Origin of the sequence: Modestobacter italicus (assembly GCF_019799965.1) — a bacterium.
Classification (GTDB): Bacteria; Actinomycetota; Actinomycetes; order Mycobacteriales; family Geodermatophilaceae; genus Modestobacter; species Modestobacter italicus_A.
Window position 1 is genome coordinate 386,282 of the sequence record NZ_JABGCJ010000004.1, and the last position, 55,845, is coordinate 442,126.

The 55,845-nt window shown below is 74.9% G+C and carries 56 protein-coding genes and 1 pseudogene (2 of these 57 only partly in view); 27 read left to right on the forward strand and 30 right to left on the reverse strand.

Annotation, left to right across the window (positions count from 1 at the left end):
- Positions 1–1,451, reverse strand: partial view of an L-lactate permease gene (locus HLA93_RS12465; protein WP_222194687.1) — the 5' portion only. Its footprint begins 436 nt before the window's first position; the window shows 1,451 of its 1,887 coding nt (coding positions 1–1,451); it begins with the start codon at positions 1,449–1,451; its stop codon lies off the left edge, out of view.
- Positions 1,452–1,628: 177 nt separating this feature from the next.
- Between HLA93_RS12465 and HLA93_RS12470 the strand changes: the two genes are divergently transcribed.
- A complete protein-coding gene (locus HLA93_RS12470; RefSeq protein ID WP_222194688.1) occupies positions 1,629–2,756 on the forward strand; it encodes an NDMA-dependent alcohol dehydrogenase in 1,128 nt (375 codons plus the stop codon).
- 46 nt (positions 2,757–2,802) lie between these two features.
- Here HLA93_RS12470 and HLA93_RS12475 read toward each other — a convergent pair whose 3' ends face one another.
- On the reverse strand, positions 2,803–3,516 hold the full coding sequence (locus HLA93_RS12475) for a hypothetical protein (protein WP_222194689.1): 714 nt from the start codon (positions 3,514–3,516) through the stop codon (positions 2,803–2,805).
- A 62-nt stretch (positions 3,517–3,578) separates the two neighbouring features.
- Positions 3,579–4,202, reverse strand: a complete 624-nt coding sequence (locus tag HLA93_RS12480; RefSeq protein WP_308128093.1) for an MOSC domain-containing protein — start codon at positions 4,200–4,202, stop codon at positions 3,579–3,581.
- A gap of 85 nt (positions 4,203–4,287) precedes the next feature.
- Between HLA93_RS12480 and HLA93_RS12485 the strand changes: the two genes are divergently transcribed.
- Entirely contained in the window at positions 4,288–5,688 is a 1,401-nt protein-coding gene (locus HLA93_RS12485; protein ID WP_222194690.1) for a M20 family metallopeptidase, read from the forward strand.
- Positions 5,689–5,772: 84 nt separating this feature from the next.
- Here the strand turns inward: HLA93_RS12485 and HLA93_RS12490 are convergent, their stop codons facing one another.
- The 4 genes from HLA93_RS12490 to HLA93_RS12505 all read right to left on the reverse strand — a co-directional run bounded on the left by HLA93_RS12490 (position 5,773) and on the right by HLA93_RS12505 (position 9,295).
- Positions 5,773–6,894, reverse strand: a complete 1,122-nt coding sequence (locus HLA93_RS12490) for an XdhC family protein (protein WP_222194691.1) — start codon at positions 6,892–6,894, stop codon at positions 5,773–5,775.
- A 75-nt stretch (positions 6,895–6,969) separates the two neighbouring features.
- Positions 6,970–8,082 carry a vWA domain-containing protein gene (locus tag HLA93_RS12495; protein ID WP_222194692.1) on the reverse strand — a complete coding sequence of 371 codons (1,113 nt, stop codon included), beginning with the start codon at positions 8,080–8,082 and terminating at the stop codon, positions 6,970–6,972.
- Positions 8,072–8,962, reverse strand: coding sequence for an AAA family ATPase (locus HLA93_RS12500; protein ID WP_439957980.1), 891 nt, complete (start codon positions 8,960–8,962; stop codon positions 8,072–8,074). Before HLA93_RS12500 ends, HLA93_RS12495 begins: the two co-directional genes overlap by 11 nt.
- A gap of 63 nt (positions 8,963–9,025) precedes the next feature.
- A complete protein-coding gene (locus HLA93_RS12505) occupies positions 9,026–9,295 on the reverse strand; it encodes a hypothetical protein (RefSeq protein ID WP_222194694.1) in 270 nt (89 codons plus the stop codon).
- Between the two features lie 89 nt (positions 9,296–9,384).
- On the opposite strand from HLA93_RS12505, the gene HLA93_RS12510 reads away from it, so the two are divergent.
- Both HLA93_RS12510 and HLA93_RS12515 read left to right on the forward strand, forming a co-directional pair.
- Complete coding sequence (locus HLA93_RS12510) at positions 9,385–10,377, forward strand: aldo/keto reductase (protein ID WP_222194695.1); 993 nt, start codon at positions 9,385–9,387, stop codon at positions 10,375–10,377.
- A gap of 134 nt (positions 10,378–10,511) precedes the next feature.
- The gene (locus tag HLA93_RS12515; RefSeq protein WP_222194696.1) at positions 10,512–11,783 is read left to right on the forward strand and encodes a M18 family aminopeptidase; all 1,272 of its coding nucleotides are present in this window, start codon (positions 10,512–10,514) and stop codon (positions 11,781–11,783) included.
- Between the two features lie 12 nt (positions 11,784–11,795).
- Here the strand turns inward: HLA93_RS12515 and HLA93_RS12520 are convergent, their stop codons facing one another.
- Positions 11,796–13,025 carry a serpin family protein gene (locus HLA93_RS12520; protein WP_222194697.1) on the reverse strand — a complete coding sequence of 410 codons (1,230 nt, stop codon included), beginning with the start codon at positions 13,023–13,025 and terminating at the stop codon, positions 11,796–11,798.
- A gap of 154 nt (positions 13,026–13,179) precedes the next feature.
- On the opposite strand from HLA93_RS12520, the gene HLA93_RS12525 reads away from it, so the two are divergent.
- A complete protein-coding gene (locus HLA93_RS12525) occupies positions 13,180–14,541 on the forward strand; it encodes a glucose-6-phosphate dehydrogenase (protein ID WP_222194698.1) in 1,362 nt (453 codons plus the stop codon).
- Between the two features lie 6 nt (positions 14,542–14,547).
- Here HLA93_RS12525 and HLA93_RS12530 read toward each other — a convergent pair whose 3' ends face one another.
- The 3 genes from HLA93_RS12530 to HLA93_RS12540 form a co-directional block, all read right to left on the reverse strand.
- Positions 14,548–14,784 carry a hypothetical protein gene (locus tag HLA93_RS12530; protein ID WP_222194699.1) on the reverse strand — a complete coding sequence of 79 codons (237 nt, stop codon included), beginning with the start codon at positions 14,782–14,784 and terminating at the stop codon, positions 14,548–14,550.
- A gap of 80 nt (positions 14,785–14,864) precedes the next feature.
- Positions 14,865–15,803: a proline dehydrogenase family protein gene (locus HLA93_RS12535; protein ID WP_222194700.1), complete on the reverse strand. Its 939-nt coding sequence runs from the start codon at positions 15,801–15,803 to the stop codon at positions 14,865–14,867.
- Between the two features lie 29 nt (positions 15,804–15,832).
- Entirely contained in the window at positions 15,833–16,708 is an 876-nt protein-coding gene (locus HLA93_RS12540) for an alpha/beta fold hydrolase (protein ID WP_222194701.1), read from the reverse strand.
- A gap of 109 nt (positions 16,709–16,817) precedes the next feature.
- Here HLA93_RS12540 and HLA93_RS12545 point away from each other — a divergent pair, with 109 nt between their 5' ends.
- The 3 genes from HLA93_RS12545 to HLA93_RS12555 all read left to right on the forward strand — a co-directional run bounded on the left by HLA93_RS12545 (position 16,818) and on the right by HLA93_RS12555 (position 21,898).
- On the forward strand, positions 16,818–20,111 hold the full coding sequence (locus HLA93_RS12545; protein ID WP_222194702.1) for a BTAD domain-containing putative transcriptional regulator: 3,294 nt from the start codon (positions 16,818–16,820) through the stop codon (positions 20,109–20,111).
- Positions 20,112–20,177: 66 nt separating this feature from the next.
- Positions 20,178–21,626 carry an argininosuccinate synthase gene (gene argG / locus HLA93_RS12550; protein ID WP_222194703.1) on the forward strand — a complete coding sequence of 483 codons (1,449 nt, stop codon included), beginning with the start codon at positions 20,178–20,180 and terminating at the stop codon, positions 21,624–21,626.
- 44 nt (positions 21,627–21,670) lie between these two features.
- Positions 21,671–21,898, forward strand: a complete 228-nt coding sequence (locus HLA93_RS12555) for a toxin-antitoxin system YwqK family antitoxin (RefSeq protein WP_222194704.1) — start codon at positions 21,671–21,673, stop codon at positions 21,896–21,898.
- Between the two features lie 11 nt (positions 21,899–21,909).
- Here HLA93_RS12555 and HLA93_RS12560 read toward each other — a convergent pair whose 3' ends face one another.
- Together HLA93_RS12560 and HLA93_RS12565 are read right to left on the reverse strand one after the other, a co-directional pair.
- Positions 21,910–22,419 (reverse strand): hypothetical protein, encoded by a 510-nt coding sequence (locus tag HLA93_RS12560; RefSeq protein WP_222194705.1) that lies wholly within the window; start codon positions 22,417–22,419, stop codon positions 21,910–21,912.
- A gap of 32 nt (positions 22,420–22,451) precedes the next feature.
- Complete coding sequence (locus tag HLA93_RS12565) at positions 22,452–23,855, reverse strand: NAD(P)/FAD-dependent oxidoreductase (RefSeq protein WP_222194706.1); 1,404 nt, start codon at positions 23,853–23,855, stop codon at positions 22,452–22,454.
- A gap of 149 nt (positions 23,856–24,004) precedes the next feature.
- Between HLA93_RS12565 and HLA93_RS12570 the strand changes: the two genes are divergently transcribed.
- From HLA93_RS12570 to ppk2, 7 genes are all read left to right on the forward strand, one after another.
- On the forward strand, positions 24,005–24,391 hold the full coding sequence (locus tag HLA93_RS12570; RefSeq protein WP_222194707.1) for a YchJ family protein: 387 nt from the start codon (positions 24,005–24,007) through the stop codon (positions 24,389–24,391).
- Between the two features lie 43 nt (positions 24,392–24,434).
- Entirely contained in the window at positions 24,435–24,641 is a 207-nt protein-coding gene (locus tag HLA93_RS12575) for a hypothetical protein (RefSeq protein ID WP_222194708.1), read from the forward strand.
- An 81-nt stretch (positions 24,642–24,722) separates the two neighbouring features.
- The gene (locus HLA93_RS12580) at positions 24,723–25,370 is read left to right on the forward strand and encodes an FMN-dependent NADH-azoreductase (RefSeq protein WP_222194709.1); all 648 of its coding nucleotides are present in this window, start codon (positions 24,723–24,725) and stop codon (positions 25,368–25,370) included.
- A gap of 161 nt (positions 25,371–25,531) precedes the next feature.
- A complete protein-coding gene (locus HLA93_RS12585) occupies positions 25,532–26,287 on the forward strand; it encodes a GNAT family N-acetyltransferase (protein ID WP_222194710.1) in 756 nt (251 codons plus the stop codon).
- A complete protein-coding gene (locus tag HLA93_RS12590) occupies positions 26,284–27,219 on the forward strand; it encodes a lysophospholipid acyltransferase family protein (protein WP_222194711.1) in 936 nt (311 codons plus the stop codon). The genes HLA93_RS12585 and HLA93_RS12590 overlap by 4 nt, the downstream gene beginning before the upstream one ends.
- Positions 27,209–28,402, forward strand: coding sequence for a glycosyltransferase family 4 protein (locus tag HLA93_RS12595; protein WP_222194712.1), 1,194 nt, complete (start codon positions 27,209–27,211; stop codon positions 28,400–28,402). Before HLA93_RS12590 ends, HLA93_RS12595 begins: the two co-directional genes overlap by 11 nt.
- Before the next feature lie 143 nt (positions 28,403–28,545).
- On the forward strand, positions 28,546–29,535 hold the full coding sequence (ppk2, locus tag HLA93_RS12600) for a polyphosphate kinase 2 (protein WP_222194713.1): 990 nt from the start codon (positions 28,546–28,548) through the stop codon (positions 29,533–29,535).
- Positions 29,536–29,550: 15 nt separating this feature from the next.
- Here ppk2 and HLA93_RS12605 read toward each other — a convergent pair whose 3' ends face one another.
- Both HLA93_RS12605 and HLA93_RS12610 read right to left on the reverse strand, forming a co-directional pair.
- A complete protein-coding gene (locus HLA93_RS12605) occupies positions 29,551–30,681 on the reverse strand; it encodes an NAD(P)/FAD-dependent oxidoreductase (RefSeq protein ID WP_222194714.1) in 1,131 nt (376 codons plus the stop codon).
- A gap of 146 nt (positions 30,682–30,827) precedes the next feature.
- The gene (locus tag HLA93_RS12610) at positions 30,828–31,658 is read right to left on the reverse strand and encodes a DUF2382 domain-containing protein (protein WP_222194715.1); all 831 of its coding nucleotides are present in this window, start codon (positions 31,656–31,658) and stop codon (positions 30,828–30,830) included.
- 280 nt (positions 31,659–31,938) lie between these two features.
- Here HLA93_RS12610 and HLA93_RS12615 point away from each other — a divergent pair, with 280 nt between their 5' ends.
- A complete protein-coding gene (locus HLA93_RS12615) occupies positions 31,939–32,748 on the forward strand; it encodes a DUF3097 domain-containing protein (protein ID WP_222194716.1) in 810 nt (269 codons plus the stop codon).
- 115 nt (positions 32,749–32,863) lie between these two features.
- Here the strand turns inward: HLA93_RS12615 and HLA93_RS12620 are convergent, their stop codons facing one another.
- From HLA93_RS12620 to HLA93_RS12635, 4 genes are all read right to left on the reverse strand, one after another.
- Positions 32,864–33,706, reverse strand: a complete 843-nt coding sequence (locus HLA93_RS12620) for an aldo/keto reductase (RefSeq protein ID WP_222194717.1) — start codon at positions 33,704–33,706, stop codon at positions 32,864–32,866.
- 134 nt (positions 33,707–33,840) lie between these two features.
- Positions 33,841–34,728, reverse strand: a complete 888-nt coding sequence (locus HLA93_RS12625; RefSeq protein WP_308128094.1) for a tryptophan 2,3-dioxygenase — start codon at positions 34,726–34,728, stop codon at positions 33,841–33,843.
- 18 nt (positions 34,729–34,746) lie between these two features.
- Positions 34,747–36,369 (reverse strand): peptide chain release factor 3, encoded by a 1,623-nt coding sequence (locus tag HLA93_RS12630; protein ID WP_222194718.1) that lies wholly within the window; start codon positions 36,367–36,369, stop codon positions 34,747–34,749.
- 71 nt (positions 36,370–36,440) lie between these two features.
- Positions 36,441–37,682 carry an MFS transporter gene (locus HLA93_RS12635; RefSeq protein ID WP_222194719.1) on the reverse strand — a complete coding sequence of 414 codons (1,242 nt, stop codon included), beginning with the start codon at positions 37,680–37,682 and terminating at the stop codon, positions 36,441–36,443.
- A gap of 150 nt (positions 37,683–37,832) precedes the next feature.
- Between HLA93_RS12635 and moaA the strand changes: the two genes are divergently transcribed.
- From moaA to HLA93_RS12650, 3 genes are read left to right on the forward strand one after another with little or no spacing between them, the layout of a single operon-like run.
- On the forward strand, positions 37,833–38,882 hold the full coding sequence (moaA, locus tag HLA93_RS12640) for a GTP 3',8-cyclase MoaA (protein WP_222194720.1): 1,050 nt from the start codon (positions 37,833–37,835) through the stop codon (positions 38,880–38,882).
- 1 nt (position 38,883) lies between these two features.
- Positions 38,884–39,135 (forward strand): MoaD/ThiS family protein, encoded by a 252-nt coding sequence (locus HLA93_RS12645; protein WP_308128095.1) that lies wholly within the window; start codon positions 38,884–38,886, stop codon positions 39,133–39,135.
- Positions 39,136–39,145: 10 nt separating this feature from the next.
- Positions 39,146–39,358: a hypothetical protein gene (locus tag HLA93_RS12650; RefSeq protein WP_222194722.1), complete on the forward strand. Its 213-nt coding sequence runs from the start codon at positions 39,146–39,148 to the stop codon at positions 39,356–39,358.
- Positions 39,359–39,381: 23 nt separating this feature from the next.
- Here HLA93_RS12650 and HLA93_RS12655 read toward each other — a convergent pair whose 3' ends face one another.
- The 9 genes and pseudogenes from HLA93_RS12655 to HLA93_RS12690 all read right to left on the reverse strand — a co-directional run bounded on the left by HLA93_RS12655 (position 39,382) and on the right by HLA93_RS12690 (position 46,047).
- On the reverse strand, positions 39,382–41,001 hold the full coding sequence (locus HLA93_RS12655) for a SpoIIE family protein phosphatase (protein WP_222194723.1): 1,620 nt from the start codon (positions 40,999–41,001) through the stop codon (positions 39,382–39,384).
- Positions 41,002–41,133: 132 nt separating this feature from the next.
- Positions 41,134–41,553, reverse strand: a complete 420-nt coding sequence (locus tag HLA93_RS12660) for a molybdenum cofactor biosynthesis protein MoaE (protein WP_308128096.1) — start codon at positions 41,551–41,553, stop codon at positions 41,134–41,136.
- A 21-nt stretch (positions 41,554–41,574) separates the two neighbouring features.
- Entirely contained in the window at positions 41,575–42,150 is a 576-nt protein-coding gene (locus HLA93_RS12665; protein ID WP_222194724.1) for a nucleotidyltransferase family protein, read from the reverse strand.
- Positions 42,151–42,162: 12 nt separating this feature from the next.
- On the reverse strand, positions 42,163–42,618 hold the full coding sequence (locus HLA93_RS22525) for a TOBE domain-containing protein (protein ID WP_439957981.1): 456 nt from the start codon (positions 42,616–42,618) through the stop codon (positions 42,163–42,165).
- Between the two features lie 120 nt (positions 42,619–42,738).
- Positions 42,739–43,212, reverse strand: a pseudogene (locus tag HLA93_RS22530) (ATP-binding cassette domain-containing protein); the annotation flags it as partial.
- Positions 43,209–43,988 carry an ABC transporter permease gene (locus tag HLA93_RS12675; protein ID WP_222194726.1) on the reverse strand — a complete coding sequence of 260 codons (780 nt, stop codon included), beginning with the start codon at positions 43,986–43,988 and terminating at the stop codon, positions 43,209–43,211. The gene HLA93_RS12675 and the pseudogene HLA93_RS22530, both read right to left, overlap by 4 nt.
- A gap of 56 nt (positions 43,989–44,044) precedes the next feature.
- Entirely contained in the window at positions 44,045–44,809 is a 765-nt protein-coding gene (gene modA, locus HLA93_RS12680) for a molybdate ABC transporter substrate-binding protein (RefSeq protein ID WP_222194727.1), read from the reverse strand.
- The gene (locus HLA93_RS22050; RefSeq protein ID WP_222194728.1) at positions 44,806–45,198 is read right to left on the reverse strand and encodes a TOBE domain-containing protein; all 393 of its coding nucleotides are present in this window, start codon (positions 45,196–45,198) and stop codon (positions 44,806–44,808) included. The genes modA and HLA93_RS22050 overlap by 4 nt, the downstream gene beginning before the upstream one ends.
- A gap of 66 nt (positions 45,199–45,264) precedes the next feature.
- Positions 45,265–46,047 (reverse strand): polyprenol monophosphomannose synthase, encoded by a 783-nt coding sequence (locus tag HLA93_RS12690; protein ID WP_222194729.1) that lies wholly within the window; start codon positions 46,045–46,047, stop codon positions 45,265–45,267.
- A gap of 135 nt (positions 46,048–46,182) precedes the next feature.
- On the opposite strand from HLA93_RS12690, the gene HLA93_RS12695 reads away from it, so the two are divergent.
- The 6 genes from HLA93_RS12695 (at position 46,183) to HLA93_RS12720 (ending at position 53,404) form a co-directional block, all read left to right on the forward strand.
- On the forward strand, positions 46,183–46,488 hold the full coding sequence (locus HLA93_RS12695; RefSeq protein WP_222194730.1) for a hypothetical protein: 306 nt from the start codon (positions 46,183–46,185) through the stop codon (positions 46,486–46,488).
- An 86-nt stretch (positions 46,489–46,574) separates the two neighbouring features.
- Positions 46,575–47,915: a phospholipid carrier-dependent glycosyltransferase gene (locus HLA93_RS12700; RefSeq protein WP_222194731.1), complete on the forward strand. Its 1,341-nt coding sequence runs from the start codon at positions 46,575–46,577 to the stop codon at positions 47,913–47,915.
- Positions 47,916–47,972: 57 nt separating this feature from the next.
- Complete coding sequence (locus tag HLA93_RS12705) at positions 47,973–49,715, forward strand: RecQ family ATP-dependent DNA helicase (protein ID WP_222194732.1); 1,743 nt, start codon at positions 47,973–47,975, stop codon at positions 49,713–49,715.
- Between the two features lie 90 nt (positions 49,716–49,805).
- Positions 49,806–51,467 (forward strand): carbamoyltransferase family protein, encoded by a 1,662-nt coding sequence (locus HLA93_RS12710; RefSeq protein ID WP_222194733.1) that lies wholly within the window; start codon positions 49,806–49,808, stop codon positions 51,465–51,467.
- A gap of 122 nt (positions 51,468–51,589) precedes the next feature.
- On the forward strand, positions 51,590–52,051 hold the full coding sequence (locus HLA93_RS12715; RefSeq protein ID WP_222194734.1) for a DUF4383 domain-containing protein: 462 nt from the start codon (positions 51,590–51,592) through the stop codon (positions 52,049–52,051).
- A 141-nt stretch (positions 52,052–52,192) separates the two neighbouring features.
- Complete coding sequence (locus tag HLA93_RS12720) at positions 52,193–53,404, forward strand: acyl-CoA dehydrogenase family protein (protein ID WP_222194735.1); 1,212 nt, start codon at positions 52,193–52,195, stop codon at positions 53,402–53,404.
- Positions 53,405–53,441: 37 nt separating this feature from the next.
- Here HLA93_RS12720 and HLA93_RS12725 read toward each other — a convergent pair whose 3' ends face one another.
- Positions 53,442–53,642, reverse strand: a complete 201-nt coding sequence (locus tag HLA93_RS12725) for a hypothetical protein (protein ID WP_222194736.1) — start codon at positions 53,640–53,642, stop codon at positions 53,442–53,444.
- Positions 53,643–53,785: 143 nt separating this feature from the next.
- Here HLA93_RS12725 and HLA93_RS12730 point away from each other — a divergent pair, with 143 nt between their 5' ends.
- Positions 53,786–54,286, forward strand: a complete 501-nt coding sequence (locus HLA93_RS12730; protein ID WP_308128097.1) for a SigE family RNA polymerase sigma factor — start codon at positions 53,786–53,788, stop codon at positions 54,284–54,286.
- A gap of 1 nt (position 54,287) precedes the next feature.
- On the forward strand, positions 54,288–55,640 hold the full coding sequence (locus HLA93_RS12735; protein WP_222194738.1) for a hypothetical protein: 1,353 nt from the start codon (positions 54,288–54,290) through the stop codon (positions 55,638–55,640).
- Positions 55,641–55,705: 65 nt separating this feature from the next.
- On the opposite strand, the gene HLA93_RS12740 is transcribed toward HLA93_RS12735, so the two are convergent.
- On the reverse strand, positions 55,706–55,845 hold the 3' portion of the coding sequence (locus tag HLA93_RS12740; RefSeq protein WP_222194739.1) for a hypothetical protein. The gene runs 58 nt beyond the window's last position; 140 of the gene's 198 nt are visible here — the last part of the coding sequence; its start codon lies off the right edge, out of view — the gene reads right to left on this strand; its stop codon occupies positions 55,706–55,708.

Genomic DNA, 55,845 nt, shown 5'->3' on the forward strand with positions numbered 1-55,845 from the left:
AGCGAGAACATCAGGTTGCTGACGGTGTTGCTGCCCGCCACGAAGGCTCCCAGCGCGCCGATCCACGGGGCGAACGCGGGCCAGGCCCCGCCGGCGATCGACGCGGCCCCCTCGGCGAGGGTGAGCGGCATCGACGCCAGGCCGGAGTCGTTGAAGTCGGCACCGGAGTTGATGAACACCCGGACCAGCGGGAGGGCGAACAGCAGCGCCACCGCCGCACCGGCCAGCTGGCTGCCGGCCACCTTCCACGACGCGGCGATCTGCGGCCCGCGCATCCGGTGCAGCGCATAGGTGATCAGGCAGGTGAGGATGAACAGGAACCCGGGCAGGTAGACGACCTGCAGCGCCTGGGCGATGCCGGTGCCGAAGATGTCGTCGACGTTGACGACCCGCCAGCCGGTGGTGAGGAACTCCGTCACCGGGTCGACCGTGCGGCTGAGCACCAGCAGCGCGGCGACGATCACGTACGGCGTCCAGGCCAGCCAGATGCTCATCTTCGGGCCGGCGACGTCCTTCTCGTCCTCCGGCGACAGGCTGCCCATCCAGTTGGTCGCCCAGCGCTCGCGGGCCGGGAAGTCCCAGGTCTTCTTGGGCATCAGGAAGCCGCGGCTGGACGCGAACATCACGATGACCAGGCCGGTCAGCCCGCCGAGCAGCGACGGGAACTCCGGGCCGAGCACCGCGGCGACGGTGACCGACGGGATGGTCATCGCGAACGCGGCGAACAGCGCGAAGGGCCAGATCGCCAGGCCGTCGGCGAACCGCTTCCGCTCACCGAAGAAGCCGCACAGCATGCAGGCGAGGAACAGCGGGATGAGCGTGCCGATGGCCCCGTGGATCAGCGCCACCTGCAGGCCGATCCGCTCGAGGAACTCGGGGAACTGGATGCCGAGCACCGAGGTCCGCTGCTCGACGGCGTCGGACCCGCTCAGGCCGCCGCTGACGCCGACCAGGATCGGGGTGCCGACCGCGCCGAAGCTGACCGGCGTGCTCTGGATGATCAGGCCCACCATGACCGCGGCCATCGCCGGGAAGCCCAGGGCCAGCAGCAGTGGGGCGACCACGGCGGCGGGGGTGCCGAAGCCGGACGCGCCCTCGATGAAGCTGCCGAACAGCCAGCCGATGATGATCGCCTGCACCCGCCGGTCGGGGCTGATGCTGGTGAACCCGGCCCGGATGGTGGCCATCGCGCCGCTCTTGGTCAGCGTCTCCAGCAGCAGCAGGGCGCCGAAGACGATGTAGAGCAAGGTCAGCGCCAGGAGCAGGCCCTGGACCACCGAGGCGGCGATCGCCGTGGCGCTCATCTCCCAGGCGAACAGGGCCACCAGCACGACCACCACGAAGCCCACGGGCATGGCCCGTTTCGCCGGCCATCGCAGCCCGGCCAGGAGGACGCCGACCACCAGGATCGGGAGCAGGGCCAGCAGGCTGAGCACAGCGAGGTTGTCCACGTTGACGCCTCTCGTCGGCAGTACCCGCGCGCTCACCGGCGTGCGGATGCTGCACTCTGGCGCACCATCCGGCCGCCCGCCACCCCTCGCCGACCACCTTGACGTCGTCGTGACCGCTCAGCAGTCTGTGAGCCGGACCACGTCAACGGCGACGTGGCACGTGCTGAGGAGAGCTCGATGAGGACCAAGGGCGCGATCCTGTGGGGTGTCGGCCAGGAGTGGGCGATCGAGGAGATCGAGATCGGCGATCCGCGCGCGAACGAGGTGACCGTCGAGCTCGCGGCCTCGGGGTTGTGCCACTCCGACGAGCACCTGGTCACCGGGGGCACCCCGGTCGGCTCCTACCCGGTGCTCGGCGGGCACGAGGGCGCCGGCGTCGTCACGGCCGTGGGGCCCGGGGTGACCGGGCTGGCCGTCGGCGACCACGTGGTGACCGCGTTCATCCCGGCCTGCGGGCAGTGCCCGCCGTGCTCCAACGGCCACCAGAACCTCTGCGACCTCGGCGCCAGCCTGCTGGCCGGGACGTCGATCTCCGACGGCTCCTACCGGGTGCAGGTGCAGGGCAAGGACGTCGTCCCGATGTGCCTGCTCGGCACGTTCGCCCCCTACATCACCGTGCACCAGGCGTCAGTGGTGAAGATCGACCCGAGCATCCCGCTGGAGATCGCCGCGCTGGTGGGCTGCGGCGTGACCACCGGCTGGGGCTCGGCCACCAAGGTCGCCGACGTCCGCCCGGGTGAGTCGGTGGTCGTCATGGGCGCCGGCGGGGTGGGGATGAACGCCGTCCAGGGCGCCGCGGCCGCCGGGGCGCGGCACGTGGTGGTGATCGAGCCGGTGACCGAGAAGCACCAGTGGGCCAAGGACTTCGGCGCCACGCACGTGTTCGCCACCGCCGAGGAGGCGATGCCCGCGGTCAACGAGATGACCTGGGGCCGGATGGCGGAGAAGGCGATCATCACCGTCGGCGACATCCAGGGCGAGGACGTGCAGACCGCCGTCTCGCTGATCGGCAAGGGCGGCCGGGTCGTCGTCACCGGCATGGGCAACGCGGCCAACATGGACGTGAAGCTCAACCTGTTCGAGTTCACCCTGCTGCAGAAGGACCTGCAGGGCGCGATCTTCGGCGGCGCGAACCCGCGCGCGGAGATCCCGGCGCTGCTCGGCCTCTACCAGGCGGGCCAGCTGAAGCTCGACGGGCTGGTGACGCAGAAGTACTCCCTGGAGGAGATCAACCAGGGCTATCAGGACATGCGGGACGGCAAGAACATCCGCGGGATGATCGTCTACACCGACGCCGACCGCTGACCTGCTGGCCCGGCGCCCCTCGTGGGGCGCCGGGCCGGCGGGTGGTTCAGGCGCCGAGCTCGGACAGGTCGAGCGCGTCCGCCGGGGCGGTGATCTCCTGCTCCTCGCCGAAGCCGTCGAAGGTCAGCGTGCCGGCATCGTCGCCGGTGTTGACGATCTGCAGCGGGTAGCGCGGGTCGTCGGCGGCCACGTACAGCGAGCTGCCGTCGGCCTGGGTGACGACCAGGACCTCCTCGCCGTCCAGCTCCTCGGTGGTCACCTCGTCCTCGACGGTGCCGTCGCTGGGCGAGCGCAGCTCCTGCGCCAGGCCGGTGAGCGTCAGCTGCTGGAAGGCGGCCGCCTCCGTGGCGGGGACGACGACCCAGACGCCGACGAGCTGGTCGACCGCCTCCTGCGGGACCCCGGAGCTCAGCCAGAAGTCCGCCGGCCCCTGGAAGTACGAGACCCCGCCGACGGTGAGCAGCTGGACCTCCTGGCCACCCAGGGTGATCGAGCCGGTGGCGTCCTCGCCCTGCAGGTACAGGTCGATGGACTGCTCCTCGGCGCCGGTGCCGATGGTGCCGGTGACGTGGGCGGCACCGGCCTCCTCCAGCGCGTCGGCGGCGTCGGCGGCCACCTCGGCGCCGGTCTCCTCGCTCGCGCTGCTCTCCGCGCTGCTCGTGGCCGCTGCCTCCGAGCTGTCGTCGGAGCCGCCGCAGCCGGTGAGCAGCACGGCTGCCGCCAGTCCTGCGGTCAGCTGGGTCGCGACTCGCTGTCGCACGCGCATGGGTCGTCCCGTCTCTGGCCGGTGCCGCCCACGTGCTCGTGCGGCGGCAGGCGAGATCATCGCGACTCGCCGGCCCCCGGGCTGTGCGGTGGCTGTACAGCGGCGTGTCGCGGCCGCGGGACGGGCCGGACGGCGTCGCCCGCGCGCGCCGGGTCCAGCGGGACGGCGGAGCGGAGGACGGCCGGCCCCAGCTGCAGGACGCCGTCGGTGCGGGGAGCGCAGCGGATCCCCGCCCGCCCACGCAGCCCGCGGTGCGCGTCCGCCGCCAGCGCCAGGTCCAGCCAGGCGCACGGGTTCGCCGGCCGGCCGCCGGCCAGCAGCACCGCGCCGTCCCCGCAGTCGAGGCTGAACGGCTCTCCGCGCAGCGCCTCCACCTCCGCCCCCCGCAGGACGACGTTGCGCCGGGCCGCCAGCGGGTCGAGCGGCCCGCTGCCCAGCTCGACGGCGAGCGCCTCGACCCCCTCGGTGGCCAGCACCGTCACCGAGGCGTCCCGGTGGGCCGGCTGGCCGAAGTACCGGTCACCGACGATGCCCAGCCCGGCCCGCACCTCGATCCGGTCGGTGCGCTCGACCGGCCCGGCCAGGGCCGGGTCGGGCCGGCCGTCCCAACGGTGCGCGGGCGAGGCGAGCAGCCCGACGACCTCGACGTCGTACCGGTACCGGAGGTCGTCGTCACCCACCCGTCGATGGTCCCCCGGGGGGCCGAAGTCGCGACTTCGGCCCCCCGGGGGGCGACCTGGGTGCGGGGCTGCGAGCGTGGACGGCGTGGACCGCCCGACCGCCCTCGCCCGCGCCGCCGAGCAGCTCGACTCCGGCGCCTTCCTGACCGACCTGGCCCGCCGGGTCGCGCTGCCCACCGAGAGCGCCGACCCGGCCCGGGAGCCGGTGCTGCGGGAGTACCTGACCGCGGAGATGGTGCCGTGGGTGGAGCGGCTGGGCTTCACCGCACGGGTGGTCGAGAACCCGGTGTCGCCGCGGCACCCCTTCCTGGTCGCCCGCCGGGTCGAGGACCCCGCCCTGCCCACCGTCCTCACCTACGGCCACGGCGACGTGCAGCCCGCCCACCCCGAGCAGTGGCGCGCCGGGCTCGACCCCTGGCGGATCGTGGTCGAGGGCGACCGCTGGTACGGCCGCGGGGTCGCCGACAACAAGGGCCAGCACAGCGTCAACCTGACCGCGCTGGAGCAGGTGCTCGCCGTCCGGGGTGGCCGGCTGGGCTACAACGTCACGCTGCTGCTGGACATGGGCGAGGAGTTCGGCTCCCCCGGCCTGGACGAGGTCTGCGCCCTGCTGCGGGACGAGCTCGCCGCCGACCTGCTGATCGGCTCGGACGGGCCGCGGGTCGCCGCCGGCCGGCCGACCGTGTTCCTCGGCTCCCGCGGCTCGGTGAACCTGACCCTGTCGGTGCGGGCGCGGGGCGAGGCACACCACTCCGGAAACTGGGGTGGGGTGCTGAGCAACCCGGCCACGGTGCTGGCCAACGCGCTGGCCACCCTGGTCGACGGCCACGGCCGGCTGCTGGTGGACGCGCTGCGCCCGGCCGGGGTGCCGGCGTCGGTGCGGGAGGCGCTCGCCGACGTCCCGGTCGACCAGGGGCCGGACTCACCCGTCATCGACCCGTCGTGGGGTGAGCCGGGGCTGACGCCCAGCGAGCGGCTGTTCGGCTGGAACACCCTGGAGGTGCTGGCGATGACCGCCGGCGACCCGGACGCGCCGGTCAACGCCATCCCGCCGTCCGCCCGCGCGCACTGCCAGCTGCGGTTCGTCGTCGGCACGGACGCCGCGTCGGTGGCCGACGTGGTGCGCGACCACCTCGCCGCCGCCGGGTTCGGGGCGGTCGAGGTCACCCAGGACCACGCGATGGCCGCCACCCGCCTGGACCCCGACGACCCCTGGGTGCCCTGGACGCTGGCCTCGATGCAGCGCACCACCGGAGCCCGTCCGGCCCTGCTGCCCAACCTGGGCGGCTCGCTGCCCAACCACGCGTTCGCCCACGTGCTGGGCCTGCCGACGGTCTGGGTGCCGCACTCCTACCCCGGCTGCGCCCAGCACGCCCCCGACGAGCACCTGCCGGTCGGGCTGGTCCGCGAGTCCCTGCAGGTCATGGCCGGCCTCTGGTGGGACCTCGCCGAGCTCGCCCCCGCCTGGCCCCCGTCCCACCCCTGACTCGCCCCCCGACCCCGGCCATGTTGGCCACCATGGCCGGGTCGGGAGGGCGAAGAGGGGCCGAAGTCGCGACTTCGGCCCCGGTCAGCGGTCGGCGGTGCGGTGGATGGGGCCGGCGACCTCGGCCAGGCGCTCGCCGGTGCCGCCCCAGCGGCCGGCGATGATCTCCGCGGCGATGCTCACCGCGGTCTCCTCCGGGGTGCGCGCACCGAGGTCCAGGCCGATCGGAGAGCTGAGACGGAGCAGTTCGTCCTCGGCCAGTCCGGCCTCGCGCAGCCGGGCCAGCCGCTCGTCGTGGGTGCGCCGGGAGCCCATCGCCCCGACGTAGGCCACCGGCAGTCGCAGCGCGACCTCCAGCAGCGGGACGTCGAACTTCGGGTCGTGGGTGAGCACGCAGAGCACCGTGCGCTCGTCGATCGCCCCGGCGTCCACCTGGGCCTGCAGGTAGCGGTGCGGCCACTCCACGACGACCTCGTCGGCGTCGGGGAAGCGGCGGGCGGTGGCGAACACCGGCCGGGCGTCGCAGACGGTGACCCGGTAGCCGAGGAAGGACCCCACCCGGGCGACGGCGGCGGCGAAGTCGATCGCGCCGAAGACGACCATCCGGGCCGGCGGGGCGAAGGAGGAGACGAACAGGGTCAGCTCGTCGCCGCGGCGCTCGCCGTCGTGGCCGTAGGTGAGGGTCGCCGTCCGGCCGGCGGCCAGCATGCCGCGGGCGTCGTCGGCGACGGCGTCGTCCAGCCGCTGGGCGCCGAGGGTGCCCGAGGCGCGGTCGGGCCAGAGCACCAGCCGCTTGCCCAGCCGGTCGGCCGGGCCCTTGACGCAGGTGACGACGGCGACCGGCTCGTGCGCGCCCACCGACGCGGCCACCTCGCCGAGCTCGGGGAAGGACTCCCGGGAGATCGCCTCCACGTAGACGTCGAGGATCCCGCCGCAGGTCAGGCCCACGGCGAAGGCGTCGTCGTCGCTCACCCCGTACCGCTCCAGGGTGGGCTCGCCGCTGGCGACGACGTCCTGCGCCTCGGCGTAGACCGCGCCCTCGACGCAGCCGCCGGAGACGCTGCCGACCGCCGTGCCGTCCGGGCCGACCAGCATCGAGGCGCCGGCCGGGCGCGGTGCGGACCGCCAGGTGCCCACCACGGTGCCGACGCCGACGGTCTCCCCCGCCTGCCACCACCCGATCAGGTCGTCGAGAACGTCACGCATCCGACTGCTCCTCTCCGGCCCCGGTCAGAGGCTCGCCGCGAGCGTGCGAGTGGTGAGGGGACCGGGGTCCTTCCGCTAGGCACGCTCGACCACCCCGGCCAGTTCCTCGAACGCGGCGAGGCTGTGCCCGGCGACGAAGTGGTCGACGCTGGGCAGCGCCGCGACCATGCCGCCGGTCAGCGGTTCGTAGCCGGCCCGGCCCTTGTGCGGGTTCACCCAGACGACGGCGTGCGCGAGGCGGGCCAGCCGGGCCATCTGCTCACCGAGCAGCTCCGGCCCGCCGCGCTCCCAGCCGTCGCTGCAGACCACGACGACCGCGCCGCGGGCGGTGCCGCGCTGGCCCCAGCGGTCCAGGAACGCCTTGAGCACCTCGCCGATCCGGGTTCCGCCGGACCAGTCGGGGATCGCCGAACCGCTGGCGGCCAGCGCCTTGTCCGGGTCGCGCAGCCGCAGCTCGCGGGTGACCCGGGTCAGCCGGGTGCCGATGGTGAACACCTCGGTGGACGCCGGCCGGGCCCGGACGGCGGCGTGCGCGAACCGCAGCAGCGCGTCGGCGTAGGGGCTCATCGACCCGGAGACGTCGATCAGCAGCACGACCCGGCGCGGGCGGGGCCGGGCGCGGTGGTGCACCAGCCGGGTGACCTCGCCGCCGTCCTGCAGTGCCCGGCGCACGGTGCGGACCCGGTGGACGGCGCCGTGGGCCGACGGGCTGCGCCGCCGGGAGGGCCGCATCGGGGCGGCCGGCCGCAGCAGTGCGAACAGCCGCCGCAGCTGGTCGCGCTCGGCGGCGGTCAGCCCGGCGACGTCCCGGTGCCGGAGCACCTCCTCGCCGCTGGCCAGAGTGGCCAGGTCGGCGGGGTCCCCGCCGTCCTGACTGCCCTCGCCGGTCTGCAGCGGGGCGGACTGCGCGACCCGCTGCTCCTCGGCGCCCGACGGACGCCGGGTGCGCGGCGCCTCCCCGCCGAACCAGGCGGCGAACGCGGCGTCGTAGCGGTCCAGGTCGTCCGGGCTGCCGCACAGCGTGAGCCGGCCCGACCAGTAGACGGCGGTGGGGTCCAGGACGTCGAGGTGCGCGACCGCGGCCAGCATCGCCTCGACCCGGTCCGGGGAGGCGTCGACGCCGGCGTGCCGCAGCGTGCGGGCGAACCCGAGCACGGTGGTGACGACGTCCCGCGGCTCACCCCCCACCGAAGAGCGCTCCCCGGGCCAGTGCGTGCACGCGGTCGGTGTCCTCCCGGTACTTGAGCACCGCACCGAGCGTGCGGGCCGCGGTGTCCGGGTCGAGCTCCCGGGCGCCGAGCGCGTGCAGCGCGGTCGCCCAGTCCATCGCCTCGGCGACGCCGGGTGGCTTCAGCAGGTCGAGCTCGCGCAACCGGGCGGTGGCCCGGGCGACCTGGCGGGCCAGCTCCTCGGTCACGTCGGGCAGCCGGCGGCGCAGGATCGCCACCTCGCGCTCGAAGTCGGGGTGCTCCAGCCAGTGGTAGAGGCAGCGGCGCTTGAGCGCGTCGTGCACCTCGCGGGTGCGGTTGGAGGTGAGCACGACCAGCGGCGGCGTCTGCGCCCGGATGGTGCCGAGCTCGGGGATGGAGATGGTGAAGTCGCTGAGCACCTCCAGCAGGAACGCCTCGAACTCGTCGTCGGCCCGGTCCACCTCGTCGACGAGCAGCACCGACGGGGAGTCCTCCAGCGCCTGCAGCAGCGGGCGGGCGAGCAGGAACCGCCGGTCGTACAGGCCGGCCTCCAGCTCGTCGGCGCCCGATGCGGTGCCGGCGGCCTCGGCGGCGCGCAGGTGCAGCAGCTGCCGGCCGAAGTCCCAGTCGTAGAGGGCGTGGCTGGCCTCCAGCCCCTCGTAGCACTGCAACCGGTAGATCGGCCGCCCGGTCACCTCGGCGAGTGCGCGGGCCAGCGCCGTCTTGCCGACCCCGGCCTCACCCTCCAGGAACAGCGGCCGGTGCATGACCAGCGCCAGGTACGCCGCGGTCGCCAGGCCCTCGTCGGGCAGGTAGCCGGTCGACTCGAGTGCGTCGGCGAGCGCGCCGGGGTCGGCGGGGAGGGTGGGCTGGCTCACGTCTGGCAGCATCCCACCCCCTCGGCTGGTGAGGGCGATCCCGCCCGCGTGCTCGCCGGCCGGTCAGTCGGTGGTCATCGCCTCGAGGTAGTCGTCGTAGCTGGAGACGACGTCGTCCAGGTCGATGACCTCGGGGAAGTCGGCGACCTCCTGGTGCCGGCGCAGGAAGAGCACGGTCCGCCGGACGACGTCCTCCTCGTCGTCGGAGGCCAGCCGGTCCATGACCTCCGGAGTGACGGTGACGAAGGTGCGGACGTCCTCCAGCTCGCTGGGCTGCACGACCAGGTAGGTGTTGTCGCCCTGCGCGTCGATCTCGATGTCGTCGTCGGCCATGTTCCCGCCCTACCCGCCAGGCGGTGATCAAACTCCGGGGCCGGGGCCTCTGACCGGCCGGGCACCGGCGACGGGCGGAGGATCAGGTCATGCAGCGACGAGCACTGGGCGCGCAGGGCCTCACCGTCTCGGCCGAGGGGCTGGGGTGCATGGGGATGAGCTCCTACTACGGCGCCTTCGACGACACCGAGAACCTGGCGACCCTGCACCGGGCACTGGAGCTGGGCATCACCCTGCTGGACACCGCCGACGTCTACGGCCCGTGGACCAACGAGCGGCTGGTCGGACAGGTGCTGCGCACGCACCGCGACCAGGTCGTGCTGGCCACCAAGTTCGGCAACGAGCTGGACGCCGAGGGTCGGCGCACCGGGGCGGTCAACGGGACGCCGGAGTACGTGCGGGCGTCGGTCGAGGGGTCGCTGCAGCGGCTGGGCACCGACGTGATCGACCTCTACTACCAGCACCGAGTGGACCCGGCCGTGCCGCTGGAGGAGACGTTCGGGGCGCTGGGCGAGCTGGTCGCCGAGGGCAAGGTGCGGTACCTGGGGATCAGCGAGGCCTCGCCGGAGAGCATCCGCCGGGCGCACGCCACCGCGCCGCTGTCGGCGGTGCAGACCGAGTGGTCGCTGTTCACCCGGGACGTCGAGGACAACGGCGTGCTGGCCACGGTGCGCGAGCTGGGCATCGGCTTCGTGCCCTACTCCCCGCTGGGGCGCGGGTTCCTCTCCGGCAAGATCCGCACCGTCGACGACTTCGCCGAGGACGACTTCCGGCGCAGCTCGCCCCGCTTCCAGGGGGAGAACTTCGCCAAGAACCTGCAGGTGCTCGACCGGGTGGTGGCGATCGCCGAGGCCAAGGGCGTGACGCCCACCCAGCTGGCGCTGGCCTGGGTGCTCGTCCAGGGCGAGGACGTCGTCCCGATCCCCGGCACCCGGCGGATCGCCAACCTGGAGGAGAACGTCTCCGCCCTCGAGGTCGAGCTGACCGCCGACGACCTGGCCGCGATCGAGGAGGTCGCGCCGGTCGGGGTGACGGCCGGGGAGCGCTACTCGCCGTCCGGGATGCGCTGGCTGGAGGTGTGATGGGGCACGGGTCGACCCACCGGAGCTGACGTCGAGCCGCGCTGTGGCACGGCTCAACGTCAGCTCATCCGGCTCGACCCGCGTCGCCGAGGTCCGGGTGCGCTGACCGGCCGGCCGGCGGGGAGGATGCAGGCATGCCGGACCTCTCCCTCGGGAACGACCTGCGCGCCTTCGTCGACGCCTCGCCCTCCCCGTCGCACGCGGTCGCCGAGCTGGCCCGCCGGCTGCGCGGCGCGGGCTTCACCGAGCTGGCCGAGGCCGACGCCTGGACGCTCACCCCGGGCGGGCAGCACTTCGTCGTCCGGCACGGCAGCCTGGTCGCCTTCCGGGTGGGCAGCGCCCCGCTCGCCGAAGCCGGCATGCGGCTGGTCGGGGCGCACACCGACTCCCCCACGTTCAAGGTGCGCCCCCGCTCGGACCTCCGGCAGGCCGGCTACCGACTGGTCGGGGTCGAGCCCTACGGCGGCGGGCTGTGGCACACCTGGCTCGACCGGGAGCTCACCGTGGCCGGCCGGGTCGCCCTGCGCGGCGGCACCACCGCGCTGGTCCGCCTGCCCGGGGCACCACTGCGCCTTCCGTCACTGGCGATCCACCTGGACCGCGGCGTGCGCGACGGCCTGAAGCTCGACCCGCAGCGGGAGCTGGTCCCGGTCTGGTCCCACGACCTGGGCACCGAGCCGGGTCTGCGCGAGGCGCTGGCGACCGAGGCGGGCGTCGCCGTGGACGACGTCGTCGGGCACGACCTGGTGCTCGCGGACACCCAGCCCGCCGGCGTCGCGGGAGCCGACGGCACGTGGATCGCCGCGCCGCGGCTGGACAACCTGGCCAGCTGCCACGCCGGGGCCACCGCACTGATCGCCGCCCCCGGCGGCCCCCGCACCCAGGTGCTGGTCTGCAACGACCACGAGGAGGTCGGCAGCGGCTCGATGTCCGGAGCCCGAGGCAGCTTCCTGGAGGACGTCGTCCGGCGGCTGGTGACGATCACCGACGCCGGCGACCCGCAGGCGCTGCCGCGCGCCCTGGCGCAGAGCCGGCTGGTGTCGTCGGACATGGCGCACGCCGTCCACCCCACCCGCTACGACCGGCACGAGCCGGCGCACCAGCCGCAGCTGGGCGGCGGGCCGGTGCTGAAGGTGAACGCCAACCAGGCCTACGCCACCGACGCGGTCACCAGCGGCTGGTTCGCCGAGCGGTGCGCGGAGGCGTCGGTGCCGGTGCAGTGGTTCGTCTCCCGCGCCGACCTGCCCTGCGGGAGCACGATCGGCCCGCTGACCGCGACCCGCCTCGGCATCGCGACCGTGGACGTCGGCGCCCCGATGCTCGCGATGCACTCCTGCCGTGAGCTGGCCTCGGCCCTCGACGTCCCGCTGATGGTCGGCGCGCTCACCGCCTGCTTCACCGACTGAGCGGGGTCGACCTCAGGCCGACGGGGAGTACACGGCGGTGACGAACAGCGGTGACCGGGTCGCCGTGTCGGTGAGCACGAACGGGAACGGGCGGTCGAACGAGACCAGCCGCTGCGGAAGCCGGGCCGAAGCGGCCATGGCGACGCCGGTGGCGGCAGCAGCCTCGGTGCCCTGCTCGTCGACGTCCAGGTACGTCTTCTGCACGACCTGGGCGATCTCGACGTCGCCGGCGCCCAGGCCGGGGAAGGCGCCGGCGACGGGCAGCCCGAGCTCGCTCAGCGGCTCCAACAGCTGGTGGGTCTGTTCCACGTGCAACCTCGGCAGCTGCACGTCGACGTCGGAGGCCTCGGCAGCGTCCAGCGCGGCCAGCGTGGCGGCGTCGACCGCGCACGGGTCGATGCCCTCGGGCGGGAGGACCGCGACCGCAGCGAGGGTGCCGTCGCGGTAGGGCAGCTCCACGGCCTCCCACCCCTCCGCCGTCCGGGCGCGGCCGGTGGCGCCGCCCATCATGTCCACCTGTCGCTCGCCGTCCGGCGTGGCGAACGGCGCCGGACGGGTGCTCGTGAACGGCACGGCCCAGCGGGCCTTGAGGTGCACCGCATTGGTCAGCACCGCCCGGGTCGCCGACGGGAGCGGCTCGTCGAAGAGCTCTTCGATGACGCCGCGGGTGTCCTCGGCGACGGTGCTGTTGATCCGGTCGGTGGCCCCGTCCCGGTCCCCGGCGAAGTCCAGCGCCCGGACGTCGGCGGCGAACGCGGTGGCCAGGTCGTCGAGGTAGGCCTGCTCGGGCTGCACGCCCAGCGCGGTCCACAGGTGGTTGCTCAGCTGCAGCGCGTCCGGGGCGTCCTCGTCGTCCAGGTCACCGTCGTGGCGCAGGCCGTCGAGGGCGGCGGTGTGCGCGCGGGTGGCGGCCACCAGGTCGGTCGACCAGGACGGCAGGTGCAGCACCGACCCGAAGGCGTCCGCGGTCTCCCCGGCGGTGGCGGGGTACAGCAGGCCGAGCGCCTCCGCGGCGGAGGTCGGCGACAGCAGCACGTCCTGCCCCGACTGTCCGGCACAGACCTCGTGCAGCAGGTCGACCCCGAACGCGGTCTGGGCCGCGGCGACGTCCCGCGCGGTCAGCGCGCCGGTCCGCACCTCGGCCACTCCGCCCTGGTGGACCTGCGGGGCGGCGCCGGCGCTGCTGCAGGCAGCCAGTGCCGCGGTGGCGGCGACCGCCACCGTCAGTCGAGCCCGTTCCATCGCCTGTCTCCTCTCGCTCACCCCTTCCACGCGCCGAGCACCCGCCCACCCCCACACGGCCGCGTGGTTCAGCCGGGCCGGGGGTGGGCAGGGCGGCGAGGACGGTGTCTCGCACCCGGGACGCGAGGACGACGACGGGACGAGGACGACGACGATGCAGGTGACCTTCGTGGTGCTGGGTGGCACCGGCGACCTCACCGGCCGGCTGCTGCTGCCCGGGCTGGCCGAGCTGTTCGGTGCCGACTGCCTGACCGACGACGTCCGGCTGCTGGCCGTCAGCCAACAGGACTGGTCCGACGACGAGTACCGCGACTGGGCACGGGAGCGGCTGGCCGAGCACGCCGGCCACGTGCCCGAGGCCGCGCGCGACCGCCTGGTCGAGCGGCTGGGCCACCAGCAGGGCGACGTCACCACAGCCGAGGACCTCCGGGCGGCGCTCAGCCGCGCGGAAGGCCGCCCGGTCGTCTACCTGGCGCTGCCGAACACCGTCTTCCTCGCCACGCTGCAGGCGCTGACCGAGGTCGAGCTCCCCGAGGGGACGACGATCGCGGTGGAGAAGCCGTTCGGCCGCGACGAGGACGACGCCCGACAGCTCAACGCCGTCCTGCACCGGCTGGTCCCGGAGGAGCAGGTCTTCCGCACCGACCACTTCCTCGCCATGCAGACCGTGCTGAACCTGCTGGGGCTGCGCTTCGCCAACCGGCTGTTCGAGCCGGTCTGGAACGCCGGCCACATCGACCGGGTGGAGATCGTCTTCGACGAGACCCTGGGCCTCGAGGGCCGCGCCGGCTACTACGACACCGCCGGCGCGCTGCGGGACATGCTGCAGAACCACCTGCTCCAGCAGCTGGCGCTCATCGCCATGGAGCCACCGCACGCGATCGACGGGCCCAGCCTGGCCGCCCGCAAGGCCGACGTCCTGCGCGCGGTGCGGCCACCGGCGGACATGGCCCGGGACACCGTCCGCGCCCGGTACACCACCGGGACGGTGGAGGGCCGCGAGCTGCCCGACTACACCAGCGAGGACGGCGTCGACCCGGCGCGGGAGACCGAGACCTACGCCGAGTACACGGTGACCATCGACAACTGGCGGTGGGCCGGGGTGCCGTTCCGGCTGCGCACCGGCAAGGCGCTGGGCGAGGGCCGGCAGGAGATCGCCGTCCACTTCAAGCCGGTGCCGCACCAGGCCTTCGGCCGCCGGGGCGACGCCGAGCCCGACGTGCTGCGGATGCGCTTCGACCCGGACCACATCAGCCTGGAGATCAACCTCAACGGCGCCGACGACCCGTTCGAGCTGGAGCGGCGCGCCCTGGACATCGGACTGCCGGCCACCCGGTTGTCGGCCTACGGGCTGCTGCTGCAGGAGATGCTGACCGGCCGGCGCACGCTGTCGATCAGCGACGTGGAGGCCGAGCAGTCCTGGCGGATCGTGGAGCCGATCCTGGCCGCCTGGTCGGCCGGCGAGGTCCCGCTGCGGGAGTACCCGGCGGGCTCACCCGGCCCGGTCACCGACTGAGCGGGCTCACGGCGGCCCGTCGAGCACCAGCATCCGGGTGATCACCTGGCACCAGGCCGCCTGGACCTCGGCCGGCCGGTCGGCGACCAGCTCCGCGAGGCTGGCCAGCGCGCCGCAGCCCTCGGTGACGATCGCGGTGAAGGCCAGCCGGGAGACCAGCTGCCCGATCTCGTCCAGGTCGACGCCGGCGTCGATGAGCGGCTGGACGATCCACTGCTGTTCGGCTCGAGGTCGCAGCTCCACGGAGTGCCTTCGCCGCGAGCCGCCGCCCCGGATGCACCCCGCAGCATGACGTGGGCCACTGATCGTCCGGCCGTGGTCGGTCAGCGGCCGGCCAGGTCGGTGAGGGCGGTGAACACCCGCGCGGGGTCCTCGGCGATCCGGTTGAGGACGTAGAGCCACCACTCGCCACCGAAGACGACGTACTCGCGGGTCCGGAAGCCCTCCCGGTGCAGCGCGTCCAGCAGGTCGGGCCCGAGCCCGAGCAGCATCTCGAACTCCACCGGCCCGCTGGTCAGCGCCGTCCCGTGCTCGGCGACCAGCGCCCGGACCAGCGTCTCGTCGTGCGTGGCGACGCTGACCGGGTGCCCGGCCTGCACCAGGCGCCGGGCCAGCCCCAGGTAGGCCGTGGTGAGCTCGGCGCTGCCGCGCCGGTGCGCGACGCCGTCCGGCTCGAGGAACGCCCCCTTGACCAGCCGCACGGTGCCCGGGTGGCGCAGCACCCGGTCCAGGTCGGCCGGGGTGCGGTGCAACCGGGCCTGCAGGGTGACGCCGACCCGCAGGCCCTCGCCGGCCAGCTCGTCGTAGAGGTCGAGCACCAGGTCGGTGCGGCCGGAACCCTCCGCCGAGATCATCAGCTCGGTGCCCACCGGGGCCAGCGCGGCGGCCATCTCCCGGACGTGCGCGGCCGCCAGCGCCGGGGCCACGACCGACCCGACGTGGGACAGGTCGAAGGAGACGGTGCTGGGCAGACCGGCCGCCCGCACCGTGGCGATCAGGTCCAGGAACACCGCCGTCTCGGCCCGGGCCAGGTCGGCGTCCCGGACGCTCTCCCCGGCGTACTCGATGCTCACCGCGTGGCCCCGCCGGACCGCCGCCTGCGCCGCGGCGATCGCGTCGGGCACCGTGTCCCCGGCCGTGTACCGGCGCGCCACCCGGGCGGCCAGCGCCGCGAGCGCCGGGTCGGCCATCACGCGCTGCTTCAGCTGCTCGTCCAGCGCCCAGGCGCGCAGGGCGTCGGCGGCGGCCTCGGGTGCGATCACGCCGCCAACCTAGCCAGGGCGGCCGCCGGTCAGCGGGCCAGCAGGTCGCGGATCGCGCCGACGACCTCGGCGGGGGCCTCCTCGGCCATGAAGTGGCCGCTGGTCACCGTGCGGTGGTCCAGGTCCGGCGCCCAGCGGGCCCAGGTGGCCGCCGCGCCGGCGCTGAGCTCGGGCCCCCAGTCCTGCTGCAGCACCGTCACCGGCATCCGCAGCCGGTTGCCGGCGTCCCGGTCGGCCCGGTCGTGCTCCACGTCGACCGTGGCCGAGGCCCGGTAGTCGGCGACGATGGAGGGCACCGCCTCCCGGCAGGCCCGCAGGTACTCGGCCCGGACGTCGGCCGGGACGGCCTGCGGGTCCCGCGCCCAGGCGTCCAGGAACGAGCCGAAGAACGCGTCGGCGGCCCCGCTGATCATCGCCTCCGGCAGGCCGGCCGGCTGCGCCATCAGGTACAGGTGCCAGGCGACCGACGCCGACAGCCCGCTGAGCACCTCCCAGGTGTCCAGGTTGGGCAGCACGTCCAGCGACGCCAGGTGCGTGACGGCGTCCGGGTGGTCCAGGCCCGCCCGGATGGCGACCAGCGCGCCGCGGTCGTGGCCGACCAGGGCGAAGCGGTCGTGCCCCAGTGCCCGGGCGGCCGCGACGACGTCGGCGGCCATGGCGCGCTTGGCGTAGGCCTGCCCGTCGTCGGCCGGCTTGTCGCTGGCGCCGTAGCCGCGCAGGTCGGGGCAGATGACGGTGTGGTCGGCGGCCAGGTCGGCGGCGACGTGCCGCCACATCAGGTGGGTCTGCGGGAAGCCGTGCAGCAGCACCACCGGTGAGCCGGAGCCGCCGACGGCGACGTGCAGCGCCACGCCGTCGGCGACGGGGACGCGCTGCTCGGTGAAGCCGGTGATCGTCGGTGCCATGTCAGTTCCTCCAGGGGTCGGTGACGTACCGGCAGACCGTGCCCCCGCCCGATCAGCACCCGGTCAGCACGCGCTCAGCGCCGGGACCGGCGGCGGCTAGCGTGGCGCCGTGCCTGGGACGTCCGTGCGGTTCGGCGTGCTGGGCCCGGTCACCGCCGAGGACGACGGCGACCCCGTCGACCTGCGCGGCCCCCGGCACCGCGCCGTCCTGGCCCGGCTGCTGGTCGCCCGGGGCCGCGCCGTGCCGCTGGCCCACCTCGTCGACGACCTCTGGGACGAGACGCCTGCCGGCGCGAACGGGGCGGTGCAGACCTTCGTCGGCGACCTGCGCCGGGCACTGGAACCGCACCGCCCGCCCCGCACCCCGCCGCAGCTGCTGGTCACCGTCGCCGGCGGGTACGCGCTGCGCACCGCGCCCGGCACCGTGGACGCCGACCGGTTCGAGACGGCCCTCAGCTCGGCCACCGGCCTGCTGGACGACGGCCGGCCGGACGACGCCCGGGCCCTGCTGGACGACGCGCTGGCCCGGTGGCGCGGCCCCGCGTACGCCGACGTCGCCGACCGGGCCTGGGCCCGCGCGGAGGCCGGCCGGCTCGACGAGCTCCGCCTGCTGGCCGTGCAGCGCCGCGCCGAGGCCGCGCTCGCCGCCGGGCACGCGGCCGAGGCGGTGCCGGAGCTGTCGGCGTTGCTGACCGACCACCCGCTGCGGGAGGACACCTGGCGCCTGCTGGCGCTGGCGCTGTACCGGGCCGGGCGGCAGGGCGACGCGCTGGCGGCGCTCCGCCGGGCCAGAGCGGTGCTCGGCGCCGAGCTCGGCGTCGACCCCGGCCCGGCGCTGCGGCAGCTGGAGGCCGACGTCCTCGCCCAGGCGCCCGGACTCACCGGCCCGCCGCCCCGCACCTCGACGCCCCGCACCTCGACGCCCCGCACGCCGGCGCAGCCCGGGCCGGCCCTGCCTCCGGCGGCCCGGCTGGTCGGCCGGGACGACGAACTGGCCACGCTGACGGCCGCCGCGGCCACCGCCGCCGAGGGCCGCCCGCAGCTCGCCCTGGTCTCCGGGGCGGCGGGTGCGGGCAAGACCGCGCTGGCCACCGCCCTCGCCGACCAGCTGCGCACCGCCGGCTGGACCGTCGCCTGGACCACCAGCCCCGAGGTGCCCGGCGCGCCTGCGGCCTGGCCGTGGACCCAGCTGGGCGCCGCACTGGCCGGGCAGGCACCGCCACCCGGCCGGGACGACGACCCCGCCACCGCCCGGTTCCACCGTCACCGGGCGCTCACCGCCGCCCTGGTCGCCGCCGCCCAGCGGGCACCCGTGCTCGTCGTCCTGGACGACCTGCACTGGGCCGACGAGGACACCCTGGCGCTGGTGGGCACCCTGCTGCCCGACCTGGCCGGCGCCCGGGTGCTCATGGTGGGCACGCACCGGGCCACCGACCTCTCCCCCGGGCTCGCCGAGGCCCTGGGGAGGCTGGCCCGCGCTGAGCCCATCCGGGTGTACCTCGGTGGGCTCACCGGGCCGCAGACCGCCGAGCTGGTCGCCGGGCTCACCGACCGGGTGCTGCCCGCCGCGGAGCTCGAGCTGCTGCACGCCCGCAGCGGCGGCAACCCGTTCCTGGCGCGTGAGCTGGCGCGGCTGTTCGGGTCCGGTGGCGTGGCGGCCCTGCGGACCGTCCCGGCCGGGGTGCGCGACGTCGTCCGGCAGCGGGTGCAGCGGCTGCCCGAGACGGCGCGGACGCACCTGCGGCGGGCCGCCGTGCAGGGCCCGGACGTCGACCTCGACCTGCTGGTGCGGCTGACCGGGACGGAGGACGCCGTCCTCGAGACGGTGGAGACGGCCCTGCTCGCCGGGCTGCTGGAGGAGGCCGGCCCGACCGGGCTGAGGTTCGCGCACGCGCTGGTGCAGGAGGCGCTGTACGCCGACGTCCCGCGGGTCCGGCGCACCCGGGAGCACGCCGCGGTGGCCGCCGTCCTGACCGGCACCCGCCCGGACGCCGTCGAGACCATCGCCCACCACCTGCTGCGGGCCGAGGACCAGGCGGAGCCCGCCGCCGTCGTGCACTGGGCCGGCGCGGCAGCGCGGCGGGCAGAGCACAGGTCGGCGCCGCACGAGGCGGCGACGCTGTGGCGGGGCGTGCGCACGGCGCTGGACCGGCTGCCGGACGCCGACCCCCGGGACCGGCTGGCGGCGCGGACGGGCCTGGTGCGGGCGCTGGCGGTCACCGGCCACCTGCAGGAGGCCCGGCGGGAGCGGGCCGCCGCGGTCGACGCCGCCGAACAGCTCGGCGACCCGCTGCTGACCGCCGCGGTGGTGGGCTCCTCCGACGTCCCGGCGATCTGGACGGCGAACGACGACGAGGAGCTGTCGGCCCGGCTGGTCGCGGTGGCCGAGCGGACGCTGGCCGCGCTGCCGGCCGAGCGGCGCACCGAGCGCGCCCGGCTGCTGGTGACGATCGCGCTGGAGCGGCGGGCCGACGACGGCCCCCGCGGTGGCGAGGCGGCCCGCGAGGCTGAGCAGCTGGCCCGCGCCCTCGACGACCCGGCGCTGCTGGCCCTCGCCCTGGACGCCCGCTTCCTGCAGAGCGCCCACCGGGCCGGGCTCGCGCCGGAGCGGGCCCGGATCGGCACCGAGCTGGTCGCGCTCACCGCCGGCGCGGTCCACCTGGCGACGTTCGAGGTGCTCGGCCACCTGGTGCTGGTGCAGGCCCGCTCGGCGCTGGGCGACCTGGCCGGGGCCGACCGGCACGCCGCCGCGGCCGATGCGCTCGCCGAGCGGCACGGCCTGCCGGTGGTGGGCGTCTTCACCGACTGGTACGCCGCGCTGCGGCTGGCGGTGCGCGGTGCGACGGACGCGGCCCGCGCCGCCTACCGGGCCGCGGCCACCCGGCTGACCGGCACCGGGATGTCCGGCCTGCAGGACGGGCTGCTGCCCCTGGCGCTGCTCAGCCTGGACCCCGCGGGCGCCGTCGACGCCGGGTGGGGGCCGCACGAGCCGTGGGTGCGCCCGCTGGTGCTGCTGCGCGGTGGCGACCGGGCAGGGGCCCGGGCCGCCCTGGCCGCCGTCCCCGACTCCCCGCGCGACCTGCTGCTGGAGGTGCGCGGCTGCCTGGCCGCGCGGGCGGCGGTGGCCCTCGGCGACCGGGCACGGGCGGGCCGGCTGTACGACCAGCTGCTGCCGGCCGCCGACGAGCTGGCCGGCGCCGGCAGCGGCCTGATCACCCTCGGACCCGTGGCGGCGACGCTCGGCGAGCTGGCCACCGCACTGGGCCGGGTGGAGGACGCCGCGACCCACCACCGGCAGGCGCTGGCGGTCGCCGAGCGGGTCGGCGCCGGACACTGGGCCGCCGCCGCCCGCGCGGCGCTGTCGAGGGACGGGATCGGCCACCAGCCTCCGCGCACGGCCTGACGACGGTCGGGCACGGCCGCCGACCCAGCTTTGCATGGAAATACAGCGGCATGCATACTTCTTGTCGTGTCCAAGGTGCTCACCTCCCTGCCCGTCGGCGAACGCGTCGGCATCGCCTTCTCCGGAGGGCTCGACACCTCGGTGGCCGTCGCGTGGATGCGCGACAAGGGCGCGGTGCCCTGCACCTACACCGCCGACATCGGCCAGGCCGACGAGCCCGACATCGGCTCGGTGCCCGGCCGCGCCAGCGCCTACGGCGCCGAGCTCGCCCGGCTGGTCGACTGCCGGGCCGCCCTGGTCGAGGAGGGGCTCGCGGCGCTGACCTGCGGCGCCTTCCACATCCGGTCCGGCGGGCGCAGCTACTTCAACACCACGCCGCTGGGCCGCGCAGTCACCGGCACCCTGCTGGTGCGGGCCATGCTCGAGGACGACGTCCAGATCTGGGGCGACGGCTCCACCTACAAGGGCAACGACATCGAGCGGTTCTACCGCTACGGCCTGCTCGCCAACCCGGGGCTGCGGATCTACAAGCCGTGGCTGGACGCCGACTTCGTCACCGAGCTCGGCGGGCGCAAGGAGATGTCGGAGTGGCTGGTCGCCCACGGCCTGCCCTACCGGGACAGCGCGGAGAAGGCCTACTCCACCGACGCCAACATCTGGGGCGCCACCCACGAGGCGAAGACCCTCGAGCACCTGGACACCGGCATCGAGACCGTCGAGCCGATCATGGGCGTGAAGTTCTGGGACCCGGCGGTGGAGATCGCCCCCGAGGACGTGACGATCGGCTTCGAGTACGGCCGGCCGGTGACCATCAACGGCAAGGAGTTCGCCTCCGCCGTCGACCTGGTGCTGGAGGCCAACGCCATCGGCGGCCGGCACGGTCTGGGCATGTCCGACCAGATCGAGAACCGGATCATCGAGGCCAAGAGCCGCGGCATCTACGAGGCGCCGGGCATGGCGCTGCTGCACGCGGCCTACGAGCGGCTGGTCAACGCCATCCACAACGAGGACACCCTCGCCACCTACCACGCCGAGGGCCGCCGGCTGGGCCGGCTGATGTACGAGGGCCGCTGGCTGGACCCGCAGGCGATGATGCTGCGCGAGTCGCTGCAGCGGTGGGTCGGCATGGCCGTCACCGGCGAGGTCACCCTGCGGCTGCGGCGCGGCGAGGACTACTCGGTGCTCGACACCGCCGGCCCGGCGTTCAGCTACCACCCGGACAAGCTCTCCATGGAGCGCACCGAGGACTCCGCCTTCGGCCCGGTCGACCGGATCGGTCAGCTGACCATGCGCAACCTGGACATCGCCGACTCCCGCGCCAAGCTCGAGCAGTACGCCCGGATGGGCATGGTCGGCGGCTCCACCCCGACCTCGATCGGGGCCGCGCAGGCCGCCTCGACCGGGCTGATCGACGCCACCGAGGCCGGCGGCGCGGAGGCGATCGCCTCCCGCGGCCGGGTGTCCGAGCACGACGAGCTGCTCGACCGCGCCGCCATGGAGTTCGGCACCGACTGACCGGCGCTCCGCCACCGTCCGGCACCCGGGAGTCAGGAGGAGCCGTGCCCGAGACCGAGTTCACCGAGGGCGAGCACGTGGAACACCACCGCGACGGATCGGTGCGCGCCCGCGGGCCGGTCGTCGACGGCCGGCCGCACGGTTACTGGGAGTGGTTCCGCACCGACGGGACGCTGCTGCGCTCCGGGTACTTCGCCGCCGGCGAGAACGTCGGCGAGTGGACGACGTACGACCGGTCCGGCGCCCCGTACAAGGTGACCGACAGGGGCTGAGCGGGCCGGCGTCAGCGGCGCCGGTCCCCCCGCCGGGCCGGGCGGGGAGCGGGCCACTCGACCACCCAGGTCTCCCCCGGCCGCAGTGCCGCCCACCGCCGCCCGGTGTCCGCGAGATCGGTCGCGGCGGCCGCCAGCTCGGCTCCCGGCCGGCCGTCGGCAGCGAGTTCGGTGGCCAGCACCTCCTCGCCGCGGGACAGCCGCCCGACCAGGTCGGCCAGCGCCTCGGCACGCTGGATCTGCGCCGACCGCTCGCGCTTCAGCTGCTCGGACCGGGTGGCGGCGTGCGGCGGCTGACGGCCGGAGACGTGCCGCATGCTGCGCCAGACGACGCCGTCGGCGACGCAGCCCCAGATCCCGTCACGGACCTGCAGCCGGGTCTCCACCACGGCGTGCACCAGGTCGTGCGGCAGATCCGCCCCGCCACCGGCGCCGCGCATCGCGAACACCACGCCGTCGTCCCGTTCGACGAGGGTCTCCACCGGCCGCCGGTCGGCCATCCGGGTGAACGTCAGTCGCACCCTCCCAGGCTGACCCCGGCGGTCAACCGGTTTCAGCCGGCGTCGCGGGCGGCGCGCTCGGCGTCGTAGATCCGCGTGGCCTGGGCGGCGTCCAGCCGGGCGTCCTCCGGCCGCACGACGGACAGCTGCGTGCTCTCCGGCGGCAGCACCGTCTGCCACAGCCAGTCCACCGCCACCCGCAGCCGGTTGGCCATCGCCGGCAGGGCGTACAGGTGGTAGCCGCGGGTGACCACCTTGGCCAGCGGACCGGTCAGCGGGACGCCGAGGGGCTTGGCGACCGCGTCCCAGCCGCCGAGGTCGGCGACCAGACCGAGGTCCTTGTGCCGGTAGGGCCGGGCCTGCCCGACGCCGAGACTGGCGGCGACGTTGCGGCCCAGCGCGGTGCCCTGCCGCTGGGTGTGCTGCGCCGTCGGGGGGGTGTCCGGCACGTCGTCCTGGCCCTTCCCGGCGGCCAGGTCCGGGACGGCGGCGGCGTCACCGGCCGCCCACACGTCGGGCACACCGGGCACGGACAGGTCCGTCTCCACCACCAGCCGCCCCTTGCGCAGCGGCAGCCCGAGCTCGGCCACCAGCGGGTTGGCCATCACCCCGGCGCCCCAGACCAGCGTGCGGGTGGCCACGGTGGTGCCGTCGGTGAGCTCGACCTCGTGGGCGTCGGCGGAGGCGACCGTGACGCCCAGCCGCACGTCGATCCCCCGCTTGCGCAGCAGGTCCAGGCTGCGGCTGCCCAGCTGCGGGCCGAGCTCGGGCAGCACCGCCTCCGCCAGGTCGATCAGCACCCAGCGCACGTCCTCGGCGCGGGTCTTGCCCCAGCGCGCCTCGATGGTGCGCAGCCAGCGCTGGGTCTGGGCGACGAACTCGGTGCCGGTGTACCCGGCGCCCACGGCCACCACGGTGAGCAGCTCCGACCGCCGCGCCCGCCCCTCCGGGGTGTCCGGCTCGGCGTCGGCCAGGTCGAGCATCTGCAGCAGGTGGTCGCGCAGGTACACCGCCTCGACCAGCGTCTTGAGCCCGCGGGCGTGCTCGGCGACCCCGGGGATGTCGAACTGCCGGGTGACCGAGCCCGGCGCGAGCAGCAGCCGGTCCCACGGCTCGGTGTACGGCTCTCCGGACCCACCCGGGACGACCGGCGTGACGGTGACGGTCCGCCCGTCCAGGTCCACGGCGGTGACCCGGCCGAGCACCAGCCGCACCCCGGGCAGCGCCCGGCGCAGCGAGACCGCGATGTGCCGGGCCTCGATCACCCCGGTGGCCACCTCGGGCAGCAGCGGGCTGTAGAGCAGGTAGTCGGTGGGGTTGACGAGCACCAGCTCCACCCGGCCGGCCGACAGGTGCCCCTGCAGGTGCTTCTGCAGGTGCTTGAGGGCGTAGAAGCCGGCGAACCCGCCGCCGACCACCACGATCCGGGTGGTCTTCTCCTGCTCCGCGTCGCTCACAGCGCGCCTCCTGGTGCCTGGTCCTGGTCCGCCGGGGACGGCCCCGCCGTTGCCCGGGACGTCCTCGGCGCCGAGTCCCTGCAACGTATCGGCCCCGACCGGGGGTCGGCTCGGTGAACGGCGTCCCCCGCGGCTGCGAGACTGCGCGCGTGGCTCCTCGACGATGCCCGTGCGGCTCGGGCCTGTCCTACGCGGAGTGCTGCGGCCGACTGCACGACGGGACGGCGGCCGCGGCCACCGCCGAGCAGCTGATGCGCTCGCGGTACAGCGCCTTCGCCGTCGGCGACCCGGCGTACCTGCTGGCCACCTGGCACCCCAGCACCCGCCCGTCGACGCTGGACCTCGACCCGGACGTGCGCTGGACCGGCCTGGAGGTGCTCGCCACCAGCGGCGGCGCACTGCTGGCCGCCCAGGGGACGGTGGAGTTCCGGGCACACTGGCGGGCCGGTGGCCGGTCCGGCGCCCAGCACGAGCGCAGCCGGTTCACCCGCGCGGACGGCGCCTGGCGCTACCTGGACGGCGTCGCGCTGCCCTGACCCGGGGCTGGACCACGCCACGCCGACCCGGGATCGTGGCCGCATGTCCCGCCATGAGCTGACCGTCGACGGGGAGGACTTCGTCGTCACCGCGCGAGCGGGAGGACACGACTTCACCTGGGTCAGCGGGCCGCACCGCCCGCACTACGGCTTCTCCTCCTCCCGCCCGCAGATGACCGAGGCGCAGATGCGGGCGGCGATCACCGGCTTCCTGGCCGAGATCAACCCGGAGACCGGCTACCTGGACTGAGCGGCCTGGTCAGCGGCCGGGCCGGGCGGCCAGGCGCCCGTGCAAGGGTGGGGGCGCCACACACCGACCCGGGAGGCCCCGATGCCGCACCTGCTGCACCTCGACTCGTCCGCCGACCCGCGCAGCTCGGCATCCCGCGAGGTGACGGCGGCGTTCGTACGGGGCTGGCAGGCGCGCGGCGCGGAGTTCACCGTCACCTCCCGCGACCTGCAGGCCGACCCGCCGCCGCACCTGCCCGACGCGGCGCTGCACTGGTCGCCCCGGCTGCGCACCCCTGCGGAGACCGTCGACCCGGCGGCCGAGGCGCAGCAGCAGCGCTACCTCGACGAGCTGATGGCCGCCGACGTCCTGCTGGTGGGCGCCCCGATGTACAACTGGTCGCTGCCCTCGACGCTCAAGGCGTGGGTCGACCACGTGCACGTGCTGGGCACCACCGTGCCGTTCGGCGACTACGAGGCCCGGCCGCTGGCCGGCCGCACCGCGGTGGTCGTCTCCAGCCGGGGCGCCAGCTACGACTCCGGCGGCGAGCAGGCCAGCTGGGACCACACCGTGCCGCCGCTGGAGCTGGTGCTGGGCCGGTCGTTCGGGATGAGCGTCTCGGTGATCACCCTGCAGCTGACCCTGGCCGACCGGGTGCCGGCGATGGCCGACCTGCGCGGGCAGGCCGCCGCCGAGGCCGACGCGGCCCGCAGCTACGCCGAGGAGCTGGCCGGCCGGGTCACCGCCTGAGCACGCCGGCGGCGTTCACCCGATCGGCGGTCACCTGCGCCGACATTCGCCGTCCCGACGGGGACGCGCCGCGCCTGCGCCACCGCGCGGACACCTGACCCGCTGAGCCTGGCGGGCGTCCGGGCCCTGCCCAGGGGCCTCTCGACACCCGAGGTGTCGTCGTGACCACAGCACTGACCGCCGCCCCGTCGCTGCGCTACACCACCTCCCTGGCCGCCGGGCCTGCCGACGTCGAGGCCGCCCAGCGACTGCGCCACCGTGTGTTCGCCCTGGAGTGCGGCGCGCTGCTCGACCCACCGGCCGCGGCCGCCGGGCGGGACGCCGACGAGTGGGACGACCTCTGCGACCACCTGCTGGTGCGCGAGGAGGTCACCGGGGAGGTCGTCGGCACCTACCGGCTGCTGCCGCCCGAACGGGCCGCCGCCGCCGGCCGCAGCTACGGCGACGGCGAGTTCGACCTCTCCCGGCACGCGGCCCTGCGCCCGGGGCTGGTCGAGGCCGGCCGCAGCTGCGTGCACCCCGACCACCGCTCCGGCGCGGTCATCACCGCCCTGTGGGCCGGGGTCGCCCGCTACGTGCTCGACCGCGGCGCCACCCACCTCGCCGGCTGCGCCTCCATCCAGCTGGACGACGGTGGCGCGACCGTCGCCGGTGTCTGGGACCTGGTCCGCGCCCGCCACCTGGCCCCGGCCGCTCTGCGGGTGGTGCCGCACCTGCCCTTCGACGTCACCGCCCCGCCCCGGCCGGACCGGCTGGTGGTGCCGCCGCTGCTGCGCGCCTACCTGAAGCTCGGCGCCCGGGTGTGCGGTCGTCCGGCCTACGACCCCGCGTTCGGCACCGCCGACCTGTACGTGCTGCTGGCCATGTCGGACATCCCGCCCCGGGTGCTCGACCGGCTGCTGGGCGGTGCCCGGTGAGCTGGGTGCCCGTCTCCTCCTGCACGACCGCCTGCACGGCCGACCCCGCCCCGACCGTCGACCCCGCCACGCGGCGCCGCCGGTGGCTGCGACTGACCGGGGCCCTGGCCGGCGCCGGTGCGACCGCCCTGCAGGCGCCGCTGACCAGCGCCCGGGGCCGCCGCCGGATCCTCGTCTGCGCGGCCGCCCGGGTGCTCACCGCCGTCGGCGTCCGGGTCGAGGTGCACTCCTCGCCGACCGCCTGGCCGCGCGCCGGCGCCGGGCGCGGCCCGGGCCAGCTGGTGGTCAGCAACCACGTCTCCTGGGTCGACGACCTGGCGATGCTCACCGTCGTGCCGGGGCTGCCGGTGGCCAAGCGCGAGGTCGCCGGGTGGCCGCTGGTCGGCGGGCTGGCCCGCCGGGCCGGCGTCGTCCTGCTCGACCGCGGCCGGATACGCACCCTGCCGGGCACCGTGGGCGAGGCCGCAGACCTGCTGCGCACCGGCACGCCGGTGACGGTTCACCCGGAGGGGACGACGTCCTGCGGGGTGGAGCTCGGCCGCTTCCGGCCGGCGTTCTTCCAGGCCGCCGTGGACGCCGCTGCCCCGGTCTGCCCGGTCGCCGTCCGGTACCGGGTGGACGGCGGGTCGGCCAGCGCCGTCGCCGGCTACCTGGCCGACGAGCCGCTGTGGCGCAGCATCGCCCGGGTGGTGCGCACCCGTGGCCTGGTGGTCGAGGTGCACCTGCTGCCCGCCCTCGACCCGGCCGGCGCCGACCGCCGGGAGCTGGCCGCGCTGGCCGAGTACGCCGTCGCCGCGGTCACCGAGGCCCGCCCACCGGTGGTCACCGCGCACCCCCGCCGGCCGCGGGTGCCGGCCCGGCCGGTGCCGGTGCGGCGGCAGACCGCGACGCCCGAGCCGCCCCAGCGCTCCGGAGCACCTCGTGCTGCGTGAGGACGCCGCGCCCGTCGAGCTGACCGACGACGTGCTCCCGGTGCTGGTGCCCGGGTCGGCCGGACTGCGGGTGGCCGTGGTGGCCGAGACCTTCCTGCCCGCGGTGAACGGCGTCGTGAACTCGGTGCTCCGGCTGGTCGACCACCTCGCCGTCCGGGGGCACGACCCGGTCGTGGTCGCACCGTCCGGCGCGAGCTACGAGTCCCGGTGCGGCGCCTGGATCGAGGTGGTCACCGTGCCGGCCATGCGGTTGCCCCGCTACCGGCAGCTGTCCCTCGCCCGCCCGGCCGGCGACCTGACCACCGTGCTGCGCCGGCTGGCCCCCGACGTGGTGCACCTGGCCTCCCCGGCGGTGCTCGGCCTGGCGGCCGGTCGCGCCGCCCGCACGCTGGGGGTGCCGTCGGTCGCCGTCTTCCAGACCGACCTGGCCGCCTACGCCCAGCGGTACCGGCTGCCCGGCGGTGCGCCGGCGGCCTGGCGCTACCTGCGCAGGGTGCACGGGACGGCCGACCTCACCCTCGCCCCCTCGTCGGCGACCGCCTCGGTGCTGGCCCGGCAGGGCATCGGCCCGGTGGCGCTGTGGCCGCGCGGGGTGGACCTCGACCAGTTCGCACCCGGCCGCCGGGACGAGGAGCTGCGCCGGCAGTTCGCCCCGGGCGGCGAGCTGCTGGTCGGCGTGGTGGCCCGGCTGGCGGTGGAGAAGCGGCTGGAGCTGCTCGCCCCGCTCAGCGAGCTGCCCGGGGTCCGCCTGGTCGTGGTCGGGGACGGCCCGCAGCGCCGGGCGCTGACCCGGCTGATGCCCCGGGCCCGGTTCCTCGGCCAGTTGGGCGGCGCGGAGCTCGGCGCCGTGGTCGCCTCGCTGGACCTGTTCGTGCACCCGGGCGCCGACGAGACGTTCTGCCAGGCGGTGCAGGAGGCGCTCGCCGCCGGGGTGCCCGCGGTGGTCGCCGCCTCCGGCGGGCCGCTGGACCTGGTGCGGCACCGGGAGAACGGCTGGCTGTGGGCCGGGGGCGACCCGCACCTGCTCGCCGCGGTCGTCGCCGGCCTGCGCGACGACCGGGCGGCCCTGCAGGCAGCCGCCGCCCGCGCCCGGGCCTCGGTCGAGGGCCGCACCTGGGGCCGGGTCGGCGACGAGCTGATCGGCCACCTCCACCGGCTGCGGGCGGCGGCCCACGCGGCCTGACCACCGTCGGCGGCACGCCTCGTGCGTTCCACGTGGAACGTCCGCCTCAGGAGTTCGCTCCCCGCCCGGCCGGGGCAGAGGTGGACACAGCCGTGTCCGGGCAGGATCGGACCGGCAGCCCCGCACCCGCCCCCGGAGACGACATGACCCAGCAGATCCGTGACCGTGCCCCCGAGGACATCCCGTCGCCCGTGGTCGACCTGTCGCGCTGGCGGCTCAACGCCCTGCCGGACACCAGCTCCGACGAGGACTGGGACGACGACCGCGAGCTCTTCGACCCCGAGGGCAACCGGGTCGACACCTGGCGGGAGGGCTACCCCTACAGCGAGCGGCTGGGGCGGCGGGAGTACGAGATCGAGAAGCGCCGGCTGCAGATCGAGCTGCTCAAGCTGCAGGGCTGGGTGAAGGAGACCGGCCAGAAGATGGTGCTGGTGTTCGAGGGCCGGGACGCCGCCGGCAAGGGCGGCACCATCAAGCGGTTCACCGAACACCTGAACCCGCGGGGCGCCCGGGTGGTCGCGCTGGACAAGCCCTCCGAGCGCGAGCGCACCCAGTGGTACTTCCAGCGCTACGTGCAGCACCTGCCCGCGGCCGGCGAGATCGTGATGTTCGACCGGTCCTGGTACAACCGCGCCGGCGTCGAGCGGGTGATGGGCTACACCACCGCCGAGGACTACCTGCTCTTCATGCGCCAGGCGCCGGAGTTCGAGCGGATGCTGGTCGAGAGCGGCATACAGCTGGTCAAGTTCTGGTTCTCGGTCACCCGCGGCGAGCAGCGCAGCCGGTTCATCGTGCGCCAGATCGACCCGGTGCGGCAGTGGAAGCTCTCCCCCACCGACCTCGCCTCGCTGGACAAGTGGGATGCCTACACCGAGGCGAAGGAGGCGATGTTCCTGCACACCGACACCGGGCACGCCCCCTGGACGGTGATCAAGAGCAACGACAAGAAGCGCGCCCGGCTCGAGGCGATGCGGCACGTGCTCGCCCGGTTCGACTACACCGGCAAGGACGCCGCCGCCGTGGGCACCCCCGACCCGCTGATCGTCGGCTCGGCCGCCGACGTGCTCGAGGAGGAGGCCGGCGCCCCGGTCATGCCCCGGCCCGGGGAGCAGCTTCCTCCCGCGGAGCACTGAGGCCCACCCGGGTCGTCAGCGGACCGGGCGGAAGGGCGTCAGGTCGAACGGCGCCGGCTCGCCCAGCGCCAGGCCGGCGGCGAGCACGCCCATCAGCGGTCCGTAGGTCAGCCCGTTGGCGCCCAGCCCGGTCGCCACGACCACCCCGTCGCAGCCGGGGAGCGCACCGAGCAGCGGGAACCCGTCCGGGGTGACCGGCCGGAACCCGATCCTGGTCTCCAGCACCGTCGCCTCGGCCAGCCCGGGCGCCAGGGTCAGGCCTGCGTCGAGCACCTGGCGCTGCCCGGCGGCGGTGACCCGGTGGTCGAAGCCGGCGTCGGCCTCCCGGGTGGCACCGACCACCACGCGCCCGCCGGGGAAGCCCAGCAGGTAGTGGTGTCCGAACTCCTCCCCCGCGGTCATCACCGTGGGCCAGCTGCCGGTGCCGTCGTCGGGCAGCTGCAGGTGCACGATCTGGCCGCGCATCGGGCCGAGCGCGAGCTCGGCGCCGAGCGGCCGGACCAGCTGCGTCGTCCAGGCCCCCGCCGCCAGGACGACGACGTCGGCCTCGACGAGGACGCCGTCCACCCGCACGCCGCGCACCCTGTCCCCGTCGGGCACCAGCGCGGCTCGGCCCGACCGCCGGTCCACCCCGGCTCGTTCGGCGGCGACCACGGCCGCGTCGCGGAACAGCCGGCCGTCCACCCGGCCCACACCGCCCACCCACAGCGCCGGCAGGTCGGTGCGCAGCGCCGGGAAACGGCGGGCGGCGGCCCCGGGGGCGAGCACCTCGACGTCCCCGAGCCCGGTCCAGCCACGCGTGGCACCCGCCGCGACGAGGTCCTCAGCGGCCTCCCGCAGGACATCGTGGTCCGTGCCGAGGGTCAGCCCGCCGACGACGGCGTAGCTGGGGTCCTGCCCGGCGTCGGCGGCCAGCTCCGCGGCCAGCGCGGGCCAGCTGCGCCCGGCGAGGTCGCTGTAGGCGCCCCACGACCCCACGGCTGCCGGCCGCCAGGGCTGCACGATCCCGGCCCCGGCGGAGGTGGCCCGCCCCGTCTCGTCGGACTCGACCAGGACGACATCCACGCCCCGGCGGGCCAGCTGCCACGCCGCCGTCGCCCCGACGATCCCAGCCCCCACCACCGCCACGCGTACGTCTGCAGTCACCCGGTCAATCTGTCACGGCGGCAGCCGGCCGCCCGACCCCGGACAGCACAACACCCGCCCCGAACGGCCGGGGCGGGTGCTGGCGGGTCCGGCCCCCTTCAGGGTCCCGCCGAGCTTGCGAGGCGTGGGGGGGAGGGGGCCCTTCCTCAGCGGCGGGTGTCGGTGATCCCGTCGGTGTCGACCTGCTCCTTGCGGACCTGCTCGGTGACCTGCTGCTGCTCGGTGACCGTCTCGGTGTCCAGGCGCACGCGCTCGACCGGCACGGCTTCCTTCTCCACGACGGGGCGCTCGGCGTGCAGCGTCACCTCGTGCTCCTCCTCGGAGATGGCCGGCCCGTCCATCGCGTTGCCCACGTTGGCGTCGGTGATGGGCTCGCGCTGGACGCGGACCTCCTCGTGCGAGACGGGGACGGTCTTGGTCACGTTCTCGGTGACGACGTACTTGCGCAGGCGGGCCCGGCCGGCCTCGACCTGCTGGGTACCGACGTTGACCCGCTCCTCGGAGAGGGTCATGGCGTCATCGGTCGTCGGGCCGGAGGTGTCGTGGCCCTTCGTGCCGTGCCGGTTCACGTCGGTGTCCGTGGTGCCCGCGGCCACACCGGTCGTCGTGGTGTCGGTCGTGGTGGTGTCGGTCCGCGCGGTCTCGGTGCGCGTCGTGTCCGACGTGCCGTGCATCCCGTAGTGGCGGTAGAGCTGCGCCTCCTCGTCGGGGGAGAGGTGCCCGTCCTGGTCGATCTTGGGGGCGTCCTTCACGGCGGACTTGCTCACCGGTACGCGCAGGCCGTCACCGGTCAGGTCGGCCTCACGGATCGGCACGAAGGTCTCCTTGGTGCCGAACATGCCGGTCTTGACGGTCACCCACTCGGGGTTGCCGGACTGGTCGTCGAGGAACACCTCGGAAGCCGTGCCGATCTTGTCGCCGTCAGCGTCGTAGACGTCTGCGCCGATCACGCGGTCGAGGGTGTCGGTGCCGATCATGGTTCCGCTCCTCTGCTCGGGGGGTCGTGCTCAGGTCTTGCTCTTGGTCTGCCCGTCGAGCTCTTCCGGAAACGGTCAGTCCATGATCGACCTGACCGTGCGTCACCGCCGATGCGCCCGCCCTGGCGAGCGGTCGCCCAACATCGCAGGTCACGGCCGGGTGCGTGGTCGACACGCCGGACGGACCGGTCCGCCCGACACGCCGGGGTCCTCTCGTGCGCACCGGAGGCCGGGCGTGTCGTGCCACCGCGCGGGCACCGTTCCCGATGAGCATGGAGCCGTGCCTCCTCGTTCGCCGTACGACGACCTGGTCCACCCGCGTACCAAGAAGACGCCCTCGCCCCAGGTCGAGGCGCTGAAGGACGTCGTGGTCGAGGACCCCAGCAGCGGGTTCGTCGGCGCCGTCGTGCGGTGCGAGAAGGACGTCGTCCACCTCGAGGACCGCTTCGGCAAGGTCCGCGCCTACCCGCTCGGCCCCGGCTTCTGGGTCGACGGCCGCCCGGTCGTGCTGGTGCGACCGAAGCAGAACGCGCCGTCCGGCCCGCAGCGCAGCGCCTCCGGGTCGACCTACGTCGTGGGCGCCCGCGCCCGGGTCGCCCGCGAGGGGCGCATCTACGTGGAGGGCAAGCACGACGCCGAGCTGGTGGAGAAGGTCTGGGGCCACGACCTGCGGATCGAGGGCGTCGTCGTCGAGCCGCTGCACGGTGTCGACGACCTGCCGGGCATCGTCAAGGAGTTCCGCCCCTCGTCCGGGCGGCGGCTGGGCGTGCTCGTCGACCACCTGGTGACCGGCTCCAAGGAGTCCCGGATCGCCGCCCAGATCACCGGCGACCACGCCCTGGTCGTCGGCCATCCCTTCATCGACATCTGGCAGGCCGTGAAGCCCTCCGTCGTCGGCATCAAGGCGTGGCCGACGGTGCCCAAGGGCGAGGACTGGAAGACCGGCGTCTGCCGGCGGCTGGGCTGGGAGGACGACACCGGCTACGTCTGGGCGCAGCGCATCCTCGCCCGGGTGAAGGTGTGGACCGACCTGGAGCCGACGCTGATCGGCCGGGTCGAGGAGCTCATCGACTTCGTCACCACGGACTGACCCCGGACGCACCAACGGCCGCCGTCCCCGAGGGGACGACGGCCGCCGCGCCGGTCAGGCCCCGTCCAGAGGCGCACCCCGAGCCCGCGAGGGGTGAGGAGGACGGGGTCCTTCCTCAGCTGGGGATGTAGTTGAACTCGTCGGGGTTCGGGCCGTTGCGGCCGTCGGCGCGGTCGAGGCCGTCGATCTCGCGCATGTCGTCCTCGGTGAGCTCGAAGTCGAACAGGTCGAAGTTCTGCTCGACCCGGGCGCGGGTGACCGACTTCGGGAAGATGATGTCGCCCCGCTGGATCGCCCACCGGAGGGCGGCCTGCGCCGGGCTCTTGCCGTACCGCTCGCCGACCCGGACGAGGGTCGGGTCGTCGAGCACCTTGCCCTGCGCGATCGGCGCCCACGCCTCGGTGCGGATCTCGTGGTCGGCGTTGAACGCCCGCAGGTCGTTCTGCGCGAAGTAGGGGTGCACCTCGATCTGGTTCACCACCGGGCGGACCTCGGTCTCGGCGAACAGCCGGCGCAGGTGGTGGGCGTTGAAGTTGGAGACGCCGATGGCCTTGACCCGGCCGGACCGGTAGATCTCCTCCATCGCCTTCCAGGTCTCGACGTAGTCGACGTCGATGCCCGGCAGCGGCCAGTGGATGAGGAAGAGGTCCAGGTAGTCGAACTTCAGCGCGTCCATCGTCCCGTCGAAGGCGCGGAGGGCCTCGTCGCGGGCGTGGAAGCCGTTGTTGAGCTTGGAGGTCACGAAGACCTCCTCGCGCGGGACGCCGGACTGCCGCACGGCCTCGCCGACCTCGGCCTCGTTGCCGTACATCTCGGCGGTGTCGATGTGCCGGTAGCCGACCTCGAGCGCGGTGCGGGTGGCCTCGACGGTGTCCTCGGGCTTGATCTGGAAGACGCCGAAGCCCAGCTGCGGGATCTGCACGCCGTTGTTCAGGGTGATCGTGGGCACGGTGGCCATGGGGGATCCTCCAAGCGTCGAACGGTCTGGGGGGCGGCGCGCGACCTCGGGGGGCGCGACCGGCCTGCTCCCTCTCTACCCGGGCCGCCGCCGGCTACCCGCGACAGATCTCACCGCGGACGCGGGAATGCGGCTCAGAGCACCGTGCGGGCAGCCCACAGGTCGGGGAAGACCACCCGGGCGGCGCTGCGCTCCAGCCAGGCCAGCCCGGCCGAACCACCGCTGCCGGGCTTGGCGCCCATCGCCCGGCGGACGGCGGTGACGTGCCGCTGCCGCCAGGTGGTGAACACCTCGGCGACGTCGGTGAGCGCCTCGCCCAGGGTGAACAGCTCGTTGCCCGGCCGCGGGTCTGCGTAGACCTCGGCCCAGAGCGCCGTGACGGCCGGGTCGGCCTCGTGGGTCACCGTCCGGTCCCGGTCCAGGACGGCTGCGGGTACCGGCAGCCCGCGGCGGGCCAGGTACGCCAGGACGTCGTCCTCCAGGGACGGCGCGGCCAGCGCCCGCTGCAGGTCCGCGTGCACCACCGGCAGCCCGCGGTGCGGCCGGACGACGGACTCGGCCTTCAGTCCGAGCAGGAACTCCACGTGCCGGTACTCGTAGGACTGGAAGCCCGAGGCCTCCCCGAGCTGGTCGCGGAAGCCGTTGAACTCCGCCGGGGTGAGCCAGAGCAGGGAGCCCCAGCTCGCGTCCAGCGAGCGCAGGTGGTGCACCGACCGGCGGATCGAGCCGACCGCGCCGTCCAGGTCGTCGGCCCGCAGCTGGCGCTGGGCCAGCTCCCACTCCCGGCGCAGCAGGGTGAACCACAGCTCCATCACCTGGGTGACGACGAGGAACGCGGGCTCGGCCGGGTGCTCGGTGACCGGCCGGACCAGCGCCTGCAGCTGGCGCACGCCCACGTACTGCTCGTAGGGCGTGGCGTCGGCGAACTCGACGGTGGGCAGGCCGGCGTTGCCGGCGGCCCGGGCGGCGCGGGTGCCGGCGTCCACCGGAGCCGGCCGGCCGGGGGAGGGTCGCGTGGTCACCCGCGACATCCTGCCCGGTCAGCTCAGCTGGGCGGCCACCATCGGCTCCAGCGTCAGCTCCGGGCTCCGCTGCTGGAGGGAGCGCAGGTCCCACTTGTCCATGAACAGCGCCAGCAGCTCGCCGTCCTCGCGCTCGAAGACCTCGACGCCGCGCGCCGCGGCGACCGCGGGGGCGGAGGCGGCGTCGGTGCGCACCGCGACCTGGTAGGGCAGGTGGTCCAGCTCGACCGGCGCACCGAACTCCTGCGCCATCCGGTGCGCGGCCACCTCGAACTGCATCGGGCCGACGACGGCCAGCACCGGCGCCTGGTCGCCGCGGCGGTCCGAGCGCAGCACCTGGGCCACGCCCTCGGAGCCGAGCTGGCCCACACCCCGGCGGAACTGCTTGAACTTGGCGGTGTCCTTGCCGCGCATCACCGCGAAGTGCTCCGGGGCGAACGTGGTCAGCGGCGGGAAGGTGACCTTCGTGCCCGCGTACAGGGTGTCGCCGACGTGCAGTGCATTCGCGTTGACCAGACCGACGACGTCACCGGGGTAGGCGGTGTCCACGCTCTCCCGCTCCCGGCCGAACACGTGCTGCGCGTACTTCGTGGCGAACGGCCGGCCGGTGGTGGCGTGGGTGACGACCATGCCGCGCTCGAACACCCCGGAGGCGATCCGGATGTAGGCCAGCCGGTCGCGGTGGGCGGCGTCCATGCCCGACTGCACCTTGAACACGAAGGCGCTGAAGGAGGCCTCGATCGGCCGGGGGACGCCGTCGGCGTCCGGCCGCGGGGTCGGCGCGGGTGCGAGGTCGACCAGGATGTCCAGCAGCGCACCGACGCCGAAGTTGGAGACGGCCGAGGCGAAGATGACCGGCGTCGTCTCCCCGGAGAGGAACCGCTGCTGGTCGTGGTCGGCCTCGGTGGCGTCGAGCAGCTCGCACTCCTCCACCGCCTGGGTCCAGACCTCGCCCTCGCGCGCCTCCGCGGCCGCGGCGGTCAGCGTCTCCTCGGGGGCGATGGTGGCGCCGCCGGCGGTGCGGGTGAAGCGGCGGTAGGTGCCGTCGCGCCGGTCGAGCACGCCGCGGAAGTCACCGGAGATGCCGACCGGCCAGGTCAGCGGGGTGGGCACCAGCCCGGTGCGCTCGCTGACCTCGTCCATCAGCTCGAGGGCGTCCTTGCCCGGCCGGTCCCACTTGTTGACCACGGTGATCACCGGGATGCCGCGGTGGCGGCAGACCGCGAACAGCTTCATGGTCTGCGCCTCGAGGCCCTTGGCGGCGTCGATGAGCATCACCGCGGCGTCCACGGCGGTGAGCACGCGGTAGGTGTCCTCGGAGAAGTCCGCGTGGCCGGGGGTGTCCAGCAGGTTGACCACCGCGTCGCGGTACTCGAACTGCAACGCCGCGGAGGTGATGGAGATGCCGCGGGCCTTCTCCATGTCCATCCAGTCCGACACCGTGCCGCGCCGGCCGGCCTTGCCGTGCACCGCGCCGGCCTGCCCGATCACCCGCGCGTGCAGCGCGAGGGCCTCGGTCAGGGTGGACTTGCCGGCGTCCGGGTGGCTGATGACGGCGAAGGTGCGCCGCCGGGCCGCCTGCGCCAGCACCTCGGTGGTGGACGCGTCGGGACGGAGCTCCGTGCTCGGGACGGTGCTCATGGACGTGCGGTGCTCCTCGGGTGGCGCGGACGGTCTGTCCAATGTACGGCGGCGGCCCCGGTGCCGGCCCGTCAGTGCGAGGCCGCGGGCGCGACCTCCGCGATCCGCTCGGTCGGACGTCGGAGCACCAGCCAGGCGGCCACCCCGAGCACCCCGGTGAGCGCCGCGCCCAGCGCCGGGACGGCGAAGGCCCCCTCCGCCCCCCACTGGTCGACCGCCGTCCCGGCCAGTGCCGAGCCGGCGGTGACGCCCACGGTCAGGCCGGTCGACGTCCAGGTCAGGCTCTCGGTGAGGGAGGCGCGGGGCACCCGGGACTCCACCAGGGACATCCCGGCGACCAGCACCGGGGCGATCGTCAGGCCGGCCACGAACGCCAGCCCGATCAGCAGCGTCAGGGAGCTGACCAGGTACAGGCTCTGCGCGGCGACGGCGAACAGCAGCGCACAGCCGAGGAACCGGGTCACCAGCGTGCCGGGCAACCGGACCACCCCGTAGACGAGGCCGGCGACCAGGCTGCCCGCGGCGTAGGCCGACAGCGCCAGCCCGGCGACGGCCGGCCGGCCCTCCGCGTCGGCGAAGCCGACCACCACGACGTCCATCGCCCCGAAGACCCCGCCCATCGCCAGGTAGGTGACCGCGACGGCGACCAGCCCTGCGGTGAGCACCCGGACCCGCACGTGCGGCTGGCCGGCCACCCGGGGCGCGACCGGCGGCGCGGTGGACTCCAGCCGGGACATCACCAGCCCGCCGATCACGCCGACCAGCAGCCCGGTCAGGAACCCGGCGGGCGGGGAGACCAGCGCGGCCAGGAAGGTGACCAGCGGCGGCGCGGTGACGAAGACGACCTCGTCGGCGACCGACTCGAAGGCGAAGGCGGTCTGCCGCTGCGCCGGGTCCTCCAGCGCGTGCGCCCAGCGGCTGCGGACCACCGAGCCGATGCTGGTGCCGCTCGCCCCGGCCAGCACGGCCAGCACGAACCACGTCCAGACCGGGGCACCGGCCAGCACCACCGCGACGAACGAGAGGCCCAGCACGAGGTAGGCCAGCGCCGTCCAGCGCAGCACCTGGCTCTGGCCGTACCGGTCCATCACCCGCGCCCACTGCGGGCTGGCGACGGCGAAGGCGAGCGACAGGGTGCCGGCGATGGCCCCGGCGAGGGCGTAGCTGCCGGACTCCGCCTGGACCAGCAGCACCGAGCCCAGACCCACGGTGGCCATCGGCACCCGGGCGAACCAGCCCGCCAGGGAGAAGGCCCGGGCACCGGGGACGGTGAACAGCCGGGCGTAGGGACTGAAGACGGTGGAGGCTGGCACAGCTGCTTCTCGCGCTTCCTGGCCACAGGCGAGTGCGGGGGTGCCCGCCGGACCCTCGGGTGGCTCCGGGAACGTAACAGTCCCCCGACGATCGGCCATCCCACTTCCGCCGGACCGACCCGCGCGCCGTTCCGGCACTACATTCGGGCCGTGACGACTCCCAGCCCCCTCCCCGACCCGCGGGTGCGCCCGACGGTGACGCCGGGCAGCGGCGGGCTCGTCGACCGGCACGGGCGGGTCGCCACCGACCTGCGGGTCTCGCTGACCGACCGCTGCAACCTGCGCTGCACCTACTGCATGCCGCCCGAGGGGCTGCAGTGGCTGCCCAAGGTGGAGCAGCTCACCGACGACGAGGTCGTCCGGCTGGTGCGCATCGGCGTCGAGCGGCTGGGCATCCGCGAGGTCCGGTTCACCGGCGGCGAGCCCCTGCTGCGCCCCGGCCTGCCCGGCATCGTCGCGGCGGCCACGGCGCTGCGCCCCCGCCCCGAGGTCTCCCTGACCACCAACGCCATCGGCCTGTCCCGGATGGCGCCGGCGCTCGCCGAGGCCGGCCTGGACCGGATCAACGTCAGCCTGGACACCCTGGACCGGGAGCGGTTCAAGCAGATCACCCACCGCGACCGGCTGCCCGACGTCCTCGCCGGCATGCAGGCGGCCCGGGACGCCGGCCTGACCCCGGTCAAGGTCAACGCCGTCCTGATGAGCGGGATCAACGAGGACGACGCCGTCCCGCTGCTGGAGTACTGCCTGGAGCACGGCTACGAGCTGCGCTTCATCGAGCAGATGCCGCTGGACGCCCACCACGCCTGGACCCGCGGCGAGATGGTCACCGCGGAGGACATCCTGGCCAGGCTGACCGCCGCCCACACGCTGACCCCGGACGTCGAGGAGCGCGGCGCCGCCCCGGCCGAACGCTGGCTGGTCGACGACACCGGGCTGACCGTCGGGGTGATCGCCTCGGTGACCCGCTCGTTCTGCGGCGCCTGCGACCGCACCCGGCTGACCGCCGACGGCCAGATCCGCAACTGCCTGTTCGCCCGCGAGGAGTCCGACCTGCGCAGCGCGCTCCGCGGTGGCGCCGACGACGCGGAGATCGCCGACCGCTGGCGGATCGCCACGCTGTCCAAGCTCCCCGGGCACGGGATCGACGACCCGTCGTTCCTGCAGCCGTCCCGGCCGATGTCCGCGATCGGTGGTTGAGGTGACCCCACCCACCGTCACCGTCCGGTACTTCGCCGGGGCGCGCGCCGCCGTCGGCGTGGACACCGAGACCCGCGCGGCCGGCACCCTGGAGGAGCTGGTCGGCCAGCTGGTCGACGCGCACGGCGAGCGCTTCGAGCGGGTGCTGACCGCCTGCTCCTTCCTGGTGGACGGAACCTCCACCCGGGACCGCGCGTTGGTGCTGGCGCCCGGCGCGGTGGTGGACGTCCTGCCCCCCTTTGCCGGCGGATGAGGAGACCTCGATGAGCGTGTTCGACAAGGCCAAGGCCAAGGCCGAGGAGCTGCTGGGCCGCGCCGAGCAGGTGTACGGCGAGTCCCACGGCGACGCCGCGGCCACCCTGGACGGGGAGGCCCGCCGCCTGGAGGGCGAGGCCGAGGAGGAGCAGGCCGCGCGCGAGCAGGCGGGGCCCGACCGCCGGGACGACGACGGGCTGGCCGGCGCCGGCGCCCGCTGACCCACCGCGCGCCGCCGCCGCACTCAGTCGGCGGCCGGGCCCCCGGGGAGCTGCTGCGGCCGCAGCCGGATCGCCACCAGCGCGACGTCGTCCTCAGGCTGGCCGTGCACCAGCCGCTCGACCAGCTCGTCGCAGAGCACGTCCAGTGGCTCCCCGGCGAGCTCCATCGCCGCGGCACGCAGCCGGCTCATCCCGCCGTCCAGGTCGTCGCCGCGCCGCTCGATCAGACCGTCGGTGAACAGCAGCACCGTCGTCCCGCTGTCCAGGGTGACCACCGACTCGCCGCGGGCCGCGGCCGCGTCGACCCCGAGCAGCAGCTCGCCGCGCCAGTCGGCCAGCGCCGCCAGCGTGCCGTCGGGGTGGATGACCAGCGGCGGCAGGTGCCCGGCGTTGCTCCACCGCATCCTGGTGAGGCCCCGCGCGAGCTCGTCGGGGGTCTGCTCGAACCGGGCCACGGCCGCGGTGGCGTAGGTGCTGACCTGCAGCTGCGCCATCGAGGCGTCCAGCCCGCGGAGCACCTCGGCCGGGCCCGCGTCGCTGTAGGTGGCGATGCCGCGCAGCAGCGAGCGCAGCTGGCCCATCGCCGCGGCCGCCGCCGTGTCGTGCCCGACGACGTCCCCGATGACCAGCATGGTCGAGCCGGAGGGCTGCAGGAACGCGTCGTACCAGTCGCCGCCCACCCGGGCGGCCTCGGCCGCCGGGGTGTACCGGACGACGACCTCGGCCTGGTCATGGGTGAACGCGCCGGTGAGCAGGCTGCGCTGCAGCTCCTCGGCGAGCTGCCGCTGCTGGGCGAACAGCCGCACGTTGTCCAGGGCCAGACCGATCCGGTCGGCGACCTCCTGGGCGGTGGCGAGCTCGGGGTCCCCGACGGGGCGCTCGCCGTCGAAGTACAGGGTCAGCGCCCCGAGCGTGCGGCCCCGTCCGCGCAGCGGCAGGGTCAGCCCGGAGTGCGGGCCGAGCAGCCGGAGCAGGTCGCGGGCGTCACCGGCGGGCATCAGGACGGCGACGTCCTCGGCCTGAGCCAGCACGGTCTCCCCGAGCAGCGCCCGCACGACCGGTGCGGTCACCGGCATCGACGCGAGCCGCACGGCCGCGTACCGCTCGACCAGCGCCCGGCGGGCCGGGTCCACGTGCCACCAGCCCACGTCCTGCGGGCGGCCGTCCTCGTCCAGCACGGTCAGCACGCACCAGTCGCCCAGCACCGGCACGATCAGCCGCGGGATGCGGGCCGCAGCCGTGTCGATGTCCAGGGTGCCGGCCAGCTCGGCGCTGACCCGGGCCAGCATCGCCAGCCGGTCCTGGGCGACCCGGCGGTCGGTGACGTCGGTGAAGTAGAAGAGGAGGCCGCCGTCGGCGGGCAGCACCTCGACCTCGAACCAGCGGTTGAGCGGGTGCGGGTAGAAGGCCTCGACCGTGGCCGGCCGACGGGTCTCCATGCACGTCCGGAAGGTCCGGCCGAACTCGTTGTCGAGGTTGGCCGGGAAGGCCGCCCAGTAGTCGGCGCCGGTCAGCTGCTCACGGGTCTGCCCGAGGACGGCGACCCCGGCAGGGTTGACGTACGTGATCCGCCAGTTCTCGTCGGCCGACATGAAGCCGATCGGCATCGTCTCGACGACGCGTTCACCCGCCCGCCAGGGCATGGGACCTCCCGGTGATCCGCTGCTCGCGGGGACACCGGAGGAGCACCCGCCCCGTGGCTGGAGTCGAGTCGCTCCAGTTATGCCACGCGCTCGCAGCCGGGGCAAGGAGCGAGGTCACAGCCGACCCACCGGTCACGGGCAGGCGACCCACTCCTCCGCCCCGTCGCTGAAGACCTGGCGCTTCCAGATCGGCAGCCGGGCCTTCACCTCGTCGACGAGCTCGGCGCAGGCGGTGAACGCCTGACCCCGGTGCGAGCAGCTGACCGCGCAGGCCAGCGCCACGTCCCCGATGCCCAGCAGCCCGATCCGGTGCGAGACGGCCACCGCGTGCACCTCGGGGCGGGCGGCGAACTCGGCAGCGATCTCGGCGATCAGCTCCGGGGCGGTGGGGTGGCCGGTGTACTCCAGCTCGGTCACCGAGCGACCGCCGTCGTGGTCGCGGACGACGCCGGCGAAGGAGACCACCGCACCGGCCCGCTCGTCGGCCACGGCCGCCTCGTGCTCGGCGACGGACAGCGGCTCCTCGGTGACCCGGGCCAGGATCGTCTCCACGGCCGCGAAGGTACCCGGGCGTCAGACCGTCGGCGGGTGGTCCAGGTCGGTGGGGTCGGCCAGCCCCGTGCAGTCGACCTCGAGCACGTCGTTCGCCGCCAGATAGGCCCGGGCGCCCTCGTCGCCGGCCGCGGTCGCGGCCACCCCGGCCCAGTGCTCGCGGCCCAGCAGCACCGGGTGGCTCCGGACGCCGTCGTAGGTGGCCACCGCCAGGGCGTCGGGGGCGGCGTGCCCGGCCACGCGGGCCAGCGCCGCCGGCGTCATCCCCGGCATGTCCACCAGCTGCACCAGCACCGCGTCGACCCGGCCCGGCCAGCCCCGTAGGCCGTCCAGCCCGGTGCGCAGGCTCGAGGCCATCCCGCTCTCCCAGTCCCGGTTGGCCAGCACGGTGGCCCCGGTCAGGTCGGCGCGCTGCCAGACCTCGACCGCCGCGGCACCCAGCACGACGAGCACCGGGTCGCAGACCGCCGCCGCCGTCCGGACCGCACGCTCGACCAGCAGGCTGCCCTCGTGCTCGACCAGCGCCTTCGGCATGCCGTAGCGGCGCCCGCCGCCGGCGGCGAGCACGAGCCCGGCCACGGGTGCGTCCGACGTCATGCCCCCACTCTCTCAGCGGGGGTAGACGGTGAGCTCGCTGGCCTTGACGGCGGCCCAGACCTCCGCCCCCGGCGCCAGGCCCAGCTCGGCGAACGACGTCGCGGTCACGTCGGCGGTCAGCGGCACCTCCCCGGTCAGATCGCAGCGCACCACCGACCCGTGCGGGGTGGCGGTGGCCAGCCGCAGCGGCCACACGTTGCGCGGGCTGCCCACCGGCCGCTGCAGGTACAGCGCCACCGACTCCGGCCGGACCGCGACGAACACCGGCCCGGCGACGTCCTCGGCGACCGCGACCACCCCGCCGCCGTCCAGCCGCACCTGCTGCCCGTCGCCCATCCCGGCCAGCAGCACCAGCCCGACCAGCCGCGCGACGTAGTCGGTGCGCGGCCGGCGCGCGACCTCCGCCGGTGGCCCGGCCTGGACGACGGCGCCGTCCTCGACGACCAGGACCCGGTCGGCGAGCGCCATCGCGTCGACCGGGTCGTGGGTGACCAGCACCGCGCTGCCGGCGTACTCGGCCAGGTGCCGGTGCAGCTCGGCGCGCACGGTGAGCCGGGTGCGGGCGTCCAGCGCCGACAGCGGCTCGTCCAGCAAGAGCAGCCGCGGGTCGCCGACCAGCGCCCGGGCCAGCGCGGCGCGCTGCGCCTGCCCGCCGGAGAGCTGCCCGGGCCGGCTGTCGCCGAGCCCGGCCAGCCCCACCCGGTCCAGCCAGCTCTCGGCGGCGGCCCGCGCCTCGGCCCGCCGGACCCCGCGGGTGCGCAGCCCGAAGGCCACGTTCTCGGCCACGGACAGGTGCGGGAAGAGCAGGTGGTCCTGGAAGACCATGCCCAGGGAGCGCTGGTGGGCGGGCACGTGCAGGTCGACGTCGTCCCAGACCCGGTCGCCGTCGACGACCACCCGGCCACCGTCGGGCACCAGCAGCCCGGCCAGCACGCGCAGCAGCGTGGACTTGCCGGCGCCGTTCGGGCCTAGGACGCCGAGCACCTCCCCGTCGGCGACGGCCAGCTCCACGTCCAGCCCGAGCGCGCCGCGCCGGGCGACGACGTGGGCGGCCAGGCTCATCCGGCCGCACCCCGGACCAGCCAGCGGCCGCGGAGCAGCAGCAGCGTGGCCAGCGACACCGCCAGCAGCACCAGGCTCAGCACGATCGCCGCCTCCGGGTCGCGCTGCAGGGTCAGGTAGACCGCCAGCGGCATCGTCTGCGTCGTACCCGGGAAGTTGCCGGCGAAGGTGATCGTGGCGCCGAACTCGCCCAGCGCCCGCGCCCAGCAGAGCACCGCGCCGGCCGCGACCCCGGGTGCCACCAGGGGCAGGGTGACCCGGCGGAACGTCGTCCACCGGTCGGCGCCCAGGGTGGCCGCGGCGTCCTCGAACCGGGCGTCGGCGGCGCGCAGCGCGCCCTCCACGCTGACCACCAGGAACGGCATCGCCACGAACGTCTCGGCCACCACCACCGCCGCGGTGGTGAACGGCAGCGAGAACCCGGTGGCCTCGAACAGCCACCGGCCGACGATCCCCTGCCGGCCCAGCACCAGGAACAGCGCCACGCCGCCGACCACCGGGGGCAGCACCAGCGGCACGGTGACCAGCGCCCGCAGCAGCGACCGGCCGCGCACCCGCGAGCGGGCCAGCACCCAGGCCAGCGGGACGCCGAGCAGCAGCGAGAGCAACGTCGCCAGGGTCGCCGACACCAGGGAGAGCCGCAGCGCCTCGCCGACGCCGGGCCGGGTCAGCTGCGGGCCGATCTCCGACCACGGCGCCCGCACCACCAGCCCGACCAGCGGCAGCACCAGGAACGCCACCGCGAGCAGCGCCGGCACCAGCAGCGGCGCCGGCACCCCGCCGTCCCGCCCACCCAGGGGCCGAAGTCGCGACCTTGGCCCCTCGAGGCGGGTCACGGGGTGCGGAAGCCGGCGTCGGCCAGCGCGCGCCGCCCCGCGTCGGACCGCACCAGGTCGACGAACGCCCGGGCCGCCACCGGGTTCGGCGCCGCGGCCAGCCGGCAGATCGGGTACTCGTTGACCGCCTGGCCGGCCTCGGGGAACGGGATGCCCTCGACCGCGTCGCCGGCCGCCCGGACGTCGGTGGCGTACACCAGCGCGGCGTCGACCTCGCCGAGCTGCACCTTGGTCAGCGCCGCCCGCACGTCGTCCTCCTGGGTGTCCGGCTGCGCGTCCACCCCGGCCGCGGCGAAGACCTCCTCGGCCGCCGACCCGCACGGCACGGCGGGAGCGCAGACGGCCAGCGCCAGGTCGGGGTCGGCGAAGTCGGCCAGCCCGGTGACGCCGCCCGGATTGCCGGCCGGGACGGCGATCTCCAGCACGTTGCTCGCGAACACGCCCGGGGAGCCATCGGTCAGGCCGGCGTCGGTGACGAGGCCCATCTGCTCGGTGTCCGCCGAGGCGAGGACGTCGGCCGGGGCGCCCTGGACGACCTGGGTGGCCAGCGCCGAGCTGCCGGCGAAGCTGAACTGCACCTCCAGCCCCGGGTGGTCGGCCTCGAGCTGATCTCCCAGGCCGGTGAGGACGTCGGTCAGCGAGGCGGCGGCGAAGACGGTCAGCGTGCCGGCCACCTCGTCGCCGGCCGGCGCCCCGGCGGCGTCGGTGCCGCAGCCGGCCAGCACCAGCAGCAGGGCACCGAGCGCCGGCCCCCTCCTCATGGCACGTCCACGCTGACCTGGGTGGCCTTGACCGTGGCCACGGCCCGGACGCCGACCTCCAGCCCCAGCTCGTCGGCGGCCTCGCGCGACATCAGCGAGACGACGCGGAACGGCCCGGCCTGGATCTCCACCTGCGCCATCACCGTGTCCCGGACGACGCGGGTGACGATGCCGGCCAGCCGGTTGCGCGCCGAGGAGGAGCGGGTGGTCCCCGGCTGTGGCGCCTCGTGCAGCTCGGTTGCAACCCGGGCCAGGGCCGCCCCGTCGACCTGCGCCGGACCGCCGCCCCGGGTGGCGGGCAGCCGCTCGCTGTCGATCCAGCGGCGGACCGTGTCATCGCTCACGCCGAGCAGCGCGGCTGCCTCGGCGATGCGGTAGCTGGCGGGCACCGTCGCACTCTAGATCCGCACGCGCGGTTCTCCAAGCGTGCGGAGCCCGCACTTGCGGACCCCGAGTCAGGCCAGGGCGCGGCGGAGGTGCAGCACCGGGGCCCGCCCCCGGACCGGACGGGCCGCCGCCGGCGCGGGCCGCAGCGAGGCCAGCGACCAGATGCCGACCCGGACCAGGGCCTCCCGGATGATCCGGCCGCTCATCTTGCTCTGCCCGAACTCACGGTCGGCGAAGACGATCGGCACCTCGGCCACCCGCGCCCCGCCGGACCACAGCTGCCGGGCCACGTCGATCTGGAAGCAGTAGCCCTGGGACTGCAGCGCCGAGAGGTCCACCGACTCCAGCGCCCGCCGGCGGAAGGCCCGGAACCCCCCGGTCGCGTCACCCAGCGGCAGGCCGAGGGCGACCTGCACGTAGCGGTTCGCCCCGCGGCTGAGCAGCTCGCGCCGCCGCGACCAGTCCCGCACGCTCCCGCCCGGCACCCAGCGCGAGCCCAGGACGGCGTCGGCGGTGCCCAGCCGGTCCAGCAGCCGGGGCAGGTCCGCGGGACGGTGTGACCCGTCGGCGTCCATCTGGGCGATGACGTCGTAGCCCTGGTCGAGCGCCCAGCGGAAGCCCTGGACGTAGGCCGGCCCCAGCCCCGCCTTGCCGGGCCGGTGCAGCACGTGCACCCGGGCGTCGTCGGCGGCGATCCGGTCGGCGAGCGCACCGGTGCCGTCGGGGCTGTTGTCGTCGATCACCAGCACGTGCGCGTCGGGGGCGGCGCGCAGCACCGCGGACACGGTCCGGGGCAGGCTCTCGCGCTCCTGGTAGGTGGGGATGCAGACGCACACCGTCGCTGAGGTCACCCCCCAGGCAGTCCCCAGCCACGCCGGGCGGGACACGTGAATGGTCAACATCATTTCCCGACAAACTGATCAATGGAGGAATACACGTGACAGAAATGTAATGCGCATTCTCGTGTAGTCGGCAGGAGTGCGGACATGGCTGATGCGACCGCCAACCCGAGCACTCAGGAGCACCTCATGAACAAGCTCACGCGCGGCGTCGCTGCCGCCTCCTTCTCCGGCCTGATGGTCTTCGGGGTCGCCGCCTGCGGCGACGACGCCGGCGAGGTCGAGGTCACCGAGACCGAGCAGGTCACCGAGACCGAGGAGTCGGAGACCGAGGTCACCGAGACCCTCGAACCGACCGAGACCTCGACCGAGACCGAGGAAGAGGTCGTCGAGACCGAGACCGAGGTCGACACCGAGACCGAGACCGAGTTCAGCACCGAGACCGACAACTGACCCTCGTCGCTCCCGCACCCGCGGGACGAGACCGACCAGCGGGCGGCGCCTCCGGGCGCCGCCCGCTGTGGGCGCGGGGCATCCCCTTGGCCCTGTTCCTGCTGGCCGCCGCGCTGCGGCTGTGGGACCTCGGCGACCCCGACCGGCTGTACTTCGACGAGGTCTACTACGCCGAGGACGCGTACGACTACGTCACCCGCGGCGTGGAGGAGGGCCGCCCGGCCCATCCGCCGCTGGGCAAGTGGGTCATCGCGCTGGGCATCCAGGCCTTCGGCTACACCCCGTTCGGCTGGCGGGTCGGCGTCGCGCTGTCCGGCGCGCTGACGGTGCTGCTGACCTGGTCCATCGGACGGCGACTGTTCCCGCACCCCGCCGCGGCCGCACTGGCCGCCGTCCTCGTGGCGCTGGACGGCCTGGCCCTGACCAGCAGCCGGATCGCCATGCTGGACGCCGTCCTGGGGCTCTTCGTCGTCCTGGCCCTGTGGCTCGTGCTCGTCGACCGGGACGCCCGCCGCGCGGACCGCCGGGCCGGGGAGTCGCTGCGCAGCTCCTTCGTCGGCTCCCGGTACCGCTGGCTGGCGGGGCTCGCGCTGGGCCTCGCCGTGGCGACCAAGTGGTCCGGCCTGCTGGCCGTCGGCGCCGCCGGGCTGCTGGTGCTCGGCACCGAGCTCGCCGGCCGGTCACGGGGGATGGGCGGGGCGGTCCGCCGCGGGCTGGCGGTGGGCGCCGGCGCCGCGCTGGCCTTCCTGGTGCTGCCGGCCGCCGTCTACCTGGCCAGCTTCACCGGTTGGTTCCTCAACTACGCCGACAGCCAGGCCGGTGCGCGTGCGTGCGGTGACAGGGAGTGCAGCGCGTCGGTCGGGGAGCGACTGGACACCTGGGTCGACACCCAGGTCAACCTGGTCGGCTACCACCAGCGACTGGAGGCGACCCACCCCTACCGGTCCGATCCACTGGGCTGGCCGTGGCTGCAGCGGCCGGTGCTGGTCTACCTGGAGAAGTGCACGACGACCGAGCACGTCGAGGAGGGCTGCGTCGTGCCCACCGGGACGCAGGCCCGGATCGTCCTGCTCGGCAGCCCCGCGCTGTGGTGGCCGGCGCTGCTCGCCGCCCCCGTGCTGCTGTGGCGGTCGGTGGCCCGGCGGGACGGCGTGGCGGCCACGATCGGCGTCGTCCTCCTGGCGCTGTGGCTGCCCTGGCTGGCCGCGGGCAAGCCCGGCTACTCCTTCTACCTGGTGCCGGCCGTGCCCTTCCTCGCCCTCGCCCTGGTGCACGCCGTGCAGCTCAGCCCGCGGCCCCGCGTGCTCGGCCTGGGCCTGCTGGCGCTGACCGTCGCCGCCTTCGCCTTCTTCGCCCCCGTCTGGTTCGGCCTCCCCCTGACGACCGACCACCTCGACCTGCGGTACTGGCTGCCCACCTGGCGGTGACCCCCGTCGCAGGCTGGGCACCGTTTGTCGATCGCGGGGGTCGGGCAGACGGCGTCGGTGACCGCGACCGCCCAGCGTCCTGCCGACCCGGAGCAGCCCTCCGCCGACCCCAAGACCACGGCCGGCGGCTCCGCCTCCGTCCGCACCCGGCGCATCCGGGAGACCGCGCGGGAGGTCCTCGGGTACGCGGAGTTCCGCCCCGGCCAGGAGGACGCGATGAAGGCGGTCGCGGCCGGCCGGGACACCCTGGCCGTGCTGCCCTCCGGCGCCGGCAAGTCGGCGGTCTACACCGTGGCCGGCCTGCTGCTGGACGGGCCGGTGCTGATCGTCTCCCCGCTGATCGCGCTGCAGCGCGACCAGATGCAGCGCCTGGAGCAGCTGGGCGAGGAGGCCGTCGGACGGGCCACGGTGCTCAACTCCGGCCTCTCGGCGCTGGAGCACCAGGCAGTGCTGGACGGCCTGCGTGACGGAACGGTCCGCTACTGCTTCCTGGCACCCGAGCAGCTGGCCAAGCCGGAGGTCGTCGAGGCGATCCGCACCTCGGCACCGGCGCTGTTCGTGGTGGACGAGGCGCACTGCGTCTCCGCCTGGGGCCACGACTTCCGCCCGGACTACCTGCGCCTGGGCGGGGTGGTGCAGCAGCTGGGCCACCCCACCGTGCTGGCGCTGACCGCCACCGCCGCTCCCCCGGTGCGCGCCGAGATCGTCGAGCGGCTGGAGATGACCGACCCGGCGATCGTGGTGGCCGGGTTCGACCGGCCGGAGATCCGGCTGGAGGTCGAGCAGCACGCCGACGCGCACGGCAAGCACACCGCCGTCCTGGACCGGGTGACCGAGTTGACCGGCCGCGGCAGCGGGATCCTCTACAGCGCCACCCGCCGGAGCACCGAGGAGCTCGCCGACGCCCTGGCCGAGCGCGGGCTGCGCGCCCGGGCCTACCACGCGGGGCTGCGGAAGAGCGACCGCGAGGAGGTCCAGCGGCAGTTCATGGCCGACGAGCTGGACGTCGTCGTCGCCACCACCGCCTTCGGCATGGGGATCGACAAGCCGGAGACCCGCTTCGTGGTGCACGCCGAGCCCGCCGACTCGATCGACAGCTACTACCAGGAGATCGGCCGCGCCGGCCGGGACGGCGAGCCGGCCCTCGCCGTGCTGGTCTACCGCCAGGAGGACCTGGGCCTGCGGAGGTTCTTCGCGGCCGGCGCCCCGGCCGAGGAGGAGCTGCAGCAGGTCGCCGGCCTGGTCCAGGCCGGGGCAGCCGCCGGGATGGACGGCGTCGACGTGACCGACCTGCGCGAGGAGACCGGCCGGGCCGCGACCCCGCTGGTGCGCGACCTGAACCTGCTGGAGCAGGCCGGCGCCGTCGTCCTGGACGACGAGGGGACGGCGGCCCCCGCCCCCGACGCGCCACCGCCGGGCGAGGCCGCGGCGGCCGCCCGCGAGCTCGCCGAGCACCGCATCAAGGTCGACGAGAGCCGGATCGAGATGATGCGCGGGTACGCCGAGACCACCGGCTGCCGACGGCAGTTCCTGCTCGGCTACTTCGGCGAGCAGCTCGACGAGCCCTGCGGCAACTGCGACAACTGCAGCGCGGGCCTCTCCCAGGAGCAGCACACCGCCGACGCCGACCACCCGTTCCCGGTGGACGCCGTCGTCGAGCACTCCGAGTGGGGCCCCGGCGTCGTGATGCGGCACGAGGACGACCGGGTCGTCGTCCTGTTCGAGGAGGTCGGCTACAAGACCCTGGCGCTGCAGGCGGTGCTGGACAACGAGCTGCTGCGGGCGCGCACGGACGGGTGATCCGCGCCGCTCGGCGTGCGCCGACCGACCCTCGGCGTGATCATGAGCGGTGGACCGGGCCGATGGAGCCCGGCCGGGAGGAGTGCGTACGTGAAGGTCCTGGGCATCAACGCGATCTACCACGACCCGGCGGCGGCGCTGGTCGTCGACGGTCAGGTCGTCGCCGCGGCGGAGGAGGAGCGCTTCAGCCGGCGCAAGCACGGCAAGCGGCCCCTGCCGTGGAGCGCCTGGGAGCTGCCCGAGCTGGCCGCGGCCTGGTGCTTGCGCGAGGCCGGCATCCGGCCCGAGGAGCTCGACGCGGTCGCCTACTCCTTCGACCCCGCGCTGATGGGCACCCCGGAGGAGTCCGGGCTGTTCGACGACGGCGACGTGATGCGCAAGAAGTACGCCGAGATGGCCCCGGAGTTCCTCGCCCACGCCCTGCCCGGGCTCGACCCGGCCAGGGTCCGGTTCGTCAAGCACCACGTCGCGCACGCGGCCTCGGCCGGCCTCGCCGCCCCCGGGCACGCCGGGCGCCGGGACAACGCGGTGCTGGTGCTCGACGGTCGCGGTGAGGCGCACAGCCACCTGGCCGGCCGCTACGTCGACGGCCAGCTGGAGGTGCTGGCCGGCCAGGCACTGCCCCACTCCCTCGGCCTGATGTACGAGGACCTCACCGACCACCTGGGCTTCCTGCGCAGCTCCGACGAGTTCAAGGTCATGGCGATGGCCAGCTACGGCAAGCCGCGGTTCCTGGGCGACCTGACCGAGCTGATCCGGGCCACCGACGACGGCGGCTTCCGCACGGAGGAGATCGACTACTCCGAGTTCGCCCCGCGCCTGGGCAAGGGCGAGCAGTGGACCTCCGACCACGCCGACCTGGCCGCCAGCGTCCAGACCCGGCTGGAGGAGGTGCTGGTCGACCTGGCCCGCTGGGTGCACGAGCAGACCGGGGAGAAGACCCTCACCCTGGCCGGCGGCACCGCGCTCAACTGCGTGGCCAACACCCGCATCCTGGCCGAGAGCCCGTTCGAGCAGGTATGGGTGCAGCCCGCCGCCGGCGACGCCGGGACGGCGCTGGGCGCCGCGCTGCACGTGGCCCGGGAGCTCGGCGAGGAGACCCAGCCGATGCCCGGCGCCGCGCTGGGCCGGGGCTGGAGCGACGAGGAGATCGAGCAGGTGCTGGTCACCGCGGCGATCGACTACGAGCGTCCGGACGACGTCGCCGAAGCGGTCGCCGAGGTGCTGGCCGACAACGGGATCGTCGCCTGGTTCCAGGGCCGCAGCGAGTACGGTCCGCGCGCGCTGGGCCACCGCTCGCTGATGGCCCACCCCGGCTTCGAGGCGAACCTCGAGCGGATGAACGACGTGAAGGGGCGCGAGCAGTTCCGCCCGGTGGCGCCGATGGTGCTGCTGGAGAAGGCGCCGGAGATCTTCAGCCGCGGCCCGATCCCCTCGCCGTACATGCTCTTCGTGCACGACGTCGCGCCGGAATGGAAGACCCGCATCCCCACGGTCACCCACGTCGACGGGACGGCGCGGATCCAGACCATCGACGCCGACGCCCAGCCGCTGGTGCACCGGATGATCTCGGCGTTCGAGCGGCGCACCGGCATCCCGGTGGTGGTGAACACCAGCCTGAACACCGCCGGCCGGCCGATGGTCGACGACCCCCGCGACGCGCTGGAGTGCTTCGGCTCGGCGCCGGTCGACCTGCTGGCGATCGGGCCGTTCGTCGTCCGCCGGCCGAAGGCGACGCCCCGCCCGGCCTGAGGTTGCGAATCGATGACGACCGTCACCCGTTCGGGTGGCGGTCGTTTTCGTGTCGGGTACCTGGGAACCCCCTGTGATGACCCGCTGAGACCTGGCGGGCCGCAGACAAGACGGAGGCACTCATGTCCAACGCAGACCTGCCCGGCGCCGGCAGCCGAGGCATGACCTGGCCACAGATGCTGGCCATGGCGATCGGTGTCATCTACACGCTCGTCGGCATCGTCGGGTTCTTCATCACCGGGTTCGACGACTTCGCCGCGCACACCGACGAGACGCTGCTCGGGTTCTCGATCAACCCGCTGCACAACATCGTGCACCTGGTGATCGGCCTGGCCGGCATCGCGCTGGCCCGGAAGCTCAGCACCGCCCGCACGTACGGGTGGCTGCTGGCCGTCGGCTACGGCGCCGCGTTCGTCTACGGCCTGTTCGCCGCGGGCGAGGACGAGCCGCTCAACTTCCTCAGCATCAACTGGGCCGACAACTGGCTGCACCTGGCCAGCGTCATCGCCGGTCTGGCCATCGCGCTGGGCCCGGTGAAGACCGTGGACACCGCCCGTGGGTCGGACCAGTCCCTGCGCCGCTGACCGCGAAGCCGGGGATCCACCCGGCGCACCTGCTCCGTCGCGACCGCCCGGACACCTGCTGGTGTCCGGGCGGTCGCGCGTCCGGCCCCCGATGCCAGACCCCGGTAAGTCGCACGTCACGTCCGGCGCTAACGTCCGGACATGGACTTCACCCTCTCCGCCAAGGCCGAGGACGTCAGTGGCCGGATGTGGGACTTCATGCGGGAGCACGTCTTCCCCGCTGAGCCCGTCTACGACGAGTGGCGCGCCGCACGCGGCCACGACGACCACGCCCACCCGCCGATCGTGGAGGACCTCAAGGCCGAGGCGCGTCGGCGCGGCCTGTGGAACCTCTTCCACCACGAGCTCGGGGGGATGACCAACCTCGAGTACGCCTCGATCGCCGAGATCATGGGCTGGTCGCCGGTGCTCGCGCCGGAGGCGACCAACTGCGGGGCCCCGGACACCGGGAACATGGAGACCCTGATGCTCTTCGGCACCGAGGAGCAGAAGGCCCGCTGGCTGACCCCCCTGCTGGAGGGGGAGATCCGCTCCGGGTTCGCGATGACCGAGCCGGACGTCGCCAGCTCCGACGCCCGCAACATCCAGACCTCGATCGTCCGGGACGGCGACGAGTACGTGATCAACGGGCGCAAGTGGTGGACCAGCGGCGCCGCCGACGAGCGCTGCGAGATCTTCATCGTGATGGGCAAGACCGACCCCGAGGGCGCCGCGCACCGCCAGCAGTCGATGGTGCTGGTGCCCCGGGACACCCCGGGCCTGGAGATCGTCCGGCACCTGCCGGTGTTCGGCTACCAGGACCAGCACGGGCACTCGGAGCTGCGCTTCACCGACGTCCGGGTGCCGGTGTCCAACATCCTGTCCGGTGAGGGCGACGGCTTCATGATCGCCCAGGCCCGGCTCGGGCCCGGCCGCATCCACCACTGCATGCGGGCGATCGGCATGGCCGAGCGCGCGCTGGCGCTGATGGTGGAGCGGGCGAAGAGCCGGGTGGCGTTCGGCCGGCCGCTGGCCGAGCAGGGCACCGTGCGCGAGTCGATCGCGATGTCCCGCATCGAGATCGACCAGGCCCGGCTCTACGTGCTGCAGACCGCCGACCTGATCGACCGGTTCGGCGCGAAGGGCGCCCGCACCGAGATCTCCGCGATCAAGGTGGCCGCACCGCGGGTGGCGCTGGACGTCATCGACCGCGCGATCCAGCTGCACGGCGGCGCCGGGGTCAGCGGCGACACCGTGCTCGCCCGGTTCTACGCCAGCGCCCGCACGCTGCGGATCGTCGACGGCCCGGACGCCGTGCACGTCCGTGGCGTCGCCAAGGAGGAACTGGCCCGCGAGCGCCCCTTCGCCGGCTGATGCCGGTGGGCCCGCTGCGCACCGGCGGGCCCACCGGTCACGGGGCCAGCGTGCCGCCGAACGAGCCGCCGGCCAACTTGGCCATCAGCTGCGTGCGGTCCAGCCCGGCCGCGGCGAGCGCGTCGCCGTCCCGGTCGGTGTCGATCTGTTCCGGCAGGTCCGCCTCCACCCGGTCCGCGGTGTCGTTGTCGCCCTCGGTGCGCAGCACCTGGACCAACTGCTCCCTGCTGATCTGCACGGCCGCCTCCGCTCCTCGATGTGTCACCGGTCACACTGCCGGGTCGCCCCCGAGAACGCCAGATGGTCACGATCAGGTCACGGAGGCACCCTCCCCGGCCGGTCCACCGCGTCATAGAGGGTGACGACGACGGGGGGAGACCGGTGCGAGCCGAGCACGAGGAAGCGTTCGAGGCGTTCGTCGCCGCACGCTCCGACGACCTGCTGCGAGTCGGCTTCCTGCTGACCGCCGACCGCGGCCACGCCGAGGACCTGCTGCAGACCGCGCTCCTCAAGGCCTACCGGCACTGGGGCCGGATCTCCGGCGAGGACGCCTACCCCTACGTGCGCCGAGTGCTGGTGACCAGCGCCGCGAGCTGGCGCCGCCGCCGCACCACCCAGGAGATCGTCGCCCTCCCGGCGCACGACGCCCCCGAGGACGACCAGACCGACGTCTTAGCCGAGCGGGACGCCATGGCCACCGCGCTGGCCACGCTGCCGCCCCGGATGCGCGCGGTCCTGGTGCTCCGCTACGGCGAGGACCTCGGCGAGGCCGCCACCGCCGCTGCCCTGGGCTGCTCGGTCAACACCGTCAAGAGCCAGACCACCCGGGGGCTCGCGCGGCTGCGCGCCGCCCTGCCCGCCCGTGCCCTCGAGGAGCGCTGAGATGGACCTGCTGGACGTCGAGACCGAGCTCCGGTCCCACCTGGCCACCCGCCCGACCCCCCGCGCCCCCGGTGACCTGGCGGCACGCACCCGGCTGCGACACCGCCGGCAGCGCCGCCAGCGGGCAGCGGTGGTCGGCGTCGGGCTGGCCGTCGCGCTGGTCTTCGGGTCGGTACCGGTGCTGCGCGGCCTGCTCCCCGACACCGGGACGACGCAGGACGTCGCCGCACCGTCCCGCGGGGTGAGCACGCAGAGCCTCTACGACCTGCCTCCCCGCGGCGACCTCGCCGGCGACGACGCCTGGCTGCAGGCGGTGGCCGCGCTGCCGTGGCAGGCCGACGAGTTCGACCCGGACACACCCCCGCCGGTGGAGAGCCACCGGGTGGCCTGGGCCGGTGACGAGGCCGGAGTGCGGATCGCCTTCGTGCTGGGTGAGGTCGACGGCCGGCTCAGCGGCACCTGGTTCACCGGCCCGGCCGGCGCGGAGCCCGGCGAGCTGACCCAGGCGACCGGCGTCCAGCGGCTGGTCCGCAACCAGCCGCTGGCGTTCGTCGACGTCCCGGACGGCGGGTCGTCCGGCGTGCTGGTCGTGGTCGGGCTGCCCGGCGACAGCGTGGAGTACGTGGCCGGCACCACGGTGACCGCGGCCGGTGAGGAGCAGGTCGACCGCCGGCAGCTGCCCGGGGAGGACGGCGTGGCCGCCGGGGCGATCAGCGACCCCCGCGCGTCGGCGCGCAGCCTGCAGGTCGTCGTCTCGCGGAACGGTCAGGAGCTGGACTCGATGAGCTACGTGCTCACCGACCGCGCCGAGGCCGCCGCCTGGGCCCCGATCGAGGGGATCGCCGACCCGCGAGGGGTGGGGTCGCGGGTCTCCGAGGACACCGTGCAGAACACCCTGCAGCTCCCGCTCAGCGCCTACGGCCCCGGGCTGGAGGGCGCGAGCACGGTGCTGCTCACCGCCGGGCCGACCGCGGACGGGCGCGGGGAGATGGTGCTGGCCGGTGTCACGTTCCGCTCCGGCGCCACGACGCTGGTGGTGGGCTCCACTCAGCAGCAGGCCGACGGGACGACCACCAGCTCGAGCTCGACCGCCGACCCGCGGCCCGCCGGGACCCCACTGACCGACCAGCTGCTGGCGGTGCCGCTGGGCGGGGACCTCGCGCTCCACGGCCCCGCGGACGCCGTCCGGGCGGAGGTGCTCGACGCCGACGGCTCGCTCCTGACCACCCTGCCGCTGGTGACCGGCACCGGGGTGGGCACCGCGGGCGACGGCCCGGCGGCCGCCGCGGTGCGCTTCCTGGCCACCGACGGCACCCTGCTCGCCGAGGTGCCGGTCAGCGAGCTCGGCCGGTGACCGGGGAGCCCGCGTCGGTCATCGCGATGCGCCAGCTGGCCGCCGAGGCCCACGGGCGACGGGTGTCAGCGCGGCTGCGCCCGACGCACCAGGAGGCCGCCCACCGCCGCCACCACCAGGCCGACCGCCACCTGGGCGATGCCGATCCCGCCACGGTCGCTGCCGAACCAGGTGACCGAGGAGACCAGCAGGACGACGGCGATCC

Bases quoted from the DNA above. Each gene is read 5' to 3' on its own strand.
- HLA93_RS12470 (WP_222194688.1), top strand. From the start codon at position 1,629: ATGAGGACCAAGGGCGCGATCCTGTGGGGTGTCGGCCAGGAGTGGGCG.
- HLA93_RS12490 (WP_222194691.1), bottom strand. From the start codon at position 6,894: ATGCGTGACGTTCTCGACGACCTGATCGGGTGGTGGCAGGCGGGGGAG.
- HLA93_RS12505 (WP_222194694.1), bottom strand. From the start codon at position 9,295: ATGGCCGACGACGACATCGAGATCGACGCGCAGGGCGACAACACCTAC.
- HLA93_RS12510 (WP_222194695.1), top strand. From the start codon at position 9,385: ATGCAGCGACGAGCACTGGGCGCGCAGGGCCTCACCGTCTCGGCCGAG.
- HLA93_RS12515 (WP_222194696.1), top strand. From the start codon at position 10,512: ATGCCGGACCTCTCCCTCGGGAACGACCTGCGCGCCTTCGTCGACGCC.
- HLA93_RS12520 (WP_222194697.1), bottom strand. From the start codon at position 13,025: ATGGAACGGGCTCGACTGACGGTGGCGGTCGCCGCCACCGCGGCACTG.
- HLA93_RS12525 (WP_222194698.1), top strand. From the start codon at position 13,180: ATGCAGGTGACCTTCGTGGTGCTGGGTGGCACCGGCGACCTCACCGGC.
- HLA93_RS12540 (WP_222194701.1), bottom strand. From the start codon at position 16,708: ATGGCACCGACGATCACCGGCTTCACCGAGCAGCGCGTCCCCGTCGCC.
- HLA93_RS12575 (WP_222194708.1), top strand. From the start codon at position 24,435: ATGTCCCGCCATGAGCTGACCGTCGACGGGGAGGACTTCGTCGTCACC.
- HLA93_RS12580 (WP_222194709.1), top strand. From the start codon at position 24,723: ATGCCGCACCTGCTGCACCTCGACTCGTCCGCCGACCCGCGCAGCTCG.
- ppk2 (WP_222194713.1), top strand. From the start codon at position 28,546: ATGACCCAGCAGATCCGTGACCGTGCCCCCGAGGACATCCCGTCGCCC.
- HLA93_RS12610 (WP_222194715.1), bottom strand. From the start codon at position 31,658: ATGATCGGCACCGACACCCTCGACCGCGTGATCGGCGCAGACGTCTAC.
- HLA93_RS12620 (WP_222194717.1), bottom strand. From the start codon at position 33,706: ATGGCCACCGTGCCCACGATCACCCTGAACAACGGCGTGCAGATCCCG.
- HLA93_RS12630 (WP_222194718.1), bottom strand. From the start codon at position 36,369: ATGAGCACCGTCCCGAGCACGGAGCTCCGTCCCGACGCGTCCACCACC.
- HLA93_RS12650 (WP_222194722.1), top strand. From the start codon at position 39,146: ATGAGCGTGTTCGACAAGGCCAAGGCCAAGGCCGAGGAGCTGCTGGGC.
- HLA93_RS12655 (WP_222194723.1), bottom strand. From the start codon at position 41,001: ATGCCCTGGCGGGCGGGTGAACGCGTCGTCGAGACGATGCCGATCGGC.
- HLA93_RS12665 (WP_222194724.1), bottom strand. From the start codon at position 42,150: ATGACGTCGGACGCACCCGTGGCCGGGCTCGTGCTCGCCGCCGGCGGC.
- HLA93_RS22525 (WP_439957981.1), bottom strand. From the start codon at position 42,618: ATGGCGCTCGCCGACCGGGTCCTGGTCGTCGAGGACGGCGCCGTCGTC.
- modA (WP_222194727.1), bottom strand. From the start codon at position 44,809: ATGAGGAGGGGGCCGGCGCTCGGTGCCCTGCTGCTGGTGCTGGCCGGC.
- HLA93_RS12695 (WP_222194730.1), top strand. From the start codon at position 46,183: ATGGCTGATGCGACCGCCAACCCGAGCACTCAGGAGCACCTCATGAAC.
- HLA93_RS12715 (WP_222194734.1), top strand. From the start codon at position 51,590: ATGTCCAACGCAGACCTGCCCGGCGCCGGCAGCCGAGGCATGACCTGG.
- HLA93_RS12720 (WP_222194735.1), top strand. From the start codon at position 52,193: ATGGACTTCACCCTCTCCGCCAAGGCCGAGGACGTCAGTGGCCGGATG.
- HLA93_RS12735 (WP_222194738.1), top strand. From the start codon at position 54,288: ATGGACCTGCTGGACGTCGAGACCGAGCTCCGGTCCCACCTGGCCACC.